At 35.9% G+C, this 57,671-nt stretch carries 48 protein-coding genes, 3 tRNA genes, 3 rRNA genes and 1 riboswitch (1 of these 55 running past the window's edge); of the genes, 41 read left to right on the forward strand and 13 right to left on the reverse strand.

Features of this window, described 5'->3' with window-relative positions:
• From dnaA to AC0GLR_RS00075, 15 genes are all read left to right on the forward strand, one after another.
• The gene (gene dnaA / locus AC0GLR_RS00005; RefSeq protein WP_495604795.1) at nt 1-1,344 is read left to right on the forward strand and encodes a chromosomal replication initiator protein DnaA; all 1,344 of its coding nucleotides are present in this window, start codon (nt 1-3) and stop codon (nt 1,342-1,344) included.
• Between the two features lie 202 nt (nt 1,345-1,546).
• Nucleotides 1,547-2,686, forward strand: a complete 1,140-nt coding sequence (gene dnaN / locus AC0GLR_RS00010; protein ID WP_495604796.1) for a DNA polymerase III subunit beta — start codon at nt 1,547-1,549, stop codon at nt 2,684-2,686.
• 170 nt (nt 2,687-2,856) lie between these two features.
• Complete coding sequence (gene yaaA, locus AC0GLR_RS00015) at nt 2,857-3,075, forward strand: S4 domain-containing protein YaaA (RefSeq protein WP_054646505.1); 219 nt, start codon at nt 2,857-2,859, stop codon at nt 3,073-3,075.
• An 8-nt stretch (nt 3,076-3,083) separates the two neighbouring features.
• Complete coding sequence (gene recF, locus AC0GLR_RS00020; RefSeq protein WP_495604797.1) at nt 3,084-4,196, forward strand: DNA replication/repair protein RecF; 1,113 nt, start codon at nt 3,084-3,086, stop codon at nt 4,194-4,196.
• 31 nt (nt 4,197-4,227) lie between these two features.
• Nucleotides 4,228-6,177: a DNA topoisomerase (ATP-hydrolyzing) subunit B gene (gyrB, locus tag AC0GLR_RS00025; RefSeq protein WP_495604798.1), complete on the forward strand. Its 1,950-nt coding sequence runs from the start codon at nt 4,228-4,230 to the stop codon at nt 6,175-6,177.
• Between the two features lie 52 nt (nt 6,178-6,229).
• Nucleotides 6,230-8,752 carry a DNA gyrase subunit A gene (gene gyrA / locus AC0GLR_RS00030; RefSeq protein WP_495604799.1) on the forward strand — a complete coding sequence of 841 codons (2,523 nt, stop codon included), beginning with the start codon at nt 6,230-6,232 and terminating at the stop codon, nt 8,750-8,752.
• Nucleotides 8,753-8,953: 201 nt separating this feature from the next.
• Nucleotides 8,954-9,250: a 30S ribosomal protein S6 gene (gene rpsF / locus AC0GLR_RS00035; protein WP_054646502.1), complete on the forward strand. Its 297-nt coding sequence runs from the start codon at nt 8,954-8,956 to the stop codon at nt 9,248-9,250.
• 26 nt (nt 9,251-9,276) lie between these two features.
• Entirely contained in the window at nt 9,277-9,795 is a 519-nt protein-coding gene (gene ssb, locus AC0GLR_RS00040) for a single-stranded DNA-binding protein (protein WP_495604800.1), read from the forward strand.
• Nucleotides 9,796-9,833: 38 nt separating this feature from the next.
• Nucleotides 9,834-10,088, forward strand: a complete 255-nt coding sequence (gene rpsR / locus AC0GLR_RS00045; protein WP_495604801.1) for a 30S ribosomal protein S18 — start codon at nt 9,834-9,836, stop codon at nt 10,086-10,088.
• Between the two features lie 111 nt (nt 10,089-10,199).
• The gene (locus AC0GLR_RS00050) at nt 10,200-12,227 is read left to right on the forward strand and encodes a DHH family phosphoesterase (RefSeq protein ID WP_495604802.1); all 2,028 of its coding nucleotides are present in this window, start codon (nt 10,200-10,202) and stop codon (nt 12,225-12,227) included.
• A 48-nt stretch (nt 12,228-12,275) separates the two neighbouring features.
• Nucleotides 12,276-12,728, forward strand: coding sequence for a 50S ribosomal protein L9 (rplI, locus tag AC0GLR_RS00055; protein ID WP_495604803.1), 453 nt, complete (start codon nt 12,276-12,278; stop codon nt 12,726-12,728).
• 33 nt (nt 12,729-12,761) lie between these two features.
• Nucleotides 12,762-14,180 (forward strand): replicative DNA helicase, encoded by a 1,419-nt coding sequence (gene dnaB, locus AC0GLR_RS00060; RefSeq protein WP_495604804.1) that lies wholly within the window; start codon nt 12,762-12,764, stop codon nt 14,178-14,180.
• A 143-nt stretch (nt 14,181-14,323) separates the two neighbouring features.
• Nucleotides 14,324-15,295, forward strand: a complete 972-nt coding sequence (locus tag AC0GLR_RS00065; protein ID WP_495604805.1) for a GMP reductase — start codon at nt 14,324-14,326, stop codon at nt 15,293-15,295.
• Nucleotides 15,296-15,395: 100 nt separating this feature from the next.
• Complete coding sequence (locus AC0GLR_RS00070; protein WP_065866131.1) at nt 15,396-15,656, forward strand: hypothetical protein; 261 nt, start codon at nt 15,396-15,398, stop codon at nt 15,654-15,656.
• Between the two features lie 106 nt (nt 15,657-15,762).
• Nucleotides 15,763-16,710: a DMT family transporter gene (locus tag AC0GLR_RS00075; protein ID WP_495604806.1), complete on the forward strand. Its 948-nt coding sequence runs from the start codon at nt 15,763-15,765 to the stop codon at nt 16,708-16,710.
• 58 nt (nt 16,711-16,768) lie between these two features.
• Here AC0GLR_RS00075 and AC0GLR_RS00080 read toward each other — a convergent pair whose 3' ends face one another.
• Together AC0GLR_RS00080 and AC0GLR_RS00085 are read right to left on the reverse strand one after the other, a co-directional pair.
• Nucleotides 16,769-17,683: a prenyltransferase gene (locus AC0GLR_RS00080; RefSeq protein WP_495604807.1), complete on the reverse strand. Its 915-nt coding sequence runs from the start codon at nt 17,681-17,683 to the stop codon at nt 16,769-16,771.
• Between the two features lie 87 nt (nt 17,684-17,770).
• Nucleotides 17,771-17,843 (reverse strand) — tRNA-Lys (locus AC0GLR_RS00085).
• 221 nt (nt 17,844-18,064) lie between these two features.
• Here AC0GLR_RS00085 and yycF point away from each other — a divergent pair.
• From yycF to AC0GLR_RS00140, 11 genes are all read left to right on the forward strand, one after another.
• Nucleotides 18,065-18,781, forward strand: a complete 717-nt coding sequence (yycF, locus tag AC0GLR_RS00090; protein WP_495604808.1) for a response regulator YycF — start codon at nt 18,065-18,067, stop codon at nt 18,779-18,781.
• Nucleotides 18,782-18,796: 15 nt separating this feature from the next.
• Nucleotides 18,797-20,647 carry a cell wall metabolism sensor histidine kinase WalK gene (walK, locus tag AC0GLR_RS00095; protein WP_495604809.1) on the forward strand — a complete coding sequence of 617 codons (1,851 nt, stop codon included), beginning with the start codon at nt 18,797-18,799 and terminating at the stop codon, nt 20,645-20,647.
• Entirely contained in the window at nt 20,631-21,947 is a 1,317-nt protein-coding gene (locus tag AC0GLR_RS00100; RefSeq protein WP_495604810.1) for a YycH family regulatory protein, read from the forward strand. The genes walK and AC0GLR_RS00100 overlap by 17 nt, the downstream gene beginning before the upstream one ends.
• Nucleotides 21,947-22,789, forward strand: coding sequence for a two-component system regulatory protein YycI (locus AC0GLR_RS00105; protein ID WP_495604811.1), 843 nt, complete (start codon nt 21,947-21,949; stop codon nt 22,787-22,789). The genes AC0GLR_RS00100 and AC0GLR_RS00105 overlap by 1 nt, the downstream gene beginning before the upstream one ends.
• On the forward strand, nt 22,786-23,589 hold the full coding sequence (locus tag AC0GLR_RS00110) for an MBL fold metallo-hydrolase (protein ID WP_495604812.1): 804 nt from the start codon (nt 22,786-22,788) through the stop codon (nt 23,587-23,589). Before AC0GLR_RS00105 ends, AC0GLR_RS00110 begins: the two co-directional genes overlap by 4 nt.
• Nucleotides 23,590-24,205: 616 nt before the next feature.
• Nucleotides 24,206-24,685 carry a 23S rRNA (pseudouridine(1915)-N(3))-methyltransferase RlmH gene (rlmH, locus tag AC0GLR_RS00115; protein WP_495604813.1) on the forward strand — a complete coding sequence of 160 codons (480 nt, stop codon included), beginning with the start codon at nt 24,206-24,208 and terminating at the stop codon, nt 24,683-24,685.
• Between the two features lie 209 nt (nt 24,686-24,894).
• Nucleotides 24,895-26,010 (forward strand): YibE/F family protein, encoded by a 1,116-nt coding sequence (locus AC0GLR_RS00120; RefSeq protein ID WP_495604814.1) that lies wholly within the window; start codon nt 24,895-24,897, stop codon nt 26,008-26,010.
• The gene (locus tag AC0GLR_RS00125; protein WP_495604815.1) at nt 26,007-26,771 is read left to right on the forward strand and encodes a YibE/F family protein; all 765 of its coding nucleotides are present in this window, start codon (nt 26,007-26,009) and stop codon (nt 26,769-26,771) included. Before AC0GLR_RS00120 ends, AC0GLR_RS00125 begins: the two co-directional genes overlap by 4 nt.
• A gap of 155 nt (nt 26,772-26,926) precedes the next feature.
• Nucleotides 26,927-28,747, forward strand: a complete 1,821-nt coding sequence (gene spxB / locus AC0GLR_RS00130) for a pyruvate oxidase (RefSeq protein ID WP_495605437.1) — start codon at nt 26,927-26,929, stop codon at nt 28,745-28,747.
• Between the two features lie 110 nt (nt 28,748-28,857).
• Nucleotides 28,858-29,640 carry a sulfite exporter TauE/SafE family protein gene (locus AC0GLR_RS00135; RefSeq protein ID WP_495604816.1) on the forward strand — a complete coding sequence of 261 codons (783 nt, stop codon included), beginning with the start codon at nt 28,858-28,860 and terminating at the stop codon, nt 29,638-29,640.
• 62 nt (nt 29,641-29,702) lie between these two features.
• Nucleotides 29,703-29,849 (forward strand): hypothetical protein, encoded by a 147-nt coding sequence (locus tag AC0GLR_RS00140; RefSeq protein ID WP_495604817.1) that lies wholly within the window; start codon nt 29,703-29,705, stop codon nt 29,847-29,849.
• Between the two features lie 64 nt (nt 29,850-29,913).
• Here AC0GLR_RS00140 and AC0GLR_RS00145 read toward each other — a convergent pair whose 3' ends face one another.
• Complete coding sequence (locus tag AC0GLR_RS00145) at nt 29,914-30,441, reverse strand: HdeD family acid-resistance protein (protein WP_495604818.1); 528 nt, start codon at nt 30,439-30,441, stop codon at nt 29,914-29,916.
• Between the two features lie 51 nt (nt 30,442-30,492).
• A complete protein-coding gene (locus AC0GLR_RS00150; RefSeq protein WP_495604819.1) occupies nt 30,493-31,686 on the reverse strand; it encodes an MFS transporter in 1,194 nt (397 codons plus the stop codon).
• Between the two features lie 157 nt (nt 31,687-31,843).
• Between AC0GLR_RS00150 and AC0GLR_RS00155 the strand changes: the two genes are divergently transcribed.
• The 6 genes from AC0GLR_RS00155 to rrf all read left to right on the forward strand — a co-directional run bounded on the left by AC0GLR_RS00155 (nt 31,844) and on the right by rrf (nt 40,118).
• The gene (locus AC0GLR_RS00155; RefSeq protein ID WP_495604820.1) at nt 31,844-34,384 is read left to right on the forward strand and encodes a M1 family metallopeptidase; all 2,541 of its coding nucleotides are present in this window, start codon (nt 31,844-31,846) and stop codon (nt 34,382-34,384) included.
• A 587-nt stretch (nt 34,385-34,971) separates the two neighbouring features.
• Nucleotides 34,972-36,548, forward strand: a 16S ribosomal RNA gene (locus AC0GLR_RS00160).
• A gap of 94 nt (nt 36,549-36,642) precedes the next feature.
• Nucleotides 36,643-36,717: transfer RNA gene (locus AC0GLR_RS00165), tRNA-Ile, on the forward strand.
• Between the two features lie 31 nt (nt 36,718-36,748).
• Nucleotides 36,749-36,821: transfer RNA gene (locus AC0GLR_RS00170), tRNA-Ala, on the forward strand.
• Nucleotides 36,822-36,990: 169 nt separating this feature from the next.
• A 23S ribosomal RNA gene (locus AC0GLR_RS00175) occupies nt 36,991-39,906 on the forward strand.
• A gap of 95 nt (nt 39,907-40,001) precedes the next feature.
• A 5S ribosomal RNA gene (gene rrf / locus AC0GLR_RS00180) occupies nt 40,002-40,118 on the forward strand.
• The 16S, 23S and 5S rRNA genes sit together here with 2 tRNA genes alongside, the layout of an rRNA operon.
• A 54-nt stretch (nt 40,119-40,172) precedes the next feature.
• Here the strand turns inward: rrf and AC0GLR_RS00185 are convergent.
• Both AC0GLR_RS00185 and AC0GLR_RS00190 read right to left on the reverse strand, forming a co-directional pair.
• Complete coding sequence (locus AC0GLR_RS00185) at nt 40,173-40,532, reverse strand: fluoride efflux transporter FluC (protein ID WP_495604821.1); 360 nt, start codon at nt 40,530-40,532, stop codon at nt 40,173-40,175.
• A gap of 8 nt (nt 40,533-40,540) precedes the next feature.
• Nucleotides 40,541-40,915 carry a fluoride efflux transporter FluC gene (locus AC0GLR_RS00190; RefSeq protein ID WP_495604822.1) on the reverse strand — a complete coding sequence of 125 codons (375 nt, stop codon included), beginning with the start codon at nt 40,913-40,915 and terminating at the stop codon, nt 40,541-40,543.
• Nucleotides 40,916-41,132: 217 nt separating this feature from the next.
• Between AC0GLR_RS00190 and AC0GLR_RS00195 the strand changes: the two genes are divergently transcribed.
• From AC0GLR_RS00195 to AC0GLR_RS00220, 6 genes are all read left to right on the forward strand, one after another.
• On the forward strand, nt 41,133-42,422 hold the full coding sequence (locus AC0GLR_RS00195; RefSeq protein ID WP_495604823.1) for a cation:dicarboxylate symporter family transporter: 1,290 nt from the start codon (nt 41,133-41,135) through the stop codon (nt 42,420-42,422).
• A gap of 116 nt (nt 42,423-42,538) precedes the next feature.
• Nucleotides 42,539-43,768: an argininosuccinate synthase gene (locus AC0GLR_RS00200; RefSeq protein WP_495604824.1), complete on the forward strand. Its 1,230-nt coding sequence runs from the start codon at nt 42,539-42,541 to the stop codon at nt 43,766-43,768.
• On the forward strand, nt 43,761-45,140 hold the full coding sequence (argH, locus tag AC0GLR_RS00205; RefSeq protein ID WP_495605386.1) for an argininosuccinate lyase: 1,380 nt from the start codon (nt 43,761-43,763) through the stop codon (nt 45,138-45,140). Before AC0GLR_RS00200 ends, argH begins: the two co-directional genes overlap by 8 nt.
• A gap of 148 nt (nt 45,141-45,288) precedes the next feature.
• Nucleotides 45,289-46,758, forward strand: coding sequence for an ABC transporter substrate-binding protein/permease (locus tag AC0GLR_RS00210; RefSeq protein ID WP_495604825.1), 1,470 nt, complete (start codon nt 45,289-45,291; stop codon nt 46,756-46,758).
• Nucleotides 46,751-47,506, forward strand: coding sequence for an amino acid ABC transporter ATP-binding protein (locus AC0GLR_RS00215; protein WP_495604826.1), 756 nt, complete (start codon nt 46,751-46,753; stop codon nt 47,504-47,506). Before AC0GLR_RS00210 ends, AC0GLR_RS00215 begins: the two co-directional genes overlap by 8 nt.
• 144 nt (nt 47,507-47,650) lie before the next feature.
• Nucleotides 47,651-48,403, forward strand: a complete 753-nt coding sequence (locus AC0GLR_RS00220) for a sulfite exporter TauE/SafE family protein (protein WP_495604827.1) — start codon at nt 47,651-47,653, stop codon at nt 48,401-48,403.
• Nucleotides 48,404-48,550: 147 nt separating this feature from the next.
• On the opposite strand, the gene AC0GLR_RS00225 is transcribed toward AC0GLR_RS00220, so the two are convergent.
• The 7 genes from AC0GLR_RS00225 to AC0GLR_RS00255 all read right to left on the reverse strand — a co-directional run bounded on the left by AC0GLR_RS00225 (nt 48,551) and on the right by AC0GLR_RS00255 (nt 54,497).
• Complete coding sequence (locus tag AC0GLR_RS00225; RefSeq protein WP_495604828.1) at nt 48,551-48,730, reverse strand: hypothetical protein; 180 nt, start codon at nt 48,728-48,730, stop codon at nt 48,551-48,553.
• On the reverse strand, nt 48,723-49,340 hold the full coding sequence (locus AC0GLR_RS00230) for a DUF1700 domain-containing protein (RefSeq protein ID WP_495604829.1): 618 nt from the start codon (nt 49,338-49,340) through the stop codon (nt 48,723-48,725). The genes AC0GLR_RS00225 and AC0GLR_RS00230 overlap by 8 nt, the downstream gene beginning before the upstream one ends.
• 1 nt (nt 49,341) lies before the next feature.
• Complete coding sequence (locus tag AC0GLR_RS00235; RefSeq protein ID WP_495605387.1) at nt 49,342-49,662, reverse strand: PadR family transcriptional regulator; 321 nt, start codon at nt 49,660-49,662, stop codon at nt 49,342-49,344.
• 156 nt (nt 49,663-49,818) lie between these two features.
• Nucleotides 49,819-50,412, reverse strand: coding sequence for an NADPH-dependent FMN reductase (locus AC0GLR_RS00240; protein WP_495604830.1), 594 nt, complete (start codon nt 50,410-50,412; stop codon nt 49,819-49,821).
• 70 nt (nt 50,413-50,482) lie between these two features.
• The gene (locus tag AC0GLR_RS00245; protein WP_495604831.1) at nt 50,483-51,802 is read right to left on the reverse strand and encodes an APC family permease; all 1,320 of its coding nucleotides are present in this window, start codon (nt 51,800-51,802) and stop codon (nt 50,483-50,485) included.
• A gap of 330 nt (nt 51,803-52,132) precedes the next feature.
• Complete coding sequence (dapF, locus tag AC0GLR_RS00250) at nt 52,133-53,116, reverse strand: diaminopimelate epimerase (RefSeq protein ID WP_495604832.1); 984 nt, start codon at nt 53,114-53,116, stop codon at nt 52,133-52,135.
• Between the two features lie 10 nt (nt 53,117-53,126).
• Complete coding sequence (locus AC0GLR_RS00255) at nt 53,127-54,497, reverse strand: aspartate kinase (protein WP_495604833.1); 1,371 nt, start codon at nt 54,495-54,497, stop codon at nt 53,127-53,129.
• Between the two features lie 168 nt (nt 54,498-54,665).
• Nucleotides 54,666-54,836: riboswitch (Lysine riboswitch) on the forward strand.
• Nucleotides 54,837-54,940: 104 nt separating this feature from the next.
• Here AC0GLR_RS00255 and lysA point away from each other — a divergent pair.
• The 3 genes in view from lysA to AC0GLR_RS00270 are tightly spaced (at most 13 nt apart) and all read left to right on the forward strand, a layout consistent with a single transcriptional unit that may run on beyond the window.
• On the forward strand, nt 54,941-56,239 hold the full coding sequence (lysA, locus tag AC0GLR_RS00260) for a diaminopimelate decarboxylase (protein WP_495604834.1): 1,299 nt from the start codon (nt 54,941-54,943) through the stop codon (nt 56,237-56,239).
• A 13-nt stretch (nt 56,240-56,252) separates the two neighbouring features.
• Nucleotides 56,253-56,960: a 2,3,4,5-tetrahydropyridine-2,6-dicarboxylate N-acetyltransferase gene (dapD, locus tag AC0GLR_RS00265; protein WP_495604835.1), complete on the forward strand. Its 708-nt coding sequence runs from the start codon at nt 56,253-56,255 to the stop codon at nt 56,958-56,960.
• Nucleotides 56,961-56,963: 3 nt separating this feature from the next.
• Nucleotides 56,964-57,671: the 5' portion of an N-acetyldiaminopimelate deacetylase gene (locus tag AC0GLR_RS00270; protein ID WP_495604836.1), read on the forward strand. 456 nt of this gene lie beyond the right edge of the window; 708 of the gene's 1,164 nt are visible here — the first part of the coding sequence; its start codon is at nt 56,964-56,966; its stop codon lies beyond the right edge, outside the window.

A 57,671-nucleotide genomic window follows, 5' to 3' on the forward strand; every position in this document is an offset into this window, starting at 1 on the left:
ATGAATCAAAACGAATTATGGAATAAAATTAAACTTAAATTTAAAGAAAATGCTAATTTTGACAATAATACATACGATACCTGGATTAATTCCGTAAAACCAATTTCTTATGAAGGAAATGTTTTAACTCTTGAACTTCCAACCGCATTGCATCGTGATTATTGGGATCGACAATTAAAATCAACCTTCATTGAATATGCTTATTCAATTACACAAACTGACATTACGCCAAATCTAGTTCTAAAAGGTGAAGTTGATGATAACAATCAAAACCTCAAAAGATTTAATGAAGTTAACGGAAAATCTGAAATTCCACACATTGATCCCCATTTAAATCCCAGCTACACTTTTGATACTTTCGTAATTGGCCAAGGTAATCAGATGGCACATGCTGCTGCACTAGCTGTTTCAGAAGATCCTGGTAAAGTTTATAATCCATTATTTTTCTATGGAGGAGTTGGATTAGGAAAAACTCATTTAATGCAGGCCATCGGTAATAAAGTTCTTGCATCAAATCCGAATGCTATTGTTAAATACGTAACCACAGAAAAATTCACAAATGATTTTATTGATTCACTGCAAAACAACAAAATGCAGGAATTTAGAAAAGTTTATCGAAACGTTGATTTGTTATTAATTGACGATATTCAGTTTCTTGCTAATAAAGAAGGAACCCAAGATGAATTCTTCAATACATTTAACGCTTTATATGAAGACAACAAACAAATTGTAATGACTGCCGATCGTCTTCCTAATGAAATTAATTCACTCACTGATCGCTTAGTATCAAGGTTTAAGTGGGGTTTGTCTGTTGACATTACTGCTCCTGATATGGAAACTCGAGCTGCAATTTTACGAGCAAAAGCTAAATCAGAATCATTAGCAATTGATGATAACATTATGAGTTACATTGCCAGTCAGATTGATTCTAATGTCCGCGAATTAGAGGGGGCATTATCACGAATCAAAGCTTTTGCTGATTTAAAACAGGAACCAATTACCATGGATTTAGTTTCCGAAGCACTACGTCCACTAAAACTTAATAAAGAAAAAAGTGCCGTTACCCCTGAATCTATCATTAAAACCACTGCTTCTTATTTTCATGTAACAGTAAAAGAAATCAAAGGTAAAAAAAGAGTAAAAGCCATTGTGATGCCACGCCAAATCGCCATGTATCTTTCTAGAGAATTAACAGATAATTCCCTTCCAAAAATTGGTGAAGCCTTTGGTGGTAAAGATCACACTACAGTTATTCATGCCTGTGATAAAATCAGCACACAATTAGCGACTGATTCTGATTTACAAAATCAAATTAAAGATATCAAAACAGAAATCAAACATTAGCCAAAAAATATCATGGTATAATCTAACTGTGGATAAAAACTAAGAAACATAATTTTTACTAACAGACTTATCCACAGTGGATAACTTATATTCAATCAATATTTTGCCCAGTTATCCCCATGATTAACAGCACCTACTACTACTGCTTTTAATTCTTTTATTAATTAAGTAAAATGCATCAAGCAACGGAGGGTCTATAAAAATGAAATTTTCAATTAATCGTGCATCATTCGTTAAAGCATTAAATATTGTTCAAAGAGCTATATCTTCAAAAACTACTATTCCAATTTTAACTGGATTAAAAATTGATGTTTCTCCAAACCACATTTTGTTAACAGGAAGTAATGCTGATATTTCAATTCAAACCACAATTAGTGGTGATAATCCGGATAATGATTTAACAATTAGTGATACTGGAAGTATTGTTTTACCTGCTCGTTTTTTTGGAGAAATTGTAAAAAAACTTCCTGGAAATGAACTTTCAATTGAAGTTAGTGATAATTTCCAAACTAACATTAACTCTGGAAATTCTGATTTTACAATCAATGGGTTAGATTCGAATGGCTATCCTCATCTTCCAGAAGTTAATACTGATAATACAGTTGATTTACCAGCAGAAATTTTTAAAGAAGTGATTGGACAAACTGTAATTGCAGTTTCAAAACAGGAAAGTCGACCAATCTTAACTGGAGTTCATTTTACTTTGAACCAAAATCAGTTATTAGCTGTTGCAACGGATAGTCATCGTCTTAGTCAAAGAAAAGTAGATCTTCCAAAAGAGGATGATGGAGAGTACGATGTGGTAATTCCTGGTGATAGCTTGAAAGAACTTTCTCATATGCTGGATGGAGAAAAAGAACAGATTAAAATGAATCTGTCTGAAAATCAGGTTATGTTTAATTTTGGTGCAACTAGATTTTATTCTCGTCTTTTAGAAGGAAACTACCCTGATACTTCTCGTTTAATCCCGAATTCATCTGTTACTAAAGTGCAATTTTCAGCAGCTTACTTATTAGCTGCTGTGGAACGTGCCTCGCTGTTATCACATGAATCGCGTAATAACGTTATTAAATTATCAATTAAGCCTAATGATAAAGTTGTAACTATCACGGGTAATTCTCCCGATGTTGGTAAGGTCGAAGAAGACCTAGAGCCTAAGTTAGTTGAAGGTGAAGAGTTAGAGATTTCTTTTAATCCAGATTATATGAAAGAAGCTTTGCGTGCCTTTGGTCAAATTGATGTGGAAGTTGGATTTACTTCAGCCTTGCGTCCCTTTACAATTGTTCCAACAGATGAACAAGAAGATTTCATTCAATTAATTACGCCAGTTCGGACATTTTAAAAATAATTAATAATAAAAAAGCTCATATTTTACGATATGAGCTTTTTTATTATTAATTAATATGTTTTGGCTTAAAATCGCAAACAGCTTTAAAAGGCTCATAATTTCGATATTTATATACTTTTCTTAATTTAAAGGTTATAATAGAAGTATTGAAAGCAGGTGGATTCATGAAAAAAGAAGTTGTTATTACGACACCTTATATAACTTTAGGGCAATTATTAAAAATGGAAGACATTATTGCGTCTGGTGGTCAGGCAAAATGGTATTTGCGCGAAAAATCAGTTTTTTTAAACGATGAACCAGAAAATCGGCGTGGGAAAAAATTATATGATGGAGATACAGTTCGAGTTCCAGATGTCGGATTGTTTTTTATTAAGTCAAAGTAGGAAATTTAATGCAGGTAAATGAGTTAAAACTACGAAATTTTCGTAACTATCAGAATGCTGATGTTCATTTTTCAAATGGCGTTAATGTATTAATGGGACAAAATGCGCAGGGGAAAACAAATTTACTGGAAGCAATTTATGTTTTAGCTTTAACAAAAAGCCATCGAGCTAATAACAATCGAGATTTGATTGAATGGAACGATAAAAAGGCGGCAATTTGGGGCGAGATTCAACATAAAACTGGTAAAACCCAATTAGAACTAACGCTTAGTTCAAAGGGAAAACGAGCTCGAGTTAATCATATTGAGCAGGCTAAACTTTCGACTTATATTGGACAGTTGAATGTGATTCTATTTGCCCCAGAAGATTTAAAGATTGTAAAAGGATCTCCACAGGTTCGGCGCCATTTTATGGATATTGAATTTGGACAGATGAGTAGCAAATATTTGTACAATACTTCTCAATATCGTCGTATTTTAAAACAGCGGAACATTTATTTACGTCAATTGCACTTGCATAAAGCTAAGGATTTGATGTATTTAGATGTTCTTTCTGACCAATTAGCTGCATATGCGGCAGAGATTATTTATCAGCGTGTCCAATTATTAGGTAAATTACAAAAATGGTCACAAAGTATCCATAGTGAAATCTCTCAGCAACAGGAAATTTTAAAGTTTAATTATATAACTTCCTTGCGTAAGGAAGATTTAGGCTCAGTTGAGCAGATTTATCAGACACTGCTGACTAAATTTAAAGCGAATCATGAAAAAGAAATCCGACAAGGGACAACTATCTTTGGTCCCCATCGTGATGATTTGCGTTTCATGGTAAATGGGAAAGATGTAGCAACATTTGGATCGCAAGGGCAGCAGCGAACAGCTGCTTTATCGACTAAGTTAGCAGAAATTGATCTTATGAAAGAAGAAACAAATGAATATCCAGTGTTACTACTAGATGATGTATTATCTGAGCTTGACGAAGGCCGACAAACTCATTTACTAACAGCTATTCAAAATAAAGTTCAAACATTTTTGACCACTACCAGTATGAATGGAATTGCTACTAATTTAATTAATAATCCCAAAATGTTCCACATCGAAAAGGGAATTATTTCTGAGTAATTTTTAAATAGATTGATTGGGGAGGATATATATGACAGACAAGCCACAAGAGACAAAAGCTGAACGTGCCGCAGATTACGATGCCAGTCAAATCCAGGTTTTAAAAGGACTTGAAGCAGTTCGAAAACGTCCTGGGATGTACATTGGTGCAACTAATTCTCAAGGATTGCATCATTTAGTATGGGAAATTGTAGATAACGGTATTGATGAAGCATTGGCTGGTTTTGCTTCTGAAATCAATGTTGTAATTGAAAAAGATAACAGTATTACTGTCACTGATAATGGTCGTGGGATTCCAGTTGATTTGCAAAAAGAAACCGGGAAACCTGCGTTAGAAACCGTTTTTACTATTTTGCATGCTGGAGGAAAATTTGGCGGTGGCGGATACAAAGTTTCTGGGGGACTTCATGGTGTGGGTGCTTCAGTAGTAAATGCTTTGTCATCTGAACTTTCTGTCGAAGTAATTCGAGGCGGAAAACGCTATTATATGGATTTTGTGCGCGGACATGTTAAAACCCCAATGAAAGTTATTGGCGACGCCCCTGAAGGCGAACATGGCACGAAAGTTCATTTTGTTCCCGATTCAGATATTTTTATGGAAACGACGAATTATAGCATGGAAACTTTAAGTTCTAGAGTTCAGGAACTTGCCTTTTTGAATAAAGGGTTAAGAATTACGATTACTGATAAGCGACCTGAAAAACCAATAGAACATGATTATTTTTACGAGGGTGGGATTCGACATTATGTTGAATTCTTAGACCGTGGCCGTAGTCCGGTTTTTAAAGATCCTATCTATGTTGAAGGCAAGGAAAATGGCATTACCGTTGAAGTTTCTTTGCAATATACTAATGATTATCACAGTACTTTGAAAACTTTTACCAATAACATTAATACATATGAAGGTGGAACCCATGAAGAAGGTTTTAAGCAAGCCTTAACACGGATTATTAATGTTTATGGACGAAACAATAATATTATTAAGGATAATGAAGATAATTTAAGCGGACCCGATGTTCGTGAAGGTCTAACGGCAGTTGTTAGTGTAAAACATCCCGATCCTCAGTTCGAAGGACAAACTAAAACTAAATTGGGTAATTCTGATGCTCGAACTGCTACTAACCATGTATTTAGTCAACAATTTTCTAAATTTATGGACGAACATCCTCAAATTGCTAAGGAAATTGTACAAAAAGGAATGTTGGCATTTAAAGCACGTTCGGCTGCCAAACGTGCTCGTGAAGTAACTCGGAAAAAGAGTGGACTTGAAATTAATAATTTGCCGGGTAAACTGGCTAATAATACTAGTAAAGATCCTAAAATTTCAGAATTATTTATTGTCGAAGGTGATTCGGCCGGTGGTTCTGCTAAACAAGGACGCTCTCGTTTAACTCAAGCTATTTTGCCAATTCGTGGGAAAATCTTGAATGTTGAAAAAGCTACCATGGATCGAATTTTAGCAAATGAAGAAATTAGATCGTTATTTACAGCAATGGGAACTGGATTTGGCGAGGAATTTGATATTGAAAAAGCTAAATACCATAAATTAATTTTAATGACGGATGCCGATGTTGATGGCGCTCATATTCAGACATTATTATTAACATTGATTTATAACTTTATGCGCCCAATGATTGACCACGGTTTTGTGTACGTGGCACAACCACCGTTATATCGAGTTCGTCAAGGAAATAAATTTCAAAGATATGTTGATTCTGATGAGGAATTACAAGAATTGTTGGAATCATTACCTGCTTCACCCAAGCCTCAGATTCAACGATACAAAGGTTTAGGGGAAATGGATGCTGAACAATTGTGGGATACGACTATGAACCCAGTTAACCGACGCTTATTGCGAGTTACTTCTGATAATGCTGAAGCAGCTGCTGAGGCTTTCACAATGTTAATGGGTGAAAAAGTAGGACCTCGGCGTCAGTTTATTGAAGATAATGCTAAATTTGTACAAAATTTGGACGTTTAGTAAAAATGTTTCATGTGAAACATCTGGATAATGTGAATGAGTAATGAAATGAATGGAGGCAAGTCATTTGGCAAACGAAACTGACACGCCAGAAACTAGAATAACGAATGTCGATTTATCGAAAAAAATGAAATCTTCATTTTTGGATTATGCGATGAGTGTAATTGTGGCTCGAGCATTACCTGATGTTCGAGACGGAATGAAGCCGGTTAATCGACGGATTTTGTATGGAATGGATCAGTTAGGGGTTACACCTGAAAAACCATATAAAAAATCTGCTAGAATTGTCGGGGACGTAATGGGTAAATATCATCCCCATGGTGATAGTTCAATCTATGAAGCTATGGTACGAATGGCACAGGAATTTAGTTATCGCTATATGCTGGTTGATGGGCATGGTAACTTTGGTTCTGTGGATGGTGATGGTGCTGCTGCAATGCGGTATACCGAAGCACGTCTAAGCAAAATTTCAATGGAGATGCTGCGAGATCTTAACAAAAACACCGTTAATTTTGTCCCTAACTATGATGGTACCGAACGTGAACCAGTGGTCTTACCAGCTCGAATTCCTAATTTATTATTAAATGGGGCAACTGGAATTGCGGTAGGAATGGCAACCAATATCCCGCCTCACAATTTAAGTGAAGTCATTTCAGCCATTCATATTTTAATGAAAAATCCAGATGCAACAGTTAATGATTTGATGGAAGCGTTACCAGGACCTGATTTCCCAACTGGTGGAATTGTAATGGGTAAATCTGGAATTCGTAACGCTTATGAAACCGGACGTGGAAATATTATTGTCCGTGCTAAGGTCGATATTGAAACGGATAAGAACGGCAAGCAGACAATCATTGCAACCGAACTTCCTTACATGGTTAATAAAGCCAAATTAATTGAACGAATTGCTGATTTAGTTCGTGATAAAAGAATTGTTGGAATTACGGCAATCAACGATGAATCCGACCGAGAAGGAATGCGGATTGCTATTGATGTCAGACGTGATGCTAATGCTGAAGTGGTTTTAAATAATTTATATAAAATGACACTAATGCAGACTTCTTATAGTTTTAATATGCTGGCAATTATTGACGGTGCGCCTAAAGTTCTTGGTTTAAAAGAGATTCTGAATAGTTATTTGAATTATCAAATTGACGTAATTACTCGTCGAACTAAATTTAATCTAAAAAAAGCTGAAGCTCGAGCACATATTTTAGTTGGATTATTAGTAGCGTTAGACAACATTGATGCTGTCATTAAAATTATTCGTGGGTCAAAGACCGGTGAAATTGCTAAAAATGAATTAATCAATAATTTTGAACTTGATGATAAACAAGCTCAGGCGATTTTGGATATGCGTTTGGTTCGTTTAACAGGGTTAGAACGCGGTAAGATTACTGATGAACATGAAAAACTAATGGAACAGATCAAAGATTACCGTGATATTTTAAATAGTCATGAACGAGTAACCGAGATTATTTATGATGAATTAATGGATATTCAAAAACGTTTTGGTGATGCTCGTCGTACTCAATTAATGATTGGTGAAATTACCAACATTGAAGACGAAGATCTAATCGAAGACGAACATGTTACGATTACTTTAACCCATAACGGATACATTAAACGTCTTCCAACGGATGAATTTAAGACACAAAATCGTGGTGGTCGCGGTATTAAAGGAATGGGTGTTAATAAAGATGACTTTATTGAACATTTATTGACTGGATCTACACATGATTTGCTATTGTTCTTTACAAATTCAGGAAAAGTTTACAGTATGAAAGCTTATGAAGTGCCTGAATATGGACGTTCTGCTAAGGGAATTCCAATTGTAAATCTGATTCATTTAGGTGATAACGAGAAAATTCAAACAGTTTTGGATATTTCAGCTGATGGTGATAATGATGATAAGTATCTGTTCTTTACCACAAAATTGGGAACGGTTAAACGTACTCCACTGAATGAATTTGTAAATATTCGCAACAATGGTTTGAAATCAATTAACCTGCGTGATCAAGATGAAGTTATTAATGTTTCATTGGTTGATGATAATCAAAATATGATTATTGGAACTCATTTAGGTTATGCAGTTAGTTTTAAAGTTAGCGACGTCCGCACAATGGGACGATCAGCAACTGGAGTACGTGGTGTAAGACTTCGTAATGATGATTATGTCATTGGAGCAGCCATTTTAGCTCCTGATAGCGATGTGTTTGTAATATCTGAAAAAGGATATGGTAAACGAACTCCCGCTAATCAATATGCAATTAAAGGACGAGGCGGAAAGGGAATTAAGACGTCAAATATTTCTGCAAAGAACGGTCCGTTAGTTGGTTTAGGAGTTATTAATCAAGACGAAGATATCATGTTGATTACTGATCAGGGAGTTATGATTCGGTTTGCAGCTGATAATGTTTCAGAAACCGGACGTGCAACTCTTGGAGTTCATTTGATTCGAGTTGATGATGGTTCTAAAGTTGCCACTATGGCAATTGTGCAACGTACTGAACCTGATGAAATTATTGATGACGATGCGGATGAAAATCCAAATGACGATTCAGAAAATGAATAAAATTTTAAAAAGGATTACGATAATGCAAAATCATAATCCTTTTTTGCGTATTTAAGTTTGTATCGCAAAATCGCATTTCGTGTATTGAAAAAATTTACAACTATGCTACAATAGAACTCTGTAGGTCAGATTAATTTTAATTTGATCTCCCTTGTTCTTCAAATTATTGAAGAGCCTATAGTCCATAAGGAGGTGCAATTCATGGAAAACAAATATGAAATTACTTACATCATTCGTCCAGATATCGACGATGCTGCTAAGACTGCTTTAGTAGAACGATTTGACAAAGTTTTGTCAGATAACGGTGCTAACGTAATCGATTCAAAAGATTGGTCTAAACGTCGCTTTGCTTACGAAATTGGTGGCTTTAACGAAGGTACTTACCACGTTGTTAACTTAACTGCTGATGACAGTAAAGCAATTGATGAATTTGATCGTCTTTCTAAATTTAGTGATGATATTTTACGTCAAATGACTGTAAAACGCGATGATAAATAAATAGTAAACGAGAGGAGCTTTTCAGTATGATTAATACCGTTGTCCTAACTGGACGTTTAACACGTGATGTTGATTTGCGATACACCCAAAGCGGTGCAGCAGTAGGAACATTTACCCTCGCTGTTGACCGTCGTTTCACCAATGCGAATGGTGATCGGGAAGCTGACTTCGTCAATTGTGTTATTTGGCGTAAATCAGCTGAAAACCTTGCTAACTTCGTACACAAAGGTTCGCTTTTAGGAGTTGAAGGTCGGATTCAGACTAGAAACTATGAAAATAAGCAAGGCCAGCGTGTTTATGTCACCGAAGTAGTTGTTGAAAACTTTACTTTGTTGGAACCACGTCAAAATGGTAGTCAGCAAAATAACAACAATAGCAACCAAGCTCCTCAACAAAATCCATTTGGAACTCCTAAGAATAATAATTTTGATAACAACAATAATAGTAATCAAAGTAATAATAGTAATAGTGCAGACAATTCTGCTGATCCATTTGCTAATTCTGGAGACCAAATCGATATTTCCGATGATGATTTACCATTTTAATGGCAAAATCTGATTAACGAACGAGGAGGGAAACAAACATGGCTGAACAAAGACATTCAAGAGGTAGAAGAGGCGGTGGACACCGTCGTCGTAAAGTTGATTTTATTGCTGCAAATCATATCGAATACATCGATTACAAAGATGTTGATTTGATTAAACGTTTCATTTCAGAACGAGGTAAAATTTTACCACGTCGTGTAACTGGAACTAGTGCTAAAAACCAACGTAAGTTAACAATTGCTATCAAGCGTGCTCGTATCATGGGCTTGCTACCATTCGTAGTTGAAGACTAATAAAAGATTGATCCAGTATTTGCTGGGTCTTTTTTTATGGTCAATTTTTGCATGTCTTTTTGTGCTAAAATAATAAATAATAGTTAATAAAAGATAAGTAGGAATTTTATTATGAAAAAATCATTGCGTCATTTAAATTTACCTCCCTTTTTAAAGAATAAACGATTACGTAATATTTCACTTTTTATTGCAATAAGTTTAATTTTAGGATTGGTAATTGCTTTTATTTATAACGTTGTTATTGGTTTGGTTCTGCTGATTTTAGCGTCTGCAGGTCTCACTTATACCATTAAAGAATTAAATATTGTTGAAGAAAATGCTACTAAATATGTGACAGATTTATCTTATTTAGTTTCTCGTGGGGAACGCGAGTCGTTGTTAGAGATGCCGATTGGGGTGTTAATTCTTGACGACGAACATCGAATTAATTGGATTAATCCATATCTGCAACCATATTTTGAGAGCAATAAAATCTTTGGTAAATCACTTGAAGAGGTCGCTCCGGAATTGTTTGATTTAATTCAGGAAAATTGGAACGAAGATGAACCATTTGAAATTACGTGGCGTGGCAAACATTTTACAATGCTGATTCAGCGACAATATAATACAATTTACTTAATGGATATTACGCATTATGCTGATGTAGAAGTTAAGTATGAAAACGAAAAAATTGTAATTGGGGAAGTATATCTTGATAATTTTGATGAAGTTAGTCAATCGATGTCTGATCAAGAAATTTCCAATTTACGTAATTATGTGACTAATAAACTTAGTACGTGGGCAAAAGACTATGGGGTTTATCTGAAACGCATAGATGCCGATCACTATATGATTATGATGTATGTACAGGCTTTGCAGGAAATTGAAGCGGATAAATTTAACATTTTAGATATCATTCGGAAGGGAACATTACAACAAAACTTTCCAATTACACTTAGTATCGGGATTGCTTATGGCGATACTGATTTGAATCAATTAGCTGATTTGGCGCAAAATAATCTTGATTTAGCTTTAGGTCGAGGTGGTGATCAAGCAGTTATTAAGCCGAGGGACGGCGAAGCACGTTTTTATGGTGGAAAAACGAATCCGATGGAAAAACGGACTCGAGTTCGTGCTCGAATGATTACGAATGCTTTACAGGAATTAATGCGAACTTCAGATAAGATTTTTGTTGACGGTCATCAACAACCAGACATGGATTGTTGGGGAGCTGCGCTAGGGATTCGACGAATTGCACAGATGAACAATAAAGAGTGCTATATTGTGTTTGATGATAAAGATGCACACACTGATATTAAGCGTTTGTTAGATAAAATTGATGAATATCCTGACATTTTAGATTCGATTGTGACACCTGATAAGGCTGTCAAAATGGCCACTGACGAAAGTTTATTAATTATGGTAGATCATTCTAATCCTAATATTGGAGTTGCTAAGAATTTATATGAACGCTTGATTAATCGAATTGTGATTATTGATCACCATCGACGTGGAGAGGATTTCCCAGCCAATCCATTGTTAGCTTATGTAGAACCGTACGCTTCTTCTGCTTGTGAATTAATTACAGAAATGTTTGAATATCAATCGCAAAGTGCTGATCCAATTAATGATTTGGAAGCAACTGTTATGTTGACCGGTATCGTAGTTGATACACAATCGTTTAAGGTACGAACGGGAACTCGGACATTTGATGCCGCTAGTTATTTACGGTCTGCTGGAGCAGATGTTGATGAAATTTCATCCTTTATGAAAGAAAATGCCACTAATTATATGTCAGAAAACCATTTAATTTCATTGGTTAATTTTATTGATGATAATTTGGCATTAATTACGGCTGAAGACGACATTAAATATGATTCGGTAACTGCCGCAAAAGCAGTTGACTCATTACTTTCAATTGATGGGATCGAAGCATCATTTGTAGTTTATCGACGGATGGATGGTAATGTTGGGATTTCAGCCCGTAGTACTGGCGCCATAAACGTCCAATTGATTATGGAAGCTCTCGGCGGCGGAGGTCATTTGGTTGCTGGTGCTACTCAAATTAAAGATAAGACTGTTGCTGAAGCTAACGAAATGTTGACGGAAGTAATTGATCAAAAACTTTTTGATAATTCCAATAATAAGGGTGACGAATAGCACAATCAGAATAAATCTGTTAAATTATTAAAAAAGGAGTGAATGATAATGAAAGTTATCTTTTTAGAAGATGTTAAAGGAAAAGGTAAACGTGGTGACATTAAGGATGTTCCCGCAGGATATGCGCAAAATTATTTAATTAAAAATGGGTTAGCAGAGGCTGCTACCAAATCAGCAGTTAGTAAAATCAAAGCAGAACAAAAGCATGCTGCTGAAAATGCTAAAGAAGAATTAGCAGAATCTAAAAAAGTAAAAGACTTTTTGGAAAAAGACGACACAGTTGTTGAATTAAAAGCAAAGGCTGGAAAAGATGGTCGGCTTTTCGGCTCAATCACTAGCAAACAAATTGCTAAAGCATTAGCTGATCAATATGATGTAACGATTGATAAACGGAAAATTGAATTAGCGGAACCAATTAAGGCAATGGGATATACTAATGTTCCTGTTAAATTGCATCCCAGTGTCACTGCTGAAATTCGTGTTCATATTTCTGAAAAGTAATGGTATTCAGTATGATTAGAAAAGAGTTTTTGGATGAATAACGATGTTTTAACTGATGATCATACGCCTCCACATAGTATTGAGGCTGAAAAAGCTGTTTTAGGATCGATTTTCCTTAATCCAGACACGTTGCCAGATGCGATGGAATATTTGCATGCGGATGATTTTTATAAGCGTGCACACCAGTTGATTTTCCAAACGATGATTGATTTATCTGATAAAAACCAGGGAATTGATGCTGTAACCGTGACTGATAAATTAAAGGGACAAAATCAATTAGACGATGTTGGTGGAGTAGCTTATATTGTTGAACTGGCAGAATCGGTTCCAACAGCTGCTAATTTAGTTTACTATGCTAAAATTGTGCGAAAAAAAGCCACTTTGCGTAACTTAATCCAAACGGCAACTAAAATTGCATCCGATGGTTATGATGAAGATGAAGATGTCGATACGATGTTAGATAACGCAGAACGCGATATCATGGACGTTTCTGACAATCGGAATCAAAGTGGATTTAAACCAATTCGAGATGTTTTAAGCGAGTCATTTGCTAAAATTGATGAATTATCTAAAAATGGTGGAAATGACATAACTGGTTTACCAACTGGTTATAAAGCATTGGATGAAATGACGACCGGGTTGCATCCGGGTGAATTGATGATTTTGGCAGCGCGTCCGGCAGTTGGTAAAACTGCCTTTGCACTTAATATTGCTCAAAATGTTGGAATTAAAACTCCGAAAACAGTTGCATTATTTAGTTTAGAAATGAGTGCTGAGTCATTAGTTAATCGGATGTTGTGTGCTGAAGGCAGTATTGATGCCAATCATTTGCGAACTGGGGAATTAAGTAGTGAGGAATGGAATAGTTTGACTGTTGCAATGGGAACATTGTCAAATGCTAAAATTTACATTGATGATACTCCCGGAGTTAGAATGGCATCGATTCGAGCTAATTGTCGTCGCTTAAAAAAAGAAGCGGATCGGGATGCTGCTAATGGTGGTGGCTTAGGCTTAGTTGTCATTGATTATTTACAGTTAATTGAAGGTAGCAATAAAGAAAGTCGACAGCAAGAAGTGTCTGAAATTTCACGACAGTTAAAAAAATTAGCAAACGAGTTGGAAGTTCCAATTATTGCACTTTCACAACTATCTCGAGGCGTAGAACAGCGTCAGGATAAACGACCAGTATTATCTGATATTCGTGAATCTGGTTCGATTGAACAGGATGCAGATATCGTAGCCTTTCTGTATCGTGATGATTACTACGAACGTGATGATGGTGAGGATAGTGAACCTGGAAATTCCAAAGAGGATGAAGTTGACGATAATGTGGGTGAAGTCGAAATTATTATTGAAAAGAATCGTTCTGGTCCACGAGGAACGGTTAAATTATTATTTGTGAAATCATTTAATAAATTTTCATCGATTTCATATGCGTATGATGATCAATAAAATAAAATCCAGTTGAAATTACTCAACTGGATTTTTTATTTTCAGATTAATTGACTATCACAAATTAATTAGGTAATATATTGGATGGCAAACGAATAAAGATAATTTCAATATATGTAATGTTCGTGATTAGGAGTGTTAAAATGGAAGTTTTTGATTATGATGATATTCAATTAATACCTAATAAATGTATCGTAAACTCACGAAGTGAATGTAACACTGAAGTGGAGTTTGGGGGACGTAAGTTCAAATTACCAGTTGTTCCTGCTAATATGCAGACTGTTATCAATGAAGATTTGGCTGTTTCATTAGCTAGTAATGGCTATTTTTATGTGATGCACCGATTTCAACCAGAAAAACGGCATGATTTTGTAAAAAGAATGCACGATAAAGATCTTTTTGCTTCAATTAGCGTTGGGGTTAAACCTGGAGAATATGAATTTATTGATAGTTTAGCTGCGGACAATTTAGTTCCAGAATACATTACCATTGATATTGCTGATGGATATGCAGATTCTGTGATTAATATGATTCATTACATTAAAGATAAACTTCCAACTGCTTTCGTGATTGCTGGAAATGTTGGCACTCCGGAAGGGGTACGTGCTTTAGAAAATGCTGGTGCAGATGCTACTAAAGTCGGAATTGGACCTGGAAAAGCATGTATTACTAAAATTAAAACTGGTTTTGGAACTGGAGGCTGGCAATTAGCTGCAATTCGTTATTGTGCTAAAGCAGCCCAAAAACCAATTGTTGCTGATGGTGGAATTCGAAACGATGGCGATATTGCCAAGTCAGTTCGATTTGGAGCTACGATGTGTATGATTGGATCAATGTTTGCCGGTCATCAAGAATCTCCTGGTGAAGAAGTTGAAAAAGATGGAAAGAAATATAAAGAATATTTTGGATCAGCTTCTCAATTCCAAAAAGGTGCTTATCGTAATGTCGAGGGTAAAAAACTGTTAGTACCTTTTAAAGGTAGCATTTATGATACCTTAAATGAAATGAAGGAAGATTTACAGTCTTCAATTTCGTATGCTGGTGGTCGTGACTTAAATGCACTTGGAACAGTTGATTATGTAATTGTAAAAAATACCATTTATAATGGTGATTAATTGTTTCATGTGAAACATTTTAATGTTTGAGTCGCTTTAATTGACCATAACTAAACAAGGTTTGTATAATATTCCCATTAACTAAAAAAGGAGTGATATTATGTCAGACGCAACTAAAGCAGATAAAACATTAGATAAGATTTCAGAAATCGTAACTAAACTTGAAAAAGATTTAGCTAAAGAAAGTACTGAATCAGAAGAAGGTCACAAAGTTCGTGCTTGGTTTGAAGAACACAAAGCCATTCATGAAATCAAACGTACCCTTCACGGAGTTGGCAAATTCGATAAGTATGACGAAGATGCTTACAACAAATTCATGAAAGATTACGAAAACGTAATTAATGATTTTGATAAAAATTAATTAAACATGAAAAGCCATTCTATTAATTAGAATGGCTTTTTTTCTGTGGTAATTTGCATTTTATTTGATTATTTTGTATTTTGGATAGTAAGAGGAGAATCTACATATGAAAAAATCAATGTTTTATGTTTGTATATCAACTGTTTTATTTAGTTTGATGGAAATCGCATTAAAAGTTGCTGGGAATCAATTTAATCCAATCCAGTTAAATTTAATTCGATTTACACTAGGTGGATTAGTAATCCTGCCTTTTGCTCTAGTACATTTGAAGAAACTGCATCATAAACTGCATTGGGAAGACTGGAAAACCTTTTTTTATACCGGTTTTTTGTGTGTGGTAGTTTCAATGACTTTGTATCAATTAGCGATTGTCTACGGAGAACCAGCGATTGTTGCAGTTTTATTTAGCTGTAATCCAGTGTTTGCACTCTTGTTTGCTTACATGATTTTACATGAAAGTATTTCACGTGCTGATATTATTTCATTGGTATTATCAGTAGTGGGTTTACTAGTGATTATTGATCCATTTAAACTAACTGATCCAATTGGAATTTCGTTAGCAATATTTGCTGCAGCTACCTTTGGATTTTATAGTATTATGTCACAAGCGGGATCTTTAAAAGTTCATTTGGATGGAGTAGTAATGACGAGTTTTACTTTTATTGCTGGATCAATTGAACTATTAATTATAATTTTAATTACTAAAATTCCCTTTGTTGCGACTGGAATGCGTTCAATTAGTTGGTTAAAAACTTTTGCTGATATCCCAATTTTAAAAAACGTAAATTTACCTAATTTATGGATTTTATTGTTTGTCGGAGTTGCCGTTACTGGTGGTGGATTTGCTTTTTATTTTTTGGCATTACAAGACAGCGGTGTCTCAATTGCATCGTTAGTATTCTTCTTTAAACCAGTATTATCGCCAATTTTTGCTTATTTCCTAATTGGGGAAAATATTAATATTCCCACAATGATTGGAATTGCAATTATCATTCTCGGATCAATTGTAACTATTTATGGTTATCATACTGAAGCCAAATCTAGTGTGTCATAACAAATCAAAAAGGTCTATCCTATTGAAAAATCATTGGGATAGACCTTTTTTATAAATATTAATTAGGAAAAATTGCGTAAATAATAGTAGCGAGAACTACAGTTAAAGTGATTGCGATATCATTGCGAATTGTAAGTACAAATGTTTTTTGTTTTGACTGAAATTTCCAAAACCTTTTAGTGTTTTTAAGTACTAATGGAATCGTAAGAAAAACTAAGATAGTTTCAATTGGCAACCAACGCATGATGATAGAAACCAATAAACACCCGTAACCAATTAGATAATTAAATAAATAGAGGCGTAAAGTACCCTCTTTGCCAAGATAACTCACGCTGGTAAAACGATTGAATTTAATATCTTCTTCGTAGTCACAGAGATTATTTGCTAGACTGATATTGGTAATAGCAAAAATTGCAATTCCAGCAACAAAAATCATTTGACCAGCGATAGACCAACTAGCCTGGCTGGGAGCAATGTTAATTAAAACACAGGCTAGCGAAATGATATAACCCATAATAATTCCTGAGGCATTATCACCTAGAGGACCATTTTGAATGGGATGAGGACCGCCACTGTATAAATAACCAATCGCAGCTCCAGTTAAACCTAGAATTAAAATTAACGGACTCGTTATAATTACGAGCCACAGTGCTAATAACAATCCAATGCCAGTTAGCAAGTAAATTAAATGTTTGAGCTGCTGATATTCCTGTGGACTGCTAATCTTTTGAAAAATTCCTTCTTGTTCTTGAGTTAAGTTATATTTTAACGAATTTTGGTAATCTTTGACGGTATCAAAGAGATTAACAATAATCTGCATTAAACAACAAATAATAAAAAATAAGACGTTATGGAAAAAGTTGAGTGTATGATACTGATATAAAGCAAACAAAATTCCTAAACAAAACGGAAGTACCGATGCAATTAAGGAATGTAAACGGGTTACCCGAGTAATTTTTTTCCATGTAGTCATAATAGAATTCTCCTAGTTTTGCTAAAAAACAGTTACTAACTAAATTTACATATAAAAAAAGAACGACTACACTAGTCGTTCCAAAGATGGGCAGTCAGGGGATCGAACCCTGGACCCACGGATTAAGAGTCCGTTGCTCTGCCAGCTGAGCTAACTGCCCATATCAAAAGTACATATATAATAGTAGCATACGGCCTAAACCAGTGCAACTATCTTTTGCGAAAAATGAAACTAATTTAGACAATTTTAAATGGTACCGGTAAAGGTCTTACTTTTAGATATGTTATAATATGGCATGATTGAGCAGAAAGTAAGCCTTGATCATTACCTGATAGAAGACAATTCAAAATTTAAATTAACAAGCTTAGGAGTTATTAAATTATGGCAAAAATATTAGTTGTTGATGATGAAAAGCCAATTACGGATATTGAAAATTTTAGTTTAGCCAAAGAAGGTTACGAGGTAGTTGTTGCTTATGATGGCGAAGAGGCCTTAGAAAAAGTAGAATCGGAAAATCCGGATTTAATTATATTAGATTTGATGCTGCCTAAAATGGATGGTTTGGAAGTGGCCAAAGAAGTTCGTAAAACCCACAATATGCCAATCATTATGGTAACTGCTAAAGATTCGGAGTTAGACAAAGTTTTAGGTTTGGAAATTGGAGCTGATGATTATGTTACTAAGCCGTTTTCAAATCGAGAACTGGTAGCTAGGGTTAAAGCTAATTTACGAAGACAATCAGTAAATAGCGATTCTAACAACTCTGATGATGAAGATAAAAAAGACATTACTCTCGGGAACTTAGTGATTCATCCTGATTCTTATTCAGTTACTAAGAATGGCGGACCGGTTGATTTAACGCACCGGGAATTTGAATTAATTCATTACCTATCCCAACATATTGGACAAGTTATGACGCGGGAACATTTATTGCAAACCGTTTGGGGTTATGATTATTTTGGTGATGTGCGGACAGTAGATGTCACGGTACGACGTTTACGAGAAAAAATCGAAGATGATCCTAGCCATCCCAAGTGGTTGGTAACACGTCGAGGAGTCGGGTACTACGTGCATGATGTAGCTGAGGATAATAAGTAGTAAGAGGTCAACTAAATGGTAAAGAAGAGATGGAAATTTTTTAAATCCATTCATTTTAAAATTGCATTAGTTTTCGTGTTGATGCTGCTTCTAACGCTGGAAACAGTGGGAGCAGTATTTGTGCGTCAGCTTGAATACCAAAACTTGAATACTTTTAAAGAATCAATCCAATTAAAACCATATGTCAATGCTTCTTTAAAAAAACAATTAGCTAGTCGAAATCAGATTAAAGCTAATAAACAAATTCAGACTATTTTACAAGATGCTGACGTTAGTAACGTTGACGAGATTACAGTGGTAGATTCCCGAGGAAATATTCGAGGAACCAATCAAACGAGTAATCAATCGCTTGTAGGGCAGAAGAATACCGATAGCGATATAAAAAGTGCCCTATATAGTGGTAAAACCATTGAAAAGAATAATTCAGAAAATAATAATCGATATTACACCTTAATTACACCATTAATTAATAGTTCTAAAAATCAAAATAATGTTGAAGGTGTTGTTTATATTCGGGCTAATTTAGGTCAGGTTTATCACAATATCAATAACATCACGATTATTTATCTTTTTGCGGCAGTCTTATCTATTATTTTAGGATTAATACTGACATTGATTATTTCCCGAGCCATTACGAAACCAATTGAAGAGCTAAAGAAACAGACAGAACAGATTGCTCGTGGTGATTATTCCGGTCATGTACAGGTTTATGGACATGATGAATTGGGACAATTAGCTCAGGCAGTTAATAATCTTTCTGTTCAAGTTGAGGAATCACAAGAACTGACTGAATCAGAACGACGTCGGTTGGATTCAGTACTAGATAACATGACTGATGGTGTGGTGGCTACTGATCGGCGCGGGATTGTTAGTATTGTAAATGATGAAGCTTTAGATTTACTGGGACTTAATAAAGCGCAAGCAGTTGGGAAACCAATTTTAGATATTTTAAAATTGAAAAATAGATATACTTTAAAAGATTTAATTGATGATCCGGGACAAGTATTTTTGGATTTTTCAACTGAAGGTCATAAATTGATTTTGTCGGCTCATTTCTCGCTAATTCAACGTAAATCAGGTTTCATAAATGGAATTGTTTGTGTCTTTCATGATGTTACGGCTCAACAAAAAATTGATCAAGATCGACGCCAATTTGTTTCAAATGTTTCCCACGAGTTGAGAACACCGCTTACCAGTGTACATTCGTACATTGAGGCATTATTAGATGGAGCTTGGAAGGATGAAAAATTAGCCCCAAAGTTTTTGCATGTTACTCAAGATGAAACTGATCGAATGATTCGAATGATTAATGATTTGCTGACTTTATCAAGGATGGACTCCGGAACACAAAAATATAATACTGAATTAGTTAATATTAATAAATTAGTTAATTATATTTTGGATCGCTTTGATATGATTGTTAAAAATGATGATTCAAAAAAACATTATAAAATTAAACGCTTTTTTACTGAGCAGGATTTATGGGCTGAAATTGATACTGACCGTTTTACGCAGGTAATTGATAATATCATGAATAATGCAGTCAAATATTCGCCTGATGGTGGTGTAATTACCTGTCGTTTGTATGAAAATCATAATGAAATTGTGATTAGTATTACCGATCAGGGATTGGGAATGCCTAAATCAGCGATTAAGCATATTTTTGATCGTTTTTATCGAATTGATAAAGCACGTTCACGAGCTCAAGGTGGTAGTGGACTGGGATTAGCAATTTCAAAAGAAATCATTGAATCGTTTGGCGGTAATATTCGGGTGGAGAGTGTAGAAGGAGAAGGCTCAACTTTCTATGTTTTCCTTCCTTGTGAATCAGTTGAGGAGGATTTGTGGGATGAAGGACAGGCTTAAACGTTTATTTTTACCGATTTCGCTGGCAGTTGCAGTTGGCATTAGTCTAGTGTTGTCAGTTTCTTTGCTAACTAATCCAGCACGATTTAGTAATAATAACCATCCGAAGCAAAAGTCAGCATTACACAATGATATTAATTCGCGTAATTTTTTGGAAGTTTATTCACCAACTCAAATTATTCAGACGGATAAAGATGGAAAACAACAAATGCTGACTAGTCCCACAACTAACTTAGTGGGTGAAATACTGAAAAATATGGATCATTATCATTTTTCTAAAATCAAAAAAATTTCAACAGGAAATCAGAAAAAATATTTGGATAAGATGAATTACCATAATTCGTTAATGCTGAATTATAATAGTTCGATTTCAGCTAATATTATTGCCAGAATTTTGCATTATTCCGGATTTAATGGGAAAGAAGATATTAATCGAATTGTCTTACCTATTGATGATAATAATCGCATGTATCTTTTAAGTGACAGGAATCATACAGTTTATCAAGTAAATGTAAAATCACGTAGCTTAGCAAAAATTCATCGAATTATTCGGCATGATGTTACAAAAGATCACGTCGAAATGCGGTTGCGTAATGGTCGTCCTTTTTTATATTTCCCAAGTCAAGTTAAAATGAAAGATTATGGTTATTTACTGCAGGAACAATCCCAGTCTTCGTATCTAAGTCGGATTATTGGAAATACCACTAATGCTACGATTAAACATCACAAAAATAGTACGACTTATAATTCTTCTGATCAGGGATTAACATTTTCGAATGATGGGAATGTAATTTATAATAATTATCAAACCCATCATAGTGTTAATAATCAAGAAGAAGCATTAGAAGCAGCTTATCGGAATGCTATCCAATTGGGAGTGCCCCTAGATAATACAAAATTTGATAGTTACACAAATAAGGATAAAGCCGTTAATTATCGTTTCTTCATCGAAGGTTTCCCATTATATGGTTCTGAACAATTAGGTAGTTATTCATATCGCTTTATTAACGGTAATACTGAGCGTTATAAATTTTCATTACGTGATTTTCAAATCCCAGTTCCTACCAATAGACAGACAACTACTCTTCCTAGTACTAGGAATTTATTACGTGATTTGAAAAATGATGGTATTGATATGTCAAAAGTGACGGATGTTAAGTTGGGTTATCAGATTATTCCTGATAAGCAAAATAATCTGTTAGTAACATTGCAATCAACCTGGTTTGTGAAATACCATAATAAGTGGGTAAATTACAAGACATTGAGTCCTTACTATCAAGCTGGAAAGGAGAATTTCTGATGAATTTTAAACGAATTCAAGAAATCTTCTTGTTAGTTTTTATTGTGATTGATATATTTTTATTTACTATGACAAAAAGCAATAAAATTCAGCCAACTAATACACCAGTTGGGAATGCTGATAATACCATCATTAAAGAAATGAAACATGATTCAATTTCAGTCGGAAAATTATCTAATCAGCGTTTGGATGGTTATTATCTTTCAGCTACTCAGGATAATAATCTTGAGTCTCAATTTTCGAAACTTAAAAACCAAGATGCTAGAATTGATAGTAATACAGTTGTTAGTACTTTTCGAAATACCATTAAGGTCGATGAAAATAATCCACATAAAACAATTGATCATTTGCTGAAAAAGAATGGTTTTGTGCTGGATGGCAAATATTTTCTTTATAATAAGCATTTGTCTAATAAAACTAAAGTTGTTTATGATCAAATGGTAGTTAATAGTACGGTGCTTTCATCTGATGCCAGAATTACATTTAATATTACAAAAGATCATCATTTGAGTGGTTATACACAACGTGCATTAAACAACATTAAAATTCTACATGAAAAATCAGAGTTAATTTCTGAAGAACATGCAGTCATTAGACTTTATCAATATAATGAGATTCCCGACAACTCCAAGGTATTGTGGACTAAATTGGCTTACACTCATTTGTTGCATATTGGTGGAGAAGATGTTTATATTCCAACCTGGATGATTGCAACTGAAAATAAAACCAGTCATAAAAAACAAATTAAACGAATTAATGCCTTTAATGGGGCATCATTTAAAACTGAAAAGGTTAAGATTAAAAATAATAGTCAAAATGTAGAAAGTGAGAACAATCAATGAGTGATGATTCGTTAAAAGTTAGCGTTCTGTCCAGTGGCAGCGGTGGGAATTGTACCTACATCGAAACGCCCCAACATAAAATAATTCAGGATGCTGGATTATCAGGAATAAAAATCGAACGGCTCATGAAATCGATTGGTAAAGATTTAAAGGATGTTGATTCATTATTTGTAACCCACGAACATACTGATCATGCTAAAGCAGTTGGGATTTTGGCACGTAAATATGGTATGAATGTTTATGCTAATGATGCAACTTGGAAAGCCATGCAACGTAAAATCGGTAGATTTCCAACCGAACAAAAATTTGTTTTTGCCCCTGATTCAACAGAATTATTTGGTGATTTAGATGTAGAAAGTTTTTCAGTGGAACACGATGCGGCACATGCCCAATTTTATAATTATCATCATAATGGGAAGAGTTTTGTGATTGTAACTGATACGGGATCAATTAATGATCAAATTGAAGGTATTATTAGAAATGCTGATGGGTATTTATTTGAATGCAACTACGACACGGATATGTTGATGAATGGCGATTATTCGTATTCCACTAAAATGCGGATTCAGAGCCCAACGGGACATTTATCTAATGTGGCAGGAACAGAAGCCTTAATGGATATTATGGGTCCAGCGACAAAGCAAATTTTCTTAGCTCATCGGAGTCATCACAATAATACGAAATCATTAGCACGTTTAACCGTTGCTTCTATGATGAAAAATAATGGTTTAGGCGTTGGACGTGATTTTAAATTGTTTGATACTGATGTAGAAAAACCGTCTGATTTACTTACTTTATAAGATTTTTGAAGCATAATTATCGCATAGATAATTATGCTTTTTGTTTATAACCAACTAAATTCGGCAATTGAGAGTTAGTTGATGTACAATCTAACAGTATGTTAATTTACATTTTTGCATTTATTAGGTTATTTAATGTTGATTATTCAACGATTAAAGCAGTTATTATTTAATTTATTAAATGACATAAAGTTATGTTAAAAATTAAATCGCGAACGAATTCACTTAATTAAATATAATAATTAAGTGAAAAAGTTATGGGATAAATGATAGTTGAAAAGTCTGTTGATAACTTTGTGGATAAGCTTAGTGATTAATTATAAATACCATTGCTTGGGGAGTTTTGAGAAGTTGATAACTAATGTAAACTTATCCACAACTATTGTGCATAAGTTTATGGAACATTTTTCGTTAATAATAAAAACCTGTTATATCAACGTTTATAGTAGTAGAAAATTGTGTTAACGAACACACGTTGCTGTTTTTGTTGTGGATAATTAAAAAACATGTTGACAACTTTAGTAAAAAAACAGGTAGTTAATTTTGTGTAAAAAGTAGGAAATAATCACATTCCTGTGGATAACTTTGTGGATAAACTGTTAAAAGGAGTGGACTTATGAACATTAAATTAGTAGTAGTTGGAAAAGTAAAGGAAAAATACTTTCGTAATGGGATTGCTGAATATGAAAAAAGAATGTCAAGATTTTGTAAATTTAAAATTACACAGGTTCCAGATGAAAAGGCCCCAGAATCATTAAGTCAAGCTGAAATGGATTCAGTGATGGAAAAAGAGGGACAACGTATTTTAAGTAAGATTGGCGATCGAGAATATGTAATTGCACTAGCAATTTTGGGAAAAGAATTATCTTCAGAAGAATTTGCTGCTAAAATTAAAGATTTAACCACGTACGGACACTCCGATATTACTTTTGTGATTGGTGGTTCGTTAGGACTATCTCCCCAAGTTTTACAGCGAGCTGATTTTGAAATGTCGTTTGGACGGTTTACGTTACCCCATCAATTAATGAGATTGGTTTTATGTGAACAAATTTATCGATCTTTTATGATCAATCAGGGAAGTCCTTATCATAAATAAAAAGATCAATTAGAATTTTTCTCTAACTGATCTGTCCAAAGGCATTGCTGCTTTTTATTAATTTTTCATTGGTATTAAGAATCTTTGTTGGCAGCTTTGAAAACAAAAAATGTTTAAAAATCCACTTCATTTTTATCGCCTTTCGTTTAGTTTATAATGGTATTTAATATTGGTTTAGTTTTATTTAAATTAAGTTTGGAGATGTCAATTTGACTCGAATTAATCTTAAGTTTCACGTAAAATGGCTTACTATTTTATTAACTTTGTTGGTTGGAATTGGAGCAATGGTGTTTACGCATTTTGATGCGCCATTTTATCACCAGACTGTGGCACAAGTACAAAAGGTTCATAATTATGGTCGTACAAAAGTAACCGATGAATTTCATAATCAGGATTTTCAAGAAAATCAAATTGTGACGCTTAAGATTTTAAATGGAAAAAATCGCGGTAAAATTATTAAATCACAAAATCAGTTTTCCGGAGCTGGGGCAACCGACATGCAATATCATGCTGGACAACAGGTATTTGTCCATTTGGGAAACAAAAAGTCCAACAAATCTTCGGCTTTAATCAATGGATTTAAGCGCGATACAGTAGTCGTTTTCTTAGTTTGGCTGACAATTAGTTTATTATTATTGATTTTAAAATTCAGAGGATCAATGGCGCTGCTGAGTTTAGTGATTAATGCACTTCTCTTTTTTACAGCGGTTGAAATTGATGTTGGAACGAATCTTAATCCATTTATTTTGTTTGCCATTTTGGCAGTTATTTTTACTTTTGTGACGGCAACTTTGATTTTTGGCTGGTCAAAAGAAACTCTCGTTGCAATTGCTTCAACCATTTGTGGTACGGCAGCCGCTATTTTGATAGCTTACTTAGTTATGTCTGCTACACATCAGCGCGGCATGAATTTTGAAATGATGGATTATGTGACTCAACAGCGATTACCATTATTTTTTGCAGGAAGTATGATTGGATCGTTAGGAGCAATCATGGATCTTTCAGCCGACATTACTTCGAGCTTATTTGCTGTTTACCGAGAAGAACCGGCTTTAACTTTTTGGCAATTATTTAAAAATGCAAGAAAAATTGGACGGTCGATTATGGGTCCTTTAATTAATGTTTTGTTTTTGATTTTTGTAGCGGGTACTTTTCCAATGATGGTACTTTTTATGCGAAATGGAAATAATTGGGGTTATTCATATTCCATGATAATGACCTTGGGAATTGTCCAAAGTTTGATTAGCGGAATCGGGATTGCATTAACTGTTCCCATTACTGGTTTAATTGCTGGAGGTTTATGTGAAACGAAGGTGGTCAAATGACAACTATTACCGCATTGATTATTGTTTTATTTGGGGCAATGCTGCTAGCTGGAGGTAAACAAGGATTTGTTTCATTTCTAGGCTTAATCTTTAATTTTGGCCTAGTTTTTATGTCGGTTGTTCTGATTTCTTTTGGAATTCCTTATCTAATAGTGACTTTGATTAGTGCTATTATTATTTTGGTAATTACTATTTACTTTGGGAATCAACAGGGACGAAATGCTGATATTGCATTTTTAACTTCCTTGATTGTAGTAGGATTAGTAATTTTGCTAATTATTCCAGTTGAACATTGGGCTCAGGTTCAAGGTTTTGGCGTTGAAAATACTGAGGATTTGGAAGGGTTATCATTACAATTAGGCGTTCGATTTTTGGACGTTTCGTGTGCTATGACTATTTTGAGTTGTTTAGGAGCTGTCGCTGAAGCTGCAGTAGCATTGGCGACGGGATTAGTTGAACTAGAAAATCATGATAAAACAATCACTGATATTAAGTTACGTAAAGAAGGTACTAAAGTAGGAAAAGAAATTGTCGGGACGGCTTTTAACACTTTATTCTTTGGTTTTTATGGTGAATTAATTGGTTTGTTTATCTGGTTTGCCAGACTGCATTACGATTTTGGGATGGTTTTAAACGATAAAATCTTTGTTTCTGAATTTATCATGACACTAATCTCATCAATTGGGGTAGTTCTGACAATTCCAATTACAATATATATTGTGATTTTTCAAAAGCATCGACGAGAAAAAGTAAATGACTGAATAAAATTCGGATAAGTTACACCGACTGGTGTTAATTTATCCGAATTTTTTAGTTAATCAACTAGATATTAATAGTGTCAAATTAAGTAATCTAAAACATTGCAAACGCTTTCAAAGGGTACTATACTTAAAGCATGAAAGGGAGGTAAGTTATGATGAAAGATGTAAATAAAATTCCAGCTGCTGTAGCAATGTTAAAGGTAATTGAAGCTTATGGGGTAAAAGATATTTATGGTTATCCAGGTGGTTCAATTAACTCTACACTTAAGGCACTTGATATCGAAAAGGAAAAAGTTAATTATATTCAAATTAGACATGAACAAGTGGGGGCGTTAGCTGCTGCTGCTCATGCTAAATTAACTGGTAAAATTGGAGTTGCTTTTGGTTCTGCTGGACCAGGGGCAGTTAACTTGTTAAACGGATTATATGATGCTAAAGAAGATCACGTACCAGTTTTAGCATTAGTAGGCCAAGTTGGTCATGATAATATGAACTACAACTATTTCCAAGAAATGCCTGAAGTTCCAATGTTTGAAGATGTAGCTGTTTATGATCGAGTAGTCATGACTCCTGAAAGTTTACCTCATGTTATTGATCGAGCTATTCACGAGGCTTATGCTAAAAAGGGGGTTGCTGTAGTAGTAATTCCAAATGATTTTGGTTTTGATTTAATTCCAGATGTTAAATATGATTCTGCTTCGCAAACTTATAATAAGCCAGCTCCCGAACCACAAGCAACTGATGCTGAAGTTGATGAATTTTTGCAGTTAGTTAAAGATGCTAAACGTCCTGTTATTCATGTTGGTCGTGGAATTAAAAACGGCGGCGACAAATTAATTGAATTATCGAAAAAATTACAAATTCCATTAGTTATGGATGGTTTAGCTAAGGGATATGTTAATGAAGATTACGAGGGGAATTTGGGAACTGCTAACCGAGCTGCTTCCAAAGCCGCTGATGAGATTTTGGACGTGTCTGATTTAGTCATTGCAATTGGTGGCGATTTCCCATTTGCTAATAGTTTTTATGCAACTCATGATTTCAAGTATATTCAAATTGATAATCAAACAATTGAACTTGGTCGTCATCATGTTCCAGAATTAGCAATTTGGTCAGATGCAACCCAATTTGTTGAAAAAGCACTTGATCGCAGCGAAACTGCAGCACCTAGTGGTTTCTTTAAAGCTGCTGCTGCTGATATGCAAAACTGGAAACAATATATTAAAAAGATGTTGGCTAGTGAGGATGAGAGTTTGACACCCGCTCAAGTTTATAATCAGATTAATCGAGTTTCCAATCCAGATACAATTTATTCAGTTGATGTTGGTGATAATACGATTAACACCTTTAGATATTTGAATATCAGACCTACGAATCAATGGGTCATCTCAGCATTGTTTGCCACAATGGGTTCTGGAGTACCAGGAGCAATCGCAGCTAAACTTGATAATCCGGAAAAACAAGTCTTTAATATTGCTGGAGATGGTGCTTTATCAATGGTAATGCAAGATTTGGTTACCATGACTAAATATCATTTACCAATTATTAATGTTGTTACTCAAAATGGTGATTTAAGCTTTATTAAGGGTGAACAAGAAGATTTGCCAATGCAATTTTATGGTCTTGATTTACAACAACAAGATTTTGCTATGATTGCTAAAGGAATGGGATTAGATGCAATTCGAGTAACAGATTATCGTGAACTCCCTGCAGCATTTGATAAAGCCGTTCAAGCAGCCAATGCTGGAACTCCATTTTTAATTGATATTGTTATCAATGACAAACGTGGATTGCCGGTTGAAGATTTGGATGTCAAAATTGTTGATGGAAAATTAGAAGAATCAGTTAGTCCTAAGTACAAAGATGACAAACCAGCTGGTAAAACTTATAGTTTGCAAGAATTCTTTGATTACTATGATGGACAAGATCTTTTACCATTAGCCCATTATTTTGATGAATATGATGTAAAATTGTAAAAATATTTTAATTTAAAAACAACCCCCACTTTAATGTGAGGGCTGTTTTTGTATATAATGGAAATAACTATTACAATTCTAAACACTTCGGAAGGAAGTATTTAACGAATATGATTTTACAATTTGTTTTTTTAATAGCAGCTGGGATTGTAGCTGGATTATTAGCTACAATTGCCGGGTTAGCTTCGATTGCCTCTTATCCAGCACTGTTGATGGTAGGAATTCCACCAGTGGTTGCGAATGTTTCTAATACGGTTTCACTAATTTGCACCGGGTTAGGTGCAATTCCTGCTTCTTTAAAAGAATTAAAGGGACAGTGGAAACGGGCATTTTATTACACAATTTTAGCTGTTATCGGAAGTTTAATCGGAAGCTCATTGCTGTTGATTGCTCCAGCATCAACTTTTGAAAAGGTAGTCCCATTTTTTATCTTTATTGCCGGTTTTATGTTAATTCTTTCTGGACGTGGGACTGAAATTAAAGCGGAAACACAACTAAAACGAGATGCTGAACATCCAACTCGTCACCGCTGGATTCAATTTGCTAGTTTTGCCGGAATTATCTTTGTTGGCGGTTATTTAGGTTATTTTGGAGCGGCTGGTGGAGTAGTTTTATTAGCTATTTTGGCAATTATTACGCGCGAAAGCTTTGCTAAATATAATGCCGTGAAAAATGTTATGACATTTGCTTGTAATATTGCTGCAACCGCCCTTTTTATTTTCAAAGCTACGATTGACTGGGGAGCAGTTTTGCCACTTGGAATCGGGTTGTTGATCGGTGGATACTGCGGTCCTTTGATTGTTCGTCATGTTAACATCCGTATTTTGCGGATGCTGATTGCCATTGCATCATTTATTTTAGCAGGATATTTATTTGTAAAGGCTTATTTCTAACACGAAAAGATGTTAAAATAGAATTAGTATAATTAAAGTGTCTTGAATCGAGGTGTTAGTAGATGAAAATCTTTTATTGGTGTATGGCTGCCTTTTGGGTATTAACTTTAGTTGTAATGTTACTCCCAATGGGAATGATGCCCGCAATGTACATGATGATAGCCGGAATGTTGGTTCATAGTATTGTTTGTGCTATAAGACAAAAATAAATACAAAAAACTTCGTAAGCACGGGTTATTCCATGTTTACGAAGTTTTTTGTTTGAAAATGTGATTAAAAGGCACGAACAATCATTTTAATTCCTTCAATTACGAAGTAAATTGCAATGAAAAGAATGACTAAAGCATTTGAAATCATTGGTGAGAAAAATAAGAAAATACCAATAATTACTCCTAAAGCACCACAAATTAAAGTTAGGTAATAATATGGCTTTTTTGAAATCTTATTGGCTTTAACAGTTTTATAAATATCGATTGCTGAATCAACAATAAACCATAATGCGAATGCAATTGCGATTAAGAAGAAACCAAATGAATTACTAAAAATTAATAATAAACCAACTAAAACATCGACAATGGCATCGATGATAAATTGATAACCACCCATATTAAGCTCTTTTTCAAGTTGTTTATGAAGAATAATATGGTAAGCTCCCATACAAAGAGCGATAATTCCAATTACCACTACTAACGAGCGAAATGCTGCAAAGGGACGGGCAAAAATAGTAAGTCCTAAAGCAATAAAGATAACTCCAGCGATTAATGACCAATAGTCAATTTTCTTTTTTTCATCTGTGTACATTAAAAAAACTCCTTTTAAATTATTTAACACCTTAATTATAAACTAAAAAGCCTAATAATTTTTCACATTTTTATCAATTTTCATTTCATGACTAACAACGTAAGTTATTAAGGCCGATATGAAGAGAATTCCAGCCACAATTGCATAGGGAATATGGGGATTAATGTCCATCAATGATCCAGCAAAGATTGGACCAGCAATATTACCAATGCTAGTAAGTGACATGTTTAGTCCATTAATTAACCCTTGGTTACGGTTGCCAAAACGAGTTAGCATGGTGGTAATAGCAGGTCGTAAAACATCAAAAGCACAAAATACTAACAAAGTTGCAATAATAACTTCAATGGCACTATGGGCAAACAAAAGCCAAACGATTCCAATTGTACTAATTAAAAAACAAATTCGAGTTAGTCTGATTTCGCTAAAAAAGTTAACTAATTTATCAAATAGTAGGACCTGTAAGATAAGTGAAAAAATCCCATTTAAGATTAAGGTGATTGAAATTTCATTTAAAGTAAAGTTGAAAACTTGGTTAACATATAATGTATAAATACTTTCAAAGCCGGCAAGACCGAATGAAGAAATGAGAATCATCGTAAAAAGAATTATTACCACTTTACTCATGATGGCTTTTAGTCCTTTTTCTGTAATATTAACTTGTCCAACCTGATGGCCATTACTTTGATTTTTAATGTGTTTAGGTAATCCAACAACGAAAATAATGGCAGCTACTAGTCCAGCAGCTCCAGCAAACCAGAATGGTGTTTTATAACTAATATTGGCTAAGATGCCCCCAATCCCTGGTCCAATAATCAAACCACCACTTAAAGCTGCCGAAATCCAGCCGATTACTTTGGCACGGTCACGTTCACTGGATAAATCAGCTGCCATTGCCATCGATGTAGTTCCAACCATAGCAGCTGAAATTCCACCAATACTTCGTGAAATATCAAATAACAGCAGACTATTGGAAGCAGCAAACATTAATTCGGAAAACATGTATAGTAAGAGACCAGCAGTTAAAATCGGAGCTCGTCCCATTTTATCGGAAATCCGTCCGACAATGGGCGAAAAAATGAACTGTGCTAGAGCATACAGGGAAGTCATTGCTCCCATTTCTCCTGCAGTTAAATGGTATTCAGATTTAATAAAAGGCTCAACCGGAATAACTAGACTCCATCCTAGACAAATGATGAAGTTAGCAGCAATAATAATAAAAATGGCACGTTTCGTTTCTTTTGACATAGTTTTTCTTCCTTACAATTGAGAATGAGATAGCTTTATTATAATTCAATTATTGATATCTTAAAAAAGAAATTTCGCTATTCTTTACTATTATTAGTAAGTCGGCTACAATTGCAAAAATGTAAAAATTATTTAGAAAGCCAAAGAGGGATTGAAAATGGCAGAAATAAAGCGATTATATGATATTTTTCAACCAGATCATTATGATGTTTATTTTGATATAAATCGGCAAAATAAAACAATTAATGGAAAAACGATTATTACTGGGAATGCTGACAAATCAGAGATTTCCGTTAATCAAAAAAATTTAGTGGTCACTGAAGTAGTGGCCGATGGAAAACCAGTTGATTTTACAACTGATAATCAGGCAGAAACACTAAATATTCAACTTCCTAAGACTGGGAAAGTTGAATTAACGATTACCTACCATACTAAGCTAACAGATTCGATGATGGGAATTTATCCTTCTTATTATCAAGTAGACGGAGTTCAGAAACAGATTATTGGAACGCAGTTTGAAACTACTTTTGCCCGTGAAGCATTTCCAGGAGTGGATGAACCAGAAGCAAAAGCGACATTCAGTCTTGCTATTAAGTTTGATGAACATGATGGCGAAACCATTTTAGCTAATATGCCGGAAGACCATGTTCAAAATGGAGTTCATTATTTTGTTCCAACTGTTAAAATGTCGACTTACCTAGTTGCGTTTGCCTTTGGAGAATTACAAAGCAAAATTACTACTACTGATAGTGGAGTTAAGGTAGGAGTATTTGCTACTAAAGCTCATCAAGCAAAAGAGTTGGATTTTGCCTTAGATATTGCAAAACGTGCGATTGAATTTTATGAAGATTTTTACCAAACTCCTTATCCATTACCTCATTCTTGGCAATTAGCACTTCCAGATTTTTCGGCTGGAGCAATGGAAAACTGGGGCTTGATTACGTATCGGGAATCTTATCTATTACTTGATCCAGACAACACTTCGTTGGATGTTAAGCAGTTAGTGGCAACAGTGATTGCTCATGAATTAGCTCACCAATGGTTTGGCGATTTAGTTACCATGAAATGGTGGGATGATTTGTGGTTAAACGAGAGTTTTGCCAATATGATGGAATATGTGGCAGTTGATGCTCTGAATCCTGATTGGAATATTTGGGAACTTTTTCAAACTTCGGATGTACCAGCTGCTTTACAGCGTGATGCTACGGATGGAGTCCAGTCGGTTCATGTCGATGTGAATAATCCAGCAGAAATTGATGCTCTCTTTGATTCAGCCATTGTGTATGCTAAAGGGGCTCGGATGTTAGTGATGGTGCGTTCTTTGCTTGGTGATGAGGCCTTGCGAAAAGGACTCAAGCACTATTTTGCAGCGCATCAATATGGTAATGCTACTGGAAGCGACTTATGGCAAGCATTAGAAGATGCTTCTGGATTGAAAATTGGCGATATCATGAATTCATGGCTAGAACAACCTGGTTATCCAGTGGTATCTGCGAATGTTAATGATCAAGGTAAGCTGACTTTATCACAGCAACAGTTCTTTATTGGTGGTGGAAAAGATGAAGGACGAACATGGAAGATTCCTTTGAACGGTAATTATACTGAAACACCACAGATTATGGCTGACAAGACAATTGAACTAGGTGATTATCAACAATTAAGAGCACAAAATGGTCAACCATTTCGTTTGAATATGGGAAATAATTCTCATTATATCGTTAAATATGATGAAAAATTATTACATGACATATTACAACATGCAGATACTTTGAATCCGATTGATCAACGTCAGTTATTACAAGATTTGCGCTTGTTAGCTGCTGCACAGCAGATTTCTTATGCAGATTTAATACCATTACTAGTTCGATTTTCAACCAGTCATTCGGCGACAGTAAATGCTGAAATTTACCAAATTGCTAATAGTTTACGGATGTTTGTAGAACCATCTTCCCCGGATGAACAACAGTTGCGAGAATTGTTTGATCGATTAAGTCATCAACAAGTACAACGGTTAGGCTGGCTTCCTAATGCTGCTGATAGTAATGATGATCAGCTAACTCGTCCATTTGTATTAAATGCTTCGCTTTATGCACAGAATGAAACATCAATTCAACAAGCTCATGAATTGTTTGAACATTATCAAAATGATTTAAATGGTTTATCGGCAGATGTGCGTGGTTTGATATTAAAGAATGAAGTTCAAAACTTTGGTAGTGAAGCTTTATTTACTAAATTGTTAAATGATTATCAACAAACTGCGGATGCAAGTTTTAAAAGTGATATTCGTTTAGCACTCCCAAACACAACTGATCCTGAGTTGATTCAACAGTTAGTTAATAATTTTGAAGATGCTGCTGTGATTAAACCACAAGATTTGCGGGCTTGGTATCGGGGATTATTGAATAATGAAATGGGGCAACAGGCTGCTTGGGATTGGATTCGAAATGAGTGGCAATGGTTAGAAGATACGGTCGGTGGCGATATGGAATTTGCTACCTTTATTACAGTTACTGCCAACATTTTTCATACACCTGCTCGCTTAGCAGAATTTGAATCGTTTTTTATTCCTAAATTAAAAACCCCAGGATTAACTCGTGAAATTAAGATGGATCTTGATTTAATTAAAGGAAAAGTTTCGTTGATTAATAAGGAACGAAATATAGTTAATGAAACCATTAATCAAGTTCTTAATAAATAAATCAAAAAATTATTTTCGTATTATAGGAGACTAACATTTGTTTTTATCTGATGTTAGTCTTTTTTATTTGTAAATTACGAACAAAAATAATGATATTTTTGTTAATTTATGTTTTTAAAAAAATACGTTCGAAGCACTTTGACTTTTTTTGACCAAACTGTTGACATGCGATTTGTATGAGTGTATATTATTAAATGTGGTTGAGAGAGATTATGTTTTTATGATAAATGATTGAAAATAAACTTTTCAAAATTAATTATTAAAAACGTTTGACATTCTTTGACCAATGAGATATACTAATAATTGTTCGTTAGGAAATGACTACGAAATGTTTTTACGCATTAATCTTTAAGTAATTGAGTTTTTTAAAATTAATTAAGTAAAATCATTGACAATTATTTTTAAACGAGCTATGATAGTAAATGCACTGCAGAAGCAGTGCAAGAGTAGATCTTTGAAAACTGAACAAGATTTTGATTACAAAAGTGTAAGGTAATCTTTAAACTTAGTTTAAAGGTTAAAACATTATGCAAAGTCAATTTGCTTTAAGAAATAAAATAAATAAGAGCTAGTAAAGTTCTCATTTTTAAAATGAGAGTTTGATCCTGGCTCAGGACGAACGTTGGCGGCGTGCCTAATACATGCAAGTCGAACGAGGTCTCCTAACTGATAGCTGGTGCTTGCATCAGCTTGACGATAGATCTGACCGAGTGGCGAACTGGTGAGTAACACGTGGGTAACCTGCCCAGAAGAAGGGGATAACACCTGGAAACAGATGCTAATACCGTATAACAACGAGAACCACATGGTTCTCGTTTGAAAGATGGCTTTTATGCTATCGCTTCTGGATGGACCCGCGGCGTATTAGCTAGTTGGTGAGATAATAGCTCACCAAGGCAATGATACGTAGCAGACCTGAGAGGGTAATCTGCCACAATGGGACTGAGACACGGCCCATACTCCTACGGGAGGCAGCAGTAGGGAATCTTCCACAATGGACGAAAGTCTGATGGAGCAACGCCGCGTGAGTGAAGAAGGGTTTCGGCTCGTAAAACTCTGTTGTTAGAGAAGAACGACCGTGAGAGCAACTGCTCACGGTGTGACGGTATCTAACCAGAAAGTCACGGCTAACTACGTGCCAGCAGCCGCGGTAATACGTAGGTGGCAAACGTTGTCCGGATTTATTGGGCGTAAAGCGAGCGCAGGCGGTTTTCTAAGTCTGATGTGAAAGCCTTCGGCTTAACCGGAGAAGTGCATCGGAAACTGGATAACTTGAGTGCAGAAAAGGACAGTGGAACTTCATGTGTAGCGGTGAAATGCGTAGATATATGAAGGAACACCAGTGGCGAAGGCGGCTGTCTGGTCTGCATCTGACGCTGAGGCTCGAAAGCATGGGTAGCAAACAGGATTAGATACCCTGGTAGTCCATGCCGTAAACGATGAATGCTAGGTGTTGGGAGGTTTCCGCCTCTCAGTGCCGCAGCTAACGCATTAAGCATTCCGCCTGGGGAGTACGACCGCAAGGTTGAAACTCAAAGGAATTGACGGGGACCCGCACAAGCGGTGGAGCATGTGGTTTAATTCGATGCTACGCGAAGAACCTTACCAGGACTTGACATCTTCTGTTAACCTAAGAGATTAGGTGTCCCCTTCGGGGGCAGAATGACAGGTGGTGCATGGTTGTCGTCAGCTCGTGTCGTGAGATGTTGGGTTAAGTCCCGCAACGAGCGCAACCCTTGTCTTTAGTTGCCAGCATTAAGTTGGGCACTCTAGAGAGACTGCCGGTGATAAACCGGAGGAAGGTGGGGATGACGTCAAATCATCATGCCCCTTATGTCCTGGGCTACACACGTGCTACAATGGACGGTACAACGAGTTGCGAAACCGCAAGGTCAAGCTAATCTCTTAAAGCCGTTCTCAGTTCGGATTGCAGGCTGCAACTCGCCTGCATGAAGTTGGAATCGCTAGTAATCGTGGATCAGCATGCCACGGTGAATACGTTCCCGGGTCTTGTACACACCGCCCGTCACACCATGAGAGTTTGTAACACCCAAAGTCGGTTGGATAACCTTTACGGAGTCCGCCGCCTAAGGTGGGACAGATGATTAGGGTGAAGTCGTAACAAGGTAGCCGTAGGAGAACCTGCGGCTGGATCACCTCCTTTCTAAGGAAAAATTCGTAACTTACACCGATCAAAATCTTGCTCAGTTTTGAGAGTATCTACTCTTATATACATATATTCATAGTATTCGCTTTTTGGGCCTATAGCTCAGCTGGTTTAGAGCGCACGCCTGATAAGCGTGAGGTCGGTGGTTCGAGTCCACTTAGGCCCATCACCGATCTTATCGGTTAGTTGAATATTATGGGGAATTAGCTCAGCTGGGAGAGCACCTGCTTTGCAAGCAGGAGGTCAGCGGTTCGATCCCGCTATTCTCCATTGACACGCAAGTGTCTACTTTGTTCTTTGAAAACTAGATAATATTATTTTCTGTAAAAATTATATTTTTAATATAATTTCAACCGAGAAATAACCATTGTGTTATTTGAGTTTTTTAAATTAATAGTTTAATCGCTAAACTCAATAATTTATAATCCGAAGGATTATAGGTTAAGTTAAAAAGGGCGCATGGTGAATGCCTTGGTACTAGGAGCCGATGAAGGACGGAACTAACACCGATATGCTTCGGGGAGCTGTACGTAAGCTTTGATCCGGAGATTTCCGAATGAGGAAACTCGACCAGTGTCATGACTGGTCACTGCGTAGTGAATACATAGCTGCGCAGAGGCAGACGTGGGGAACTGAAACATCTAAGTACCCACAGGAATATAAAGAAATTTCGATTCCCAAAGTAGCGGCGAGCGAACTGGGAATAGCCCAAACCGGACCTTTATGGTCCGGGGTTGTAGGACTGAACATTTGAGTTACAAAAGTATTTGATAATTGAAGCAGCTGGGAAGCTGCACCAAAGAGAGTGATAGTCTCGTAAATGAAATCGAATACCCTCAGTTCAGGATCCTGAGTACGGCGCCACACGTGTAACGGCGTCGGAATCCGGGAGGACCATCTCCCAAGGCTAAATACTCCCTAGTGACCGATAGTGAACCAGTACCGTGAGGGAAAGGTGAAAAGCACCCCGGAAGGGGAGTGAAATAGTTCCTGCAACCATGTGCCTACAAGCAGTTAGAGCCCGTTAACGGGTGATAGCGTGCCTTTTGTAGAATGAACCGGCGAGTTACAGTTGCATGCAAGGTTAAGCCGAAAAAGCGGAGCCGTAGCGAAAGCAAGTCTTAAGAGGGCGTTTTAGTATGTTGCCGTAGACCCGAAACCAGGTGATCTATCCATGTCCAGGATGAAAGTGCGGTAATACGCACCGGAGGTCCGAACCCGTGTACGTTGAAAAGTGCTGGGATGAGGTGTGGATAGCGGTGAAATTCCAAACGAACTTGGAGATAGCTGGTTCTCTCCGAAATAGCTTTAGGGCTAGCCTCGGAATTAGAATCGTGGAGGTAGAGCCACTGTTTGAGCAAGGGGTCCATCTAGGATTACTGAGTTCAGATAAACTCCGAATACCACTGATTTATGTCCGGGAGTCAGACGATGAGTGATAAGATCCATCGTCGAAAGGGGAACAGCCCAGACCGCCAGTTAAGGTCCCTAAATATATGCTAAGTGGAAAAGGTAGTGAAGTTGCATAGACAACTAGGATGTTGGCTCAGAAGCAGCCATCATTTAAAGAGTGCGTAATAGCTCACTAGTCGAGTGATTCTGCGCCGAAAATTTACCGGGGCTAAGCATATTACCGAGACTGCGGACGCAACTACGTTGCGTGATAGGAGAGCGTTCTAAGGGCAATGAAGGCAGACCGCAAGGACTGCTGGAGCGCTTAGAAGTGAGAATGCCGGTATGAGTAGCGAAAGATCAGTGAGAATCTGGTCCACCGAATGACTAAGGTTTCCTGGGGAAGGCTCGTCCTCCCAGGGTTAGTCGGGACCTAAGCCGAGGCTGAGAAGCGTAGGCGATGGATAACAGGTTGAGATTCCTGTACTAGTTAATTATGTTTGAACAATGGAGGGACGCAGAAGGCTAAGTTATGCATACTGATGGATATGTATGTTCAAATCGTAAGTCAGGTTATGAGTTAAATGCTTGTAGCCAGGTTGACAAGCGATGATGAGGATCGAAATTTAAGTAGAGAAGTAACCCATGTCACGCTGCCGAGAAAAGCTTCTAGTTAGTAATTAATTACCCGTACCGCAAACCGACACAGGTAGTCGAGGAGAGTATCCTCAGGTGAGCGAGAGAACTCTCGTTAAGGAACTCGGCAAAATGACCCCGTAACTTCGGAAGAAGGGGTGCTGGCCTCACGGCCAGCCGCAGTGAAAAGACTCAAACGACTGTTTATCAAAAACACAGGTTTATGCAAAATCGTAAGATGAAGTATATGGGCTGACGCCTGCCCGGTGCTGGAAGGTTAAGTGGAAAGGTTAGCTTCGGCAAAGCCTCGAAATGAAGCCCCAGTAAACGGCGGCCGTAACTATAACGGTCCTAAGGTAGCGAAATTCCTTGTCGGGTAAGTTCCGACCCGCACGAAAGGCGTAACGATTTGAGTACTGTCTCAACGAGAGACTCGGTGAAATTAAGATACCTGTGAAGAAGCAGGTTACCCGCGACAGGACGGAAAGACCCCATGGAGCTTTACTGTAGCTTGATATTGGGTGTTTACATAGCTTGTACAGGATAGGTAGGAGCCATAGAAGCCGGAACGCTAGTTTCGGTGGAGGCGTCAGTGGGATACTACCCTTGCTATGTGAACACTCTAACCCTGAGCACTTAACGTGCTCGGAGACAGTGTCTGGTTGGCAGTTTGACTGGGGCGGTCGCCTCCTAAATAGTAACGGAGGCGCTCAAAGGTTTGCTTAGAATGGTTGGAAATCATTTGTAAAGTGTAAAGGCAAAAGCAAGCTTGACTGCGAGACAAACAGGTCGAGCAGGGACGAAAGTCGGACTTAGTGATCCGGTGGTACCATATGGAAGGGCCATCGCTCAACGGATAAAAGCTACCCTGGGGATAACAGGCTTATCTCCCCCAAGAGTTCACATCGACGGGGAGGTTTGGCACCTCGATGTCGGCTCATCGCATCCTGGGGCTGTAGTTGGTCCCAAGGGTTGGGCTGTTCGCCCATTAAAGCGGTACGCGAGCTGGGTTCAGAACGTCGTGAGACAGTTCGGTCCCTATCCGTCGCGGGCGCAGGAAATTTGAGAGGAGCTGTCCCTAGTACGAGAGGACCGGGATGGACATACCGCTGGTGTATCAGTTGCGCCGCCAGGCGCATTGCTGAGTAGCTATGTATGGATGAGATAAACGCTGAAAGCATCTAAGTGTGAAACTCGCCTCAAGATGAGATTTCCCATTCCTATATGGAAGTAAGACTCCTGAAAGATGATCAGGTCGATAGGTTAGAAGTGGAAGCATAGTGATATGTGAAGCGGACTAATACTAATCAGTCGAGGACTTAACCAAGGAAGACACAGGGTTAAATCAAAGTTGAACAGAGAAGATATTATCTAGTTTTGAGAGAACGAAGTTCGCTCAGGCTTATGGAAGCATAAGTAAAGTGTGGTGGCGATAGCCTGAAGGATACACCTGTTCCCATGCCGAACACAGAAGTTAAGCTTCAGCACGCCAAAAGTAGTTGGGGGATCGCCCCCTGCGAGGATAGGACGTTGCCACGCAACCCAAAAAGAAAGAGACGCTCACCTTAATGGTGGACGTCTTTTTTTGTGTCTTTAATTATTTAGAAAGATTAACTTTGTAAATAAATAGCCAAAGAAACAAAGTAACAAACCTAATAAATAGCTAGACAAGGTATATAATAGAATCAAATTTTTTTGTTTTTTTAAAAACAAATTAGCAATCTCATTATTAAATGTTGAATAAGTTGTGAAACCACCAATAAAACCAAGCGTGATGATTGTATACCAAGTTGATATTGCAAAAGGAAATAAAAATCCAGCAATTAAACACCCTAACATATTAACTACAAAAGTTGCAATGAATTTTTTATGATATTGTTTAAAAATATTAGTGATTTTAAATCTAACAGTTGCTCCAATACCAGTTCCTATCATAAATAAAAAATAATTCATTTTTTTAATTACCTTTCTTGTGATAATTTAAGTGCTAATTGATTTCCACAAATTGCTAAAATAATTCCAAAAATAATACTAATAACAATGTAAAGGATAAAAAATAGAATTTGGTGTGCTTCAATTAATTTAAATGAATCGAGAATTAATCCCGAAAAGGTTGTGAATGATCCAATAAATCCAGTTCCAAAACTATTATTTATTAATAATGATAGTTTTAGTTTTTTACAAATATAATTTTTCCAAAAAGGTAGTAAGAACGATCCAATTAAATTTACGATTAAAGTTGAAATGGGAAAGTAACTATAATTAATCAGATTAGTAATTTTTAATCGCAATAAACCTCCTAACATTCCCCAAATAAAAACTAAAATAGTTTCCAAATTTTCCTCCTAAAATAAAATGGCACCTACTAGTTTTTCTAGTAGGTGCCATTAAGTTGAAAATCAACTAATTAAATTGCGAACACCATCGCATATATGAGTAATTATATACTGATCAAAAGTACTTGTAAAATTAAAATCAATAATTTTTTGATTTTGTGAAAACATTTTCTTTATTGTATAATCAATGCAATTACAAAAAAGGGTGGGAATTCTAGTGAAAAGGAAATTAAAATTACGCGTCACATTGGGTTGGCAAATTGTAATTGGGTTGTTTCTAGGGATTATCTTAGGTATTATTTTTTATCAAAATAAAACTGCCATTACTGCAATGCAAAGTATTGGAACTATGTTTATCGGCTTGATTCAAATGATTGTAATGCCAATTGTGGTATCTTGTTTGACGGTTGGTATTGCTAGCATGGGTGATATTCGTAAAGTTGGCCGAATTGGTGGAAAAACGCTAGTTTATTTTGAAGTTATGACGACGATTGCCATTATTTTAGGATTAATCATTGGAAATATTTTTCACCCTGGAACATTAATTGATGTACATCAAATGCATTCATCAATGGATATTAGTCAGTATGTTTCTACTGCACAGCATTCCAAAAATACTGGGATTTGGTCAACATTAATTGGTTTAATTCCAACTAATATTTTTGGATCGTTAAGTAAAGGAGACATGATGCCTGTAATTGTCTTCTCAGTCTTCTTTGGTTTAGGAACAGCAGCAATTGGAGAAAAAGGACAGATTATTGTCGACTTTATGAATGCAGTTTCGCAAGTTATGTTTAAAATTACGAACTGGGTCATGCATCTCGCTCCAATTGGAGTTTGTGCTTTGATTGGAGTTACTATTGCAGAATTAGGGATTAAAGCCCTAATTCCACTTAGTTACTTTGTTATTTTGGTTTACTTAACTATGATTTTCTTTGTACTAGTGGTTATGGGATTGGTGGCCAGACTTTGCCATTTCAAACTCTCAAGTTTGTTATTAGTGATTAAAAACGAAATTATGTTAGCTTTTTCAACTGCTAGTTCGGAAGCAGTAATGCCAAAGATGATTCAAAAGATGGATAACTTTGGCGTTAGTCCTTCAATTGTTTCATTTGTAATTCCTACCGGATATACATTTAATCTGGATGGTTCAGCAATTTATCAATCATTGGCTGCCTTGTTTTTGGCTCAAGCTTACGGAATTCACTTGTCGATTGGTCAACAAATAACCTTAGCGGTTGTTTTGATGATTACTTCTAAAGGAATGGCTGGAGTTCCTGGGGCTTCATTTGTAGTATTACTGGCAACCGTTTCAACAATTGGTGTGCCAATGTCAGGATTGACCTTTATTGCTGGAATTGACCGATTCATTGATATGGGACGAACAGCTGTTAACGTGGTCGGAAACTCGTTGGCAACTGTGGTAATTGGGACATCAGAACATGAATTTAACCACCAAAAAGCAACCAATTACGTTCATAAAATTAAAACTGAAAAAATATCTTAATTAATAAAAGCAATATCATTAAGTTGATATTGCTTTTATTTTGCAATTTTTATTGAAAATGTATGATTTAAAGTGTAACCTATAAATAATTTAAATTGGAAAAGGGTGAGTTAGTAATGTCAAACGAAAAAAAGAAAGTTGTTTTAGCATACTCTGGAGGATTGGATACTTCGGTTGCGATTGCATGGCTTAAAGACAAGGGATACGATGTTATTGCTTGTTGTATTAATGTTGGAGAGGGTAAAGATCCAGAATTTATTAAAGAAAAAGCACTTAAAGTAGGGGCAACTAAATCATATGTACTTGATGCAATGGATGAATTTGCTGATGATTATGCTTCAGTTGCACTTCAAGCAAATGCCATGTATGAAAATTCCTATCCGCTAGTTTCAGCATTATCAAGACCATTGATTGCCAAAAAATTAGTAGAGATTGCCGAAAAAGAAAATGCTGATGCAATTGCACATGGCTGTACTGGTAAAGGGAATGATCAAGTTCGATTTGAAGTTGCTATTCACGCCCTTTCCCCTGATCTAGATGTTTTAAGTCCAGTTCGTGATTGGCATTGGTCTAGAGAAGAAGAAATCGAATATGCTAAAAATCATGATATTGATATTCCAATTGATTTAGACTCTCCATATTCAATTGATAGTAACATTTGGGGTCGGGCTAATGAAGCTGGGATTTTAGAAGATCCTTGGGAAAGTGCTCCTGAAGATGCATACGATATGACTAAACCAATTGAAGCTACTCCAGATGAGCCAACAACGATTGAAATTGAATTCAAACATGGAATTCCAGTGGTGTTAGATGGTCAGTCAATGAAATTTTCTGATATTATTCAAAAATTAAATGTGATTGCTGGTAAAAATGGGATTGGAAGAATTGATCATATTGAAAATCGATTAGTTGGGATTAAATCTAGAGAAGTTTATGAAACTCCTGGTGCAGAAGTGTTATTAAAAGCTCATAAAGAAATTGAAGATTTAACTTTTGAAAGAGATTTGGCCCATTTTAAACCAGTAATTGAAAAAGAAATTAGTGAAGTCATTTATAATGGAATCTGGTTCTCACCATTAATGGAATCATTACAAGCCTTTTTAAAAGATTCACAAAAAAATGTTAGTGGAACCGTGAAAGTTAAAATGTTTAAGGGCAATGTTACAGTGTTAGGTCGGAAATCAGCTAACTCACTTTACGACAAAGACTTAGCAACTTATACTTCCTCTGACTCATTTGATCAAATTGCTTCTGAAGGATTTATTAAGTTATGGGGCTTGCCAACTAAGGTTAATAGACAGGTAGAGATTAAAAATGAAAAACAAACAGGAAAAGCCCATGAGTAATAAATTATGGGGCGGGCGTTTTCAACAACAAGCTGATGCATTGGTTGACTCGTTTGGAGCTTCAATTTCATTTGATCAACTTATGGCTGATGAAGATATTGAAGGTTCTTTAGCTCATGTTAAAATGCTGGAAAAAACTGGGATTTTAACTCATGAGGATGTGAGTCAGATTGTAGCTGGATTAAAAGCAATTCAGCGAGATCTTCATGCTGGCAAATTAAAGTTTACCAATGATAATGAAGATATTCATATGAATATTGAAAAAATCCTAACAGATCGCATTGGGCCAGTAGCTGGTAAATTGCATACAGCTCGTTCTCGAAACGATCAGGTAGCAACTGATTTTCATTTATATTTAAAGAAACGACTTCCAAAGATTATTGCTGAAATTACGACTTTACAGACTACTTTGGTTAAAATAGCAGAAGAAAATGTGGAAACGGTTATGCCGGGTTATACACATTTGCAGCATGCTCAGCCAATTTCGTATGGACATTATTTAATGGCTTACTATCAAATGTTAAAACGTGATAAAGAACGATTTGAATTTAACCAGAAACATACTGATATGCTGCCATTAGGAGCAGCGGCTCTAGCAGGAACAACTTTTCCGATTGATAGACAATTTACGGCACAAGAATTAGGATTTAACGAAGTTTATGCTAATTCATTAGATGCAGTTTCTGATCGAGATTTTGCATTGGAATTTTTGAGTAATAGTTCGATTTTAATGATGCATCTATCGCGTTTTTGTGAAGAAATCAGTATGTGGGTCAGCTATGAATTTCAATATTTAACGCTAAGCGATGAATATGCGACTGGTAGCTCAATTATGCCGCAAAAAAAGAATCCAGATATGGCTGAGTTGATTCGTGGAAAAAGTGGTCGGGTTTATGGGGATTTAATGGGCTTGTTAGCCACAATGAAATCATTACCGTTAGCATATAATAAAGATTTGCAAGAAGATAAAGAAGGAGTTTTTGATGCCGTTAAAACTTTGATGCCAGCTTTGCGGATCTTTAATGGTATGTTAAAAACGCTTAAAGTTAATAAGGATCGGATGAAGCATAGCACTGAACACGATCTTTCTAATGCAACCGAGTTAGCTGATTATTTAGCCGCTAAGGGAGTTCCATTTCGAGAAGCCCATGGGATTGTTGGTCGACTTGTTTTAAACTGTATTCAAACGAAACGAGACCTACAAGATATTAGCTTAGAAGAATTACAAAGTGCTTCCCCTATGATTGAAAACGACGTTTACGAAGAATTAGTTCCAGAAGTAGCAGTTAAACGGAGAAATTCCGAAGGTGGAACTGGATTTGAACAAGTTAGAAAGCAAATAGCGAAGGCTAAACAAGAATTAAAAAAATAAATTTTGAAGGGTCGAAGTCCTAGTACTTTGGCTTTTTGTTTGTTTAAAATAATAAAATTTTTAAATTAAGGTTGGTTTTTATGATGTTCAATGATATGATATTAAAAATTAACTTTTAGTTAATAAAAATTTAAGGAGATGAAGTTCAATGTGTAAATCCAAGTTAAAAACTGTCATGCAGTTTATGTTGTTAGTCGTTGTTGCGTTATGTGTAGGTAGTATTGCATCTCGACCAGCGCATGCTGAGGATCAATCATTGAATCGAGTCAAACAGAAGGGGACCTTGGTCGTCGCAATCTCGCCCGATTATCCCCCTTACGAATTTCAAGTTAATCAGAATGGTAAACAGGTCGATCAAGGAATTGATGTCGATCTGGTTAAACAGATGGCTAAAGATTTACATGTAAAACCGGTTTTTAAGAATATGAGTTTTGATTCTGTGTTAGTAGCTGTGCAAACTGGGAAAGCCGATATGGCAATTGGGGGAATTAATCCAACTCCAGCACGTCGTCAGAATGCTGATTTTTCTAAAATATATTATAATGGTGGCCAAGATTTCTTAGTTAACAAAAAAGATGCTGGGAAAATCAAAGATAAAAATAGTCTAAAAGGACAAAAGCTGGGAGTTCAGTCAGGAACACTACAAGCTCAACTGGCTAAGAAAAACATTCATGATGCTAAAATAACTCAAATGTCTAAAACACCAGATTTAGTTTTAGCACTTAAAACTAATAAGGTTGATGCAGTTGGAGTAGAAAAACCAGTTGCTGAAGCCTATGTAGCAAACGATAAGGATTTAGTAGCAGTTAAATCCGGATATAAGTTAAGTAAAAATGAAATCGGTTCAGCAATTGCTTTTCAAAAGGGAGACAGTTCATTAGTAAAAGCAGCCAACCAAACGATTGATAAGGTCCATCATGATGGTCTGATTAAGCAGTATATTAAAAATGCCGGAAAGTATATGAAAGTAAACGTTCAAAATACTTCTATGTGGCATTACTGGAAGTATTTTGCTGATGGGCTGAAATATACTTTGATTATTTCAATTGTTGGATCAATCATTGGAATTATCTTAGGGGTCTTGCTTGCTTTAATGAGAATTAGTAAATTTAAACCATTTAGTTGGTTTTCAATTAGTTATACCGAAGTAGTACGTGGAACACCAATGATGGTTCAAGTCTTGTTAGTCTACTTTGGACTGGGAGTATTAGTTAATATTCCTGCATTGACAGCCGGAATTATTGCAGTTTCACTGAATAGTGGTGCATATGTGAGCGAAATTATCCGGGGCGGAATTGCTTCTGTTGACAAAGGACAGTCTGAAGCAGCTAAAAGTTTAGGACTTTCAAAGAAAGATGCTATGGTATCTGTGATTTTGCCACAAGCCTTTAAAAACATCTGGCCAGCTTTAGGAAATGAATTTATTACCATCATCAAGGAAAGTTCAATCGTTTCAATCATCGGAGTTACGGATATCGTTTATGAACTGAATATCGTTCGAGCAGATACTTATCGGGGAGTTGCTCCAATCGTAGTCGCAATGGTAATGTACTTTGTATTATCGTTTACTCTAACTAGAGTATTAAACTACTTTGAAAGGAAGATGAACCATGACTAAAACTGATGATAAAGTAATGATTCAAGTTAAAGATTTAAAGAAAAGTTTTGGCGATAACGAGGTTTTAAAGGGAATTGATGGAACAGTTAAATCTGGTCAGGTAATTTGTGTGATTGGTCCATCCGGATCTGGTAAGAGTACCTTTCTTCGTTGTTTAAACTTATTAGAAAATCCCACTAGTGGGGAAGTTCTATTTGATGGCAAAGATATGACTAAGTTAACCCATAGCGAAATTGCTGGTCTAGGTGCTAGAATGGGAATGGTATTTCAGAATTTTAATCTCTTTCCCAATATGACAGTGTTAGAAAATTTGAAATTATCGCCTAAAAAAGTTAAGCACTTAAGCGATGAAGAGGCCACTAAAATTTCGCTTGATTTATTAGACCGGGTAGGTTTAAAAGATAAAGCAGATGTTTATCCTACAAGTTTATCCGGTGGACAAGCACAACGGGTTGCTATGGCACGAGCATTAGCAATGAATCCTGAAGTCATGTTGTTTGATGAACCAACCAGTGCTTTGGATCCCGAAATGGTTGGTGAAGTTCTTAGTGTAATGCAAGAGCTAGCTAATGAGGGAATGACAATGGTAGTTGTGACTCATGAAATGGGATTTGCTAAGAAAGTTGCCGATCAAGTTTGGTTTATGGCTGACGGTTATATTCAAGAAAAGAGTGATCCAGAAGCAATGTTTGAAAATCCGCAAACAGAACGGGCACAAGACTTTATTAATAAAATTATTACAGATTAAAAATCAAAAAATGCTCAATCACTATTTAAAAGTGATTGAGCATTTTTGTTTAGATATTATGTAGAGAGATGATCTAAGTTAACTTGAATTAACCTTATTGAGAGTAGATAATTAAACTTAGAGTGTAAAAATGGAGGTTAATCAATGTTTACATTAACTAATATTATTATTTTAGTGGTAACAAGTATCATTGCGGGGACTCTCAATGGGATTGTTGGTATGGCAACTCTAGCCTTGTATCCAGCTATGTTATATGTTGGAATTGAACCGATTACAGCAAATGTAACCATTACGGTTGGATTGTTATTTAGTGATGCTAGTGCGGTCTTGTCATCGCGCAAAGAGTTAAAATCCAATGTTCCTGAAACGATTAAAGTTTCAGCATTAGTAACGTTTGGATCCTTGTTTGGTTCAATTATTTTACTATATAGTTCTACAGAGAGTTTTAAAAAAGTTGTGCCTATTATTATTCTCTTTTCAGGAATTTTAATGGCACTTCCTAAAAAACATGGTTCCGCACAAAAAGTTAAAACTTGGGTTAAACTTGTCTCAATTATTGCTTTGGCAGCGGTTGGAGTTTATGAAGGTTACTTTGGTGCTGGAACTGGGGTTTTATTAACAGCAGTGCTATCTAGAATTACGACTGCTCCATATGCCGAATATAATGCGACTCGAAATATGGCAGCTCTATGTGCTGATATTTTATCAGTTATCATCTTTATTTTCACCATTCCAATTGATTGGTTAGTAGTACCGATTATTGCAGTAGGTTTATTTTTGGGAGGGTATTTAGGACCAATCGTGGTTCGTTTTATTCCTTCCAAGGTGATGCAATATGGGATTAGTATTTTTGCTATTATTGTATCGTTGTATTTAGGTTATCAAGCTTTTTTCTAGGTATAATAAAGAGACCATCGCAGCTTAGTTGCGATGGTTTTTTGTTAAATAAAAATAAGTGCCACGATAATGATAGCTAAAACTAAAATGAGGGTTAAAAAGCAGGGAATTAAATTCAAAATTTTTGTCATAAAATGCTACCTCCGTTTAATCGTAGTCGCCGTCATCATCGCCAAAATCAAAACCAATATGATTGTTATTATGCGTATATGCTTTTTCAAACCCTTTCATTTGACCACCGCCATAATATCCAGTTAAGCCAATTGCTAACCCAAAGACGGTTAAAAGCAGGCCGGTAATGAGAGTAATTTTCATAAATTTAACCATTGTTATCACTCCTAGTAGTTGATTTTTCTAGTTGGTTGCGTTTAAAGATTCGTTTTAATAGAGCTGATAAACTTTGAATGAGAAAACGAATAATGAAATAACAAAGTGGAATCAATGTAACGATAATTCCAATAATTAAAATTCCTAATCCTAAAGCTGCAAAGGCAATTAGCCCCTTTGAAGCAATGGTAGTAATTCCCATGGTAATTAATATTACAGCTGTCACTAAACTGCAGAACAATAAAATACTAATAACAAAAATCGCCATGATAATAAAGAACAGCAAACCAAGCGCAGCAGTTAATAAAACTGGAGAAGCCAATGCTAATAAAATAGTGACAATTAATTTAATGTTTTGATTAACACTTTTGTGTTTAACAGCAGTTTGGTTGGTTTCTTTTTCATCTTGAGAGATGGAATAATTGGCGGCAATTTGACGTGCTAATTGACGTGGGGTTCCCAAGTTATTAACGATTTTTTTATAGTCAGATAGGTTTCCATCTTCTAAGTATTCAGTATAATAATTTGTTGCTTCATCACGTTCCTTATTAGGTACGTTTTTTAAATAATATTTGAGCTCGGTGATATATTGTTGACTGTCGCTTGGCATCTTATTCACCTTCCTGTTTAGTATCGAAAATTTGATCAACGACTTTTTTATGTTCAATCCAATCGGCTTTGATTTGATTTAGCTGAGTCAATCCAGAATTTGTGATTTTGTAATACCGACGATTACGTCCGTCAAAGGGTCGATCATAAGTAGTAACCCAGTTTTCTTTTTTTAATCTTCTTAAAATTGGATATAACGTTGAATTTGAAATTGGTATGAAATATTTAACGTCCTGAGTTAGGGAATAACCATAATAATCTTGATGCGATAATAAGGCTAAGACCATTCCTTCTAAAACTTCAGAACTAATTTGAATTGCAATAATAACCCACCCCTTTGCTTATATTAATATTATACATCGTATAATATAGATTGCAACCATAAATTAAAGTTGATTCCTACTTTAGTTTGAATTTAATTAACGATTTTTTGGAAGCAAAAAGCCCGTAAAAATCATTTTTACGGGCTTAATCGGTATTTATTTAAGTAAATTAGCATAGTGGGCGATATTAACCACTACTTTTTTAATTGCTTCTGCATAATAATCTTGTTTTTTACGACTTAAATCATCTTTAAATTCTCCATTGGTTTCAAAAACATTTTGCACGCTTTTAATATGAAGATTATGGGGTAATGTAATTAAGTTTAAAGCTTGATAAACTGGCAGGATGGCCATTGATGCCAACAAACCGCCAAAGCCGCCCATTGAATAACTAATGCTTTGGATTGGCTTATTATTTACTCCAGAACCGAGATAATCCAAAGCATTTTTTAATGCTCCCGGAATGGAAAAATCATATTCTGGCAACAATAATAACAATCCATCTGCATTATAAACATCCGTTACCCATTTTTGGGCATTTTCAGGCAGCGTATTGACATAATCAGGAGTATTAAATGGTGGTAAAGGCTGATTATAGTCATCTAAATGATAGTCAGAAATGCGAATAAAGTTCAGATGAGCTTCACTTTGCAGCTCCAATTCGTCTTGATGGTTTTCAAGATAGGTTAAAATTTTATTTCCCATGGATGGTTCGCGAACACTACCTAGAATTACATTAATTGTGGTCATAATTATTCTCCTTATTATTAGTTAATAAAAGCAAGTGTAGCACTAATTATTTGTAAGTGTAAGAATGAATTTATTTTTTAATTAAGTATTGGTGCAGATAGTAAACTGGGATGCCTGCTAGAGTGATTGCTAAACCAACCATTGCTAGTCCGGTTTCATTAATTACTGTGGTTACTACGATAAACAATGCTCCGATAATAGCAATAATAGGTACTACTGGATACCACAACACGCGGTAGGGACGTTCTAATTCGGGTTCTTTTTTGCGCAGTACGAAGAGGGCAATAAAGAGCAGACAGTTGAAAATCCACATTACAAAGACCAGCATATCGGTCAAAAGATCAAAACTTCCTAATAAAATCATGATGATAGCGATAGTTAAAATAAACAGACTAGCAACATAGGGTGCTGCTGCTTTGTTTAATTTTTTAAATTGTTTGCTAAATGGCAATAGATTTTTACTTGCTAAAGCATATGGAATTCTAGCACCAGTCATGGTATAACCATTTACAGTCCCAAATACCGAAACTAAAATACCGATGGTGACTAGTTTACCACCAAATTCACCAAATAATTTACCCGCAACTTCGGCAGCAGTATTAGTATTCCCGGCGATAGCATCGATTGGCATGTTTTTCAAAAAGATCCAGTTCACTAATACATAGATAACCATGATAAAAGTTAATCCTAATACTACTGCTTTAGGGATATCTTTTTTTGGATTTTTCATTTCCCCGGCGATATCGCCAATATTAATCCAGCCTTCATAAGCAAACATAGTAGCTAATAAACCGCCTGAAAAGGCTGTTAGAAGATTAGCGTGATTTGTAGGGGCGATTGGCACAAAAGTTACATCAATGTGACCAGGCATGATTAAACCTACTACTACAATTAAGAAAATTGGAATTAATTTGAAAATTAAAGTGATTGATTGGACTGTTCCGCCAACTTTGGCTCCCATGGTATTTAAAGCCGTAATAAAGATGACAACTGCAATTGCAATTGGAACTGCTAATGCCATGTTTAAGTGGAGTAAAGTTGTGACTTGGGTGCCAAAAATGATAGCTAAAGCTGCCATATTGGCGGGAACATAGATTAACATTTCTGCCCAACCTAATAGAAACCCGCTAAGTGGTCCGTAAGTATGCCGCATATATTGCACACTACCACCAGTTTCTGGAATTGCAGCTCCTATTTCAGCTACAGTTAATCCTCCACAGATGGTTAAAATTCCAGCCACAACCCATGCTAAGAGGGTTAAACTAACTGAGTGCGTAGCATTTACCACACTAGCGGTTTTAAAAAACACCCCGCCCCCAATCACAGTTCCCATTACTAATGCTAAAGCACTAAACGATCCGATAGTTCGTTTTAATTTTTGTTCAGCCATTATCCCAATCTCCTCGATATTAAGTTCAAATTTTGTAAAAAAGAGCCTAGTTAGTTCAACTAACTAGGCTCTTTTACGTGATTTGATAATCGTAGAATATAAACGAACATCAGATGACCTAGTTAGTAACTCAACGAGTATCTAACTAGGCATCCTAAACTAACCTTACTTAGATACATACTTACCAAGTAGAGTTAGAGGAGGAGTTGTTTTGTGTCATCATTTGTTTGTTCATTGTTCATATTCCTTTCTGTTGTTGTTACTTATGATTAAACCATCAAAATTGATGTACGTCAATCATTTTTTAGAAAAACTTAAAATTAAAACGATTTAACTCTTAGCTTGCAGCTTGGTTACCCATTTTTGATAGGCGGCTTCTTCATTAGTTGACTGATAATCAGCATTTGCAAAGTTGTGATTTAGCAAATCAGATTCACTAAGATTTAAGTGACCTAGATTGGTAGCATTTGCAATTAACTGTAGCTGATATTTGCCATTTTTACTCGTCACTTTAACCTTTACCATGCCGCCAGGATTATAAACGGTGATTGTTTTAGCAAAATCTCCTTGATAATGGTTAATTGCATAGGCTAAGCTGGTTGATGACATCCCGGTTCCACAAGCGTTAGTAAAACCAACTCCGCGTTCAAAAGTCCGCACAAATAATGTATCGGGACCAAGAATTTGAGCGAAATTGACATTGACACCATCTGTGAAATAAGGATTTTCTCCGTTTAAATAAGTCCCTAAATTTTTGAGTTTATCAGATTTTAAAACTGTTTCTGAAACAAAGCTAATCAAGTGAGGATTGGGAACGGCAATTGCAGTAAACTTTAAATCTGGATCTAATGCTGGAACTTTTTGATCCCTAATCTGCTCTGTTTTTAGATTAGAAAAAGGAAATGCCTGTTGATTGAAGCGGATGGGAGAAATTGTAACTCCAAAAGTCGGCACTTGGTCGGCTAAATCAGGATATTTTTCTACTGCTAAATCAGCGTCTCTTGTTTCTACTTTGAATTTGTTCTGATCGTATTTATTAGCTAAATATCGTGAGATGGTTCGTAGTCCATTACCACACATTGAAGCAATACTGCCATCGGCATTAACAACGGTCATCTTACCAAGACATTCAAGATGGTCAGATTTGTCGACCACTAAAATCCCATCAATGTTATTTAAATTTTTATTATCAGATTGTTTTAAAGCGACCGTTAAGGATGAAATTTCATCTAATGTTGGTTGCTTAGCAAATTGAGTGACATCTAGAATGAAAAAGGTGTTTTCGGATCCGTGCACTTTGAGTAGTTCGATCATGATAGTCCTTTCAGTTTACGATACGATTATTATCAAAGAAATGCTGATAGATTAGTTTAACAGATTTTTCAGCATCCTCGTCATCAGTTCCTAACATTAAAGCAATCTTAGAAGCCCCTTGGTTAATCATATGGATTTTAATATCATGGTCGGTGAGAGGACGAATGATATTTTCGATGGTAGCCGAACTTTTCTGCATTCCTTCACCAACTATCATGATAATAGCATAATTATCAATCCATTCCAGCTGATCAGGATGCAAAGCAGCGTTAATTTCAGCACAAATTTTTTCTTTTTTGACAGGGGTAAGATGTTTGTTGTCAAAAATAATGGTTAAATCGTCAATTCCAGAGGGCATGTGTTCATATGAAACATCATATTTGTATAAAATTTGGAGAATTTTAAGTGTAAATCCAACTTCTTTATTTAACAAGTATCGATGGAGATATAATGCCGAGAATCCTTTAGAACTGGCGACTCCAGTGATTAAATTGGTCGGTTCAAACTCATTTTCGGGAATAATCATGGTACCTGGTAATTCTGGATGACTAGTATTTTTAACGTTAATGGGTATTTTAGCTTCGATAGCCGGAATAATAGCTTCATCATGAAATACGGAAAAACCAGCATATGATAGTTCACGCATTTCTCGATATGTCATCACATGAATACTGGTTGGATCTTTAACAATATGTGGATCGACCGAATAAATTGCGTTTACATCAGTAAAGTTTTCATACACGGAGGCATTTAAGCCTTTGGCAACAATTGATCCAGTAATATCAGAACCACCACGCGAAAAAGTTGCAATTTGATCATCTTTCGTAATTCCAAAAAAGCCGGGAAATACCAAATGAATATTGGGATTGCGGTATTTTTCCAAGTTATCGTATGTATCAGGTAAGACACGAGCATCTTGAGCTTTGTCGCTTACTAAGAAACCAATCTTTCGCGGATCCATGAATTTAGTTTTAATCCCAATTTGGTTTAAAACTTGGCTTAAAGTATAGGCATTTAAATACTCGCCTTGAGCTTTAAAACCTGCCATTAAATAGTCATCGTTTGGATAATTTTGGGATGGTAATTGTTCAATTGTCTGTGTAATTTTTGCTAAAATGCTGGGATCTAGTTGGAAATGCTCTGTAATATCTTGATAACGTGCAATAATTGCTTGTTGTAATTCTTGGTAATCTTCGTTGGCTAACACTGCGTTAGCGTATTGAATCAATAAATCAGTAACTTTTGTATCGCCTTTAAATCGAGTTCCTGGTGCTGAAACTACCACGGCTTTTCGTTCGGGATCAGCTTTGATAATTTTAATAATTTGTTCGAAATGATTGCCATCAGCAAGTGAACTTCCACCAAATTTAACTACTTTCATTGTTAGTACCTCACGGAATTTTGTTAGTGTGAAATTACCACCATTTAATTAAATAAGCAAATAAAACTTAGTAAGAAAGCGACGTTTTTAATTACAATTATATAGTAATAATTAAATTTTTATTTAATATCTGTTGACTTATTAGTCTTTATTAGTTATGATTTTAACAAATCAAATAGAGGTCGCAAATAACAAAATTAGTTAGTGGAGTTTTCCATTCAGCAAAGAAACTAACGAAAGGGTTGTTTGCCGAAGTGCCAAGTAATGGAGCTTGGTTAACTGGGACATAGCTTAATAGGTTATGGACTGTCGGAATTTTTCCGGGGAGCTATGTATAATCGATTCTAAAAGTAATTAAGAGTCTTTTTTGACGGAGCTGCCGGGCAAAAAGGACTCTTTTTTTATACAAAATTTGATTTTAATAAAAATACGGAGGAAATAAAATGCATGATGATATTGAAGTTCAAAATAACCAGTTAATGATTGGTGGAGTACCCGCTACCAAATTAGCTGATGAATATGGGACCAATCTGCAGGTGTATGACGTTAGTAAAATTAGAGATCAAATTCGTGCTTTCAAACGTGTTTTTGAAAAAAACAATCTCAAGTATGCAGTAAGTTATGCTAGTAAAACTTTTGCTTGTATCGCAATGTATCAAGTTTTGAAACAAGAAGATGCACATGCTGATATTGTTTCTGGCGGAGAACTTTATACGGCAATTAAAGCTGGGTTTCCCATGGATCATGTCAGTTTTCATGGGAACAACAAGTCACGTGCAGAATTAGAAATGGCAGTTGATCATCACGTGGGGATGATTATTTTAGATAATTTCTATGAAATTCAATTATTAAATGAAGTTTTGGCAGCTAAAGATGCCACAGCTGATGTGATGCTCCGTGTTTCTCCAGCAGTGTCGGCCCATACTCATGAATTTATCCAAACTGGTCAACAAGACAGTAAATTCGGCTTTGATATTTTAACTGGCCAAGCTGATGAAGCTTTACAACAAGTTTTGAATAGTGAGCGAATGAATCTCAAAGGGGTTCATTCCCACATCGGTTCGCAGATCTTTGAAACAAGCGGTTTTAAAATCGAAACTGAAAAATTAGTGAGATTGATGAAACATTGGAAAGATGAATTTGATTACACTCCTGAGATTGTCAATGTTGGTGGTGGTTTTGGAATTAAGTACACTGATGATGATCATCCTATTCGCCCTGAAGACTTTGTACAGCAAATCATTACTACCATGCAGGAAGAAACTAAAAAGTTAGGTTTAAAAACTCCTGCCGTGTGGATTGAACCCGGTCGTTCCATTTCAGGTCCTGCTGGAGTGAGCTTATATCGAGTTGGTTCCAGCAAAACAATTCCAAATATTCGGAAATATGTTGCGGTTGATGGTGGAATGGGCGATAATATTCGCCCTGCCTTGTATGGGGCTAAATATGATGCCGTTGTTGCTAACGATGTAGTTGATGATGAAACTGAACTAGTTACGTTAGCTGGTAAATATTGTGAATCCGGCGATATTTTGATTAAGGATATTGAATTGCCAAAGACTAAACCTGGAGATGTGATTGCGGTCTTAGCAACTGGAGCCTATGGATATTCAATGGCATCTAACTATAATCGGAATCCACGTCCTGCAGTAGTCTTTGTCGAAAACGGCAAATCACAAATAGCAATTAAACGAGAAACTTTTGCAGATTTGATACATTTAGACCAAAACTTAGACATTTAAAGGAGAAAATCAAATGGCTGAATTAAATGCACAAGAAATTATTCAATACATTGGTAACGCAGAAAAGAAAACTAACGTAAAAGCTTATCTAAAGGGCGATTTAGCAAACGTTGAATTTCCAAAAGATGTTAAAACATTTATTAATGGCAATACTGGTGTCATCTTTGGTGACTGGAAAGTGATTCAACCATTATTAGAAAAATATCAAAATGAAATTAGTGACTATGAAGTTGAAAATGATGGTCGTAATTCTGCGGTTCCATTATTAAACACTAAAAACATCGCAGCCAGGATTGAACCAGGGGCAATCATCCGTGATCAAGTTAAAATTGGTAAGGATGCCGTGATTATGATGGGTGCTTTGATTAATATCGGTGCTGAGATTGGTGACGAATCTATGATTGATATGGGAGCCGTTTTAGGTGGTCGTGCAATTGTGGGGAAACATTCTCATATTGGAGCTGGCGCCGTATTAGCCGGAGTAATTGAACCAGCTAGCGCGCAACCAGTACAAATTGACGATGATGTATTAGTTGGAGCTAACGCAGTTGTAATTGAGGGTGTTCATGTTGGCAAAGGAGCGGTAGTAGCTGCTGGAGCAGTAGTAACTGAAGATGTAGTCCCTTACACAGTCGTAGCCGGGATGCCAGCTAAAAAAATTAAAGACGTCAACCAAAAGACGCTTGACAAAACTAAATTGGAAGATGATTTAAGAGGTTAAAACATGGGAGAAGTTAAAACCGATTTATTAAAAATTTATCGAAATTTACATCAAATTCCAGAATTAGCGCTTCATGAATTTCAGACTCATGACTATTTAATGAAGCAAATTAAACAAGCAACTGCTGCGATTGATTATGCAGAAATTCAAGTTCCTAATGAATTGCCAACTGCAATCTTAGTGTTATTACACGGAACCAAACCCAAACGTACCATTGGTTATCGAACTGATATCGATGCGTTACCGGTATCAGAAGATACGGGATTAGACTTTCCCTCAAAACATGATGGAGTAATGCATGCTTGTGGACATGACATTCATATGACAGTTGCCTTAGGAGTATTACAGTATTTCGCTCAGCATCAGCCAACTGATAATTTGTTGTTTTTCTTCCAACCGGCTGAAGAAAGCGAAAATGGCGGCAAACTAGCTTATGAAGACGGTATTTTTACAGGGAAATGGAAACCGGATGAATTTTATGGGTTACACGATAATCCTCAACTTCCTGCTGGTGTGATTGGATGTCGGATGGGAACTTTGTTTGCTGGAACAACTGAAGTAGATGTTGATTTTACAGGAACGCAAGGACATGCAGCCTATCCACAATTTGCTAACGATATGATTGTGGCAGCTAGTCAATTTATTAATCAGGTTCAGACAATTGTATCGCGAAGCGTTGATCCAATTGAAGGCGGTGTGATTACCTTTGGA

The organism is Fructilactobacillus sp. YLN 2412 (assembly GCF_059488745.1).

Coding starts and splice junctions, on each gene's coding strand:
- dnaA (WP_495604795.1), top strand. CDS start 1: ATGAATCAAAACGAATTATGGAATAAAATTAAACTTAAATTTAAAGAA.
- dnaN (WP_495604796.1), top strand. CDS start 1,547: ATGAAATTTTCAATTAATCGTGCATCATTCGTTAAAGCATTAAATATT.
- yaaA (WP_054646505.1), top strand. CDS start 2,857: ATGAAAAAAGAAGTTGTTATTACGACACCTTATATAACTTTAGGGCAA.
- recF (WP_495604797.1), top strand. CDS start 3,084: ATGCAGGTAAATGAGTTAAAACTACGAAATTTTCGTAACTATCAGAAT.
- gyrB (WP_495604798.1), top strand. CDS start 4,228: ATGACAGACAAGCCACAAGAGACAAAAGCTGAACGTGCCGCAGATTAC.
- gyrA (WP_495604799.1), top strand. CDS start 6,230: ATGGAGGCAAGTCATTTGGCAAACGAAACTGACACGCCAGAAACTAGA.
- rpsF (WP_054646502.1), top strand. CDS start 8,954: ATGGAAAACAAATATGAAATTACTTACATCATTCGTCCAGATATCGAC.
- ssb (WP_495604800.1), top strand. CDS start 9,277: ATGATTAATACCGTTGTCCTAACTGGACGTTTAACACGTGATGTTGAT.
- rpsR (WP_495604801.1), top strand. CDS start 9,834: ATGGCTGAACAAAGACATTCAAGAGGTAGAAGAGGCGGTGGACACCGT.
- AC0GLR_RS00050 (WP_495604802.1), top strand. CDS start 10,200: ATGAAAAAATCATTGCGTCATTTAAATTTACCTCCCTTTTTAAAGAAT.
- rplI (WP_495604803.1), top strand. CDS start 12,276: ATGAAAGTTATCTTTTTAGAAGATGTTAAAGGAAAAGGTAAACGTGGT.
- dnaB (WP_495604804.1), top strand. CDS start 12,762: ATGAATAACGATGTTTTAACTGATGATCATACGCCTCCACATAGTATT.
- AC0GLR_RS00065 (WP_495604805.1), top strand. CDS start 14,324: ATGGAAGTTTTTGATTATGATGATATTCAATTAATACCTAATAAATGT.
- AC0GLR_RS00070 (WP_065866131.1), top strand. CDS start 15,396: ATGTCAGACGCAACTAAAGCAGATAAAACATTAGATAAGATTTCAGAA.
- AC0GLR_RS00075 (WP_495604806.1), top strand. CDS start 15,763: ATGAAAAAATCAATGTTTTATGTTTGTATATCAACTGTTTTATTTAGT.
- AC0GLR_RS00080 (WP_495604807.1), bottom strand. CDS start 17,683: ATGACTACATGGAAAAAAATTACTCGGGTAACCCGTTTACATTCCTTA.
- yycF (WP_495604808.1), top strand. CDS start 18,065: ATGGCAAAAATATTAGTTGTTGATGATGAAAAGCCAATTACGGATATT.
- walK (WP_495604809.1), top strand. CDS start 18,797: ATGGTAAAGAAGAGATGGAAATTTTTTAAATCCATTCATTTTAAAATT.
- AC0GLR_RS00100 (WP_495604810.1), top strand. CDS start 20,631: ATGAAGGACAGGCTTAAACGTTTATTTTTACCGATTTCGCTGGCAGTT.
- AC0GLR_RS00105 (WP_495604811.1), top strand. CDS start 21,947: ATGAATTTTAAACGAATTCAAGAAATCTTCTTGTTAGTTTTTATTGTG.
- AC0GLR_RS00110 (WP_495604812.1), top strand. CDS start 22,786: ATGAGTGATGATTCGTTAAAAGTTAGCGTTCTGTCCAGTGGCAGCGGT.
- rlmH (WP_495604813.1), top strand. CDS start 24,206: ATGAACATTAAATTAGTAGTAGTTGGAAAAGTAAAGGAAAAATACTTT.
- AC0GLR_RS00125 (WP_495604815.1), top strand. CDS start 26,007: ATGACAACTATTACCGCATTGATTATTGTTTTATTTGGGGCAATGCTG.
- spxB (WP_495605437.1), top strand. CDS start 26,927: ATGAAAGATGTAAATAAAATTCCAGCTGCTGTAGCAATGTTAAAGGTA.
- AC0GLR_RS00135 (WP_495604816.1), top strand. CDS start 28,858: ATGATTTTACAATTTGTTTTTTTAATAGCAGCTGGGATTGTAGCTGGA.
- AC0GLR_RS00140 (WP_495604817.1), top strand. CDS start 29,703: ATGAAAATCTTTTATTGGTGTATGGCTGCCTTTTGGGTATTAACTTTA.
- AC0GLR_RS00145 (WP_495604818.1), bottom strand. CDS start 30,441: ATGTACACAGATGAAAAAAAGAAAATTGACTATTGGTCATTAATCGCT.
- AC0GLR_RS00150 (WP_495604819.1), bottom strand. CDS start 31,686: ATGTCAAAAGAAACGAAACGTGCCATTTTTATTATTATTGCTGCTAAC.
- AC0GLR_RS00155 (WP_495604820.1), top strand. CDS start 31,844: ATGGCAGAAATAAAGCGATTATATGATATTTTTCAACCAGATCATTAT.
- AC0GLR_RS00185 (WP_495604821.1), bottom strand. CDS start 40,532: ATGAATTATTTTTTATTTATGATAGGAACTGGTATTGGAGCAACTGTT.
- AC0GLR_RS00200 (WP_495604824.1), top strand. CDS start 42,539: ATGTCAAACGAAAAAAAGAAAGTTGTTTTAGCATACTCTGGAGGATTG.
- argH (WP_495605386.1), top strand. CDS start 43,761: ATGAGTAATAAATTATGGGGCGGGCGTTTTCAACAACAAGCTGATGCA.
- AC0GLR_RS00210 (WP_495604825.1), top strand. CDS start 45,289: ATGTGTAAATCCAAGTTAAAAACTGTCATGCAGTTTATGTTGTTAGTC.
- AC0GLR_RS00215 (WP_495604826.1), top strand. CDS start 46,751: ATGACTAAAACTGATGATAAAGTAATGATTCAAGTTAAAGATTTAAAG.
- AC0GLR_RS00220 (WP_495604827.1), top strand. CDS start 47,651: ATGTTTACATTAACTAATATTATTATTTTAGTGGTAACAAGTATCATT.
- AC0GLR_RS00225 (WP_495604828.1), bottom strand. CDS start 48,730: ATGGTTAAATTTATGAAAATTACTCTCATTACCGGCCTGCTTTTAACC.
- AC0GLR_RS00230 (WP_495604829.1), bottom strand. CDS start 49,340: ATGCCAAGCGACAGTCAACAATATATCACCGAGCTCAAATATTATTTA.
- AC0GLR_RS00240 (WP_495604830.1), bottom strand. CDS start 50,412: ATGACCACAATTAATGTAATTCTAGGTAGTGTTCGCGAACCATCCATG.
- AC0GLR_RS00245 (WP_495604831.1), bottom strand. CDS start 51,802: ATGGCTGAACAAAAATTAAAACGAACTATCGGATCGTTTAGTGCTTTA.
- dapF (WP_495604832.1), bottom strand. CDS start 53,116: ATGATCGAACTACTCAAAGTGCACGGATCCGAAAACACCTTTTTCATT.
- AC0GLR_RS00255 (WP_495604833.1), bottom strand. CDS start 54,497: ATGAAAGTAGTTAAATTTGGTGGAAGTTCACTTGCTGATGGCAATCAT.
- lysA (WP_495604834.1), top strand. CDS start 54,941: ATGCATGATGATATTGAAGTTCAAAATAACCAGTTAATGATTGGTGGA.
- dapD (WP_495604835.1), top strand. CDS start 56,253: ATGGCTGAATTAAATGCACAAGAAATTATTCAATACATTGGTAACGCA.